General features: G+C 67.5%; 53 protein-coding genes and 2 pseudogenes (1 of these 55 running past the window's edge). 33 read left to right on the forward strand and 22 right to left on the reverse strand.

What is annotated here, in order from left to right:
- Positions 1–230: 230 nt before the first annotated feature.
- On the reverse strand, positions 231–821 hold the full coding sequence (locus AMD30_RS17215) for a hypothetical protein (protein ID WP_055476465.1): 591 nt from the start codon (positions 819–821) through the stop codon (positions 231–233).
- A 230-nt stretch (positions 822–1051) separates the two neighbouring features.
- Positions 1052–1663: a hypothetical protein gene (locus tag AMD30_RS25080; protein WP_156354310.1), complete on the reverse strand. Its 612-nt coding sequence runs from the start codon at positions 1661–1663 to the stop codon at positions 1052–1054.
- Positions 1664–2077: 414 nt separating this feature from the next.
- Here AMD30_RS25080 and AMD30_RS25815 point away from each other — a divergent pair.
- The 3 genes and pseudogenes from AMD30_RS25815 to AMD30_RS25510 form a co-directional block, all read left to right on the forward strand.
- A pseudogene (locus AMD30_RS25815) lies at positions 2078–2329 on the forward strand (DUF5956 family protein); the annotation flags it as partial.
- Positions 2218–2544: a DUF5956 family protein gene (locus AMD30_RS25820; RefSeq protein ID WP_442902721.1), complete on the forward strand. Its 327-nt coding sequence runs from the start codon at positions 2218–2220 to the stop codon at positions 2542–2544. The pseudogene AMD30_RS25815 and the gene AMD30_RS25820, both read left to right, overlap by 112 nt.
- 331 nt (positions 2545–2875) lie before the next feature.
- Complete coding sequence (locus AMD30_RS25510) at positions 2876–3061, forward strand: hypothetical protein (protein ID WP_231632761.1); 186 nt, start codon at positions 2876–2878, stop codon at positions 3059–3061.
- A 235-nt stretch (positions 3062–3296) separates the two neighbouring features.
- On the opposite strand, the gene AMD30_RS17225 is transcribed toward AMD30_RS25510, so the two are convergent.
- The 4 genes from AMD30_RS17225 to AMD30_RS25085 all read right to left on the reverse strand — a co-directional run bounded on the left by AMD30_RS17225 (position 3297) and on the right by AMD30_RS25085 (position 6246).
- Positions 3297–3812, reverse strand: a complete 516-nt coding sequence (locus AMD30_RS17225; protein ID WP_231632762.1) for a hypothetical protein — start codon at positions 3810–3812, stop codon at positions 3297–3299.
- Positions 3813–3838: 26 nt separating this feature from the next.
- The gene (locus tag AMD30_RS25515) at positions 3839–4969 is read right to left on the reverse strand and encodes a hypothetical protein (RefSeq protein ID WP_231632763.1); all 1131 of its coding nucleotides are present in this window, start codon (positions 4967–4969) and stop codon (positions 3839–3841) included.
- Entirely contained in the window at positions 4969–5625 is a 657-nt protein-coding gene (locus AMD30_RS17235) for an MspA family porin (RefSeq protein ID WP_055476466.1), read from the reverse strand. Before AMD30_RS17235 ends, AMD30_RS25515 begins: the two co-directional genes overlap by 1 nt.
- Before the next feature lie 276 nt (positions 5626–5901).
- Positions 5902–6246 (reverse strand): hypothetical protein, encoded by a 345-nt coding sequence (locus tag AMD30_RS25085; RefSeq protein ID WP_156354312.1) that lies wholly within the window; start codon positions 6244–6246, stop codon positions 5902–5904.
- Between the two features lie 202 nt (positions 6247–6448).
- Between AMD30_RS25085 and AMD30_RS25520 the strand changes: the two genes are divergently transcribed.
- From AMD30_RS25520 to AMD30_RS17255, 3 genes are all read left to right on the forward strand, one after another.
- Positions 6449–6916 carry a hypothetical protein gene (locus AMD30_RS25520; protein ID WP_231632764.1) on the forward strand — a complete coding sequence of 156 codons (468 nt, stop codon included), beginning with the start codon at positions 6449–6451 and terminating at the stop codon, positions 6914–6916.
- A gap of 547 nt (positions 6917–7463) precedes the next feature.
- The gene (locus tag AMD30_RS17250; protein WP_055476468.1) at positions 7464–7808 is read left to right on the forward strand and encodes a hypothetical protein; all 345 of its coding nucleotides are present in this window, start codon (positions 7464–7466) and stop codon (positions 7806–7808) included.
- Between the two features lie 205 nt (positions 7809–8013).
- Positions 8014–8484: a hypothetical protein gene (locus tag AMD30_RS17255; protein ID WP_055476469.1), complete on the forward strand. Its 471-nt coding sequence runs from the start codon at positions 8014–8016 to the stop codon at positions 8482–8484.
- Between the two features lie 34 nt (positions 8485–8518).
- Here the strand turns inward: AMD30_RS17255 and AMD30_RS17260 are convergent, their stop codons facing one another.
- From AMD30_RS17260 to AMD30_RS17275, 4 genes are all read right to left on the reverse strand, one after another.
- Positions 8519–9019: a hemerythrin domain-containing protein gene (locus AMD30_RS17260; protein WP_010844412.1), complete on the reverse strand. Its 501-nt coding sequence runs from the start codon at positions 9017–9019 to the stop codon at positions 8519–8521.
- Positions 9020–9132: 113 nt separating this feature from the next.
- Positions 9133–9483, reverse strand: a complete 351-nt coding sequence (locus AMD30_RS17265) for a metallopeptidase family protein (protein WP_010844413.1) — start codon at positions 9481–9483, stop codon at positions 9133–9135.
- Between the two features lie 4 nt (positions 9484–9487).
- Positions 9488–10645 carry a septum formation family protein gene (locus tag AMD30_RS17270; RefSeq protein WP_010844414.1) on the reverse strand — a complete coding sequence of 386 codons (1158 nt, stop codon included), beginning with the start codon at positions 10643–10645 and terminating at the stop codon, positions 9488–9490.
- A gap of 109 nt (positions 10646–10754) precedes the next feature.
- Positions 10755–11501 carry a PaaX family transcriptional regulator C-terminal domain-containing protein gene (locus AMD30_RS17275; protein WP_083888923.1) on the reverse strand — a complete coding sequence of 249 codons (747 nt, stop codon included), beginning with the start codon at positions 11499–11501 and terminating at the stop codon, positions 10755–10757.
- 122 nt (positions 11502–11623) lie between these two features.
- On the opposite strand from AMD30_RS17275, the gene AMD30_RS17280 reads away from it, so the two are divergent.
- Both AMD30_RS17280 and AMD30_RS17285 read left to right on the forward strand, forming a co-directional pair.
- Entirely contained in the window at positions 11624–13273 is a 1650-nt protein-coding gene (locus AMD30_RS17280; RefSeq protein WP_055476494.1) for an acyl-CoA dehydrogenase family protein, read from the forward strand.
- A complete protein-coding gene (locus AMD30_RS17285; protein ID WP_010844417.1) occupies positions 13266–14285 on the forward strand; it encodes a crotonase/enoyl-CoA hydratase family protein in 1020 nt (339 codons plus the stop codon). The genes AMD30_RS17280 and AMD30_RS17285 overlap by 8 nt, the downstream gene beginning before the upstream one ends.
- Positions 14286–14440: 155 nt before the next feature.
- On the opposite strand, the gene AMD30_RS17290 is transcribed toward AMD30_RS17285, so the two are convergent.
- Positions 14441–15412, reverse strand: a complete 972-nt coding sequence (locus tag AMD30_RS17290; RefSeq protein ID WP_055476470.1) for a cation diffusion facilitator family transporter — start codon at positions 15410–15412, stop codon at positions 14441–14443.
- Between the two features lie 81 nt (positions 15413–15493).
- Between AMD30_RS17290 and AMD30_RS17295 the strand changes: the two genes are divergently transcribed.
- From AMD30_RS17295 to AMD30_RS17305, 3 genes are all read left to right on the forward strand, one after another.
- On the forward strand, positions 15494–15907 hold the full coding sequence (locus AMD30_RS17295; protein ID WP_055476471.1) for an ankyrin repeat domain-containing protein: 414 nt from the start codon (positions 15494–15496) through the stop codon (positions 15905–15907).
- Positions 15908–15973: 66 nt separating this feature from the next.
- Entirely contained in the window at positions 15974–17233 is a 1260-nt protein-coding gene (gene serS / locus AMD30_RS17300; RefSeq protein ID WP_010844420.1) for a serine--tRNA ligase, read from the forward strand.
- A gap of 14 nt (positions 17234–17247) precedes the next feature.
- Entirely contained in the window at positions 17248–18183 is a 936-nt protein-coding gene (locus AMD30_RS17305) for a hypothetical protein (RefSeq protein WP_010844421.1), read from the forward strand.
- 82 nt (positions 18184–18265) lie between these two features.
- Here AMD30_RS17305 and AMD30_RS17310 read toward each other — a convergent pair whose 3' ends face one another.
- On the reverse strand, positions 18266–18841 hold the full coding sequence (locus tag AMD30_RS17310; protein WP_055476472.1) for a TetR/AcrR family transcriptional regulator: 576 nt from the start codon (positions 18839–18841) through the stop codon (positions 18266–18268).
- A gap of 73 nt (positions 18842–18914) precedes the next feature.
- On the opposite strand from AMD30_RS17310, the gene AMD30_RS17315 reads away from it, so the two are divergent.
- The 4 genes from AMD30_RS17315 (at position 18915) to AMD30_RS17330 (ending at position 22193) form a co-directional block, all read left to right on the forward strand.
- Positions 18915–19331: a VOC family protein gene (locus tag AMD30_RS17315; protein ID WP_055476473.1), complete on the forward strand. Its 417-nt coding sequence runs from the start codon at positions 18915–18917 to the stop codon at positions 19329–19331.
- Positions 19332–19428: 97 nt separating this feature from the next.
- A complete protein-coding gene (locus AMD30_RS17320) occupies positions 19429–20316 on the forward strand; it encodes a hypothetical protein (RefSeq protein ID WP_010844424.1) in 888 nt (295 codons plus the stop codon).
- A gap of 76 nt (positions 20317–20392) precedes the next feature.
- The gene (locus tag AMD30_RS17325; protein ID WP_055476474.1) at positions 20393–21646 is read left to right on the forward strand and encodes a lipase family protein; all 1254 of its coding nucleotides are present in this window, start codon (positions 20393–20395) and stop codon (positions 21644–21646) included.
- Positions 21647–21686: 40 nt separating this feature from the next.
- A complete protein-coding gene (locus AMD30_RS17330) occupies positions 21687–22193 on the forward strand; it encodes a GNAT family N-acetyltransferase (RefSeq protein WP_055476475.1) in 507 nt (168 codons plus the stop codon).
- Positions 22194–22270: 77 nt separating this feature from the next.
- Here AMD30_RS17330 and AMD30_RS17335 read toward each other — a convergent pair whose 3' ends face one another.
- The 4 genes and pseudogenes from AMD30_RS17335 to AMD30_RS17350 all read right to left on the reverse strand — a co-directional run bounded on the left by AMD30_RS17335 (position 22271) and on the right by AMD30_RS17350 (position 26488).
- A complete protein-coding gene (locus tag AMD30_RS17335; RefSeq protein WP_014924945.1) occupies positions 22271–22483 on the reverse strand; it encodes a hypothetical protein in 213 nt (70 codons plus the stop codon).
- Positions 22484–22726: 243 nt separating this feature from the next.
- Positions 22727–24153 (reverse strand): annotated as a pseudogene (locus tag AMD30_RS17340) (lipase family protein).
- 92 nt (positions 24154–24245) lie between these two features.
- Positions 24246–24860, reverse strand: coding sequence for a TetR/AcrR family transcriptional regulator (locus AMD30_RS17345; protein WP_010844433.1), 615 nt, complete (start codon positions 24858–24860; stop codon positions 24246–24248).
- Between the two features lie 23 nt (positions 24861–24883).
- Positions 24884–26488: a Rieske 2Fe-2S domain-containing protein gene (locus AMD30_RS17350; RefSeq protein WP_055476495.1), complete on the reverse strand. Its 1605-nt coding sequence runs from the start codon at positions 26486–26488 to the stop codon at positions 24884–24886.
- Positions 26489–26742: 254 nt separating this feature from the next.
- On the opposite strand from AMD30_RS17350, the gene AMD30_RS17355 reads away from it, so the two are divergent.
- From AMD30_RS17355 to AMD30_RS17375, 5 genes are all read left to right on the forward strand, one after another.
- On the forward strand, positions 26743–27714 hold the full coding sequence (locus AMD30_RS17355) for an alpha/beta hydrolase (protein WP_055476476.1): 972 nt from the start codon (positions 26743–26745) through the stop codon (positions 27712–27714).
- Positions 27715–27778: 64 nt separating this feature from the next.
- Positions 27779–28807, forward strand: coding sequence for a helix-turn-helix domain-containing protein (locus tag AMD30_RS17360; protein WP_231632765.1), 1029 nt, complete (start codon positions 27779–27781; stop codon positions 28805–28807).
- 10 nt (positions 28808–28817) lie between these two features.
- A complete protein-coding gene (locus AMD30_RS17365) occupies positions 28818–29588 on the forward strand; it encodes a lysophospholipid acyltransferase family protein (RefSeq protein ID WP_055476478.1) in 771 nt (256 codons plus the stop codon).
- Positions 29589–29678: 90 nt separating this feature from the next.
- On the forward strand, positions 29679–30491 hold the full coding sequence (locus AMD30_RS17370; RefSeq protein ID WP_055476479.1) for a lysophospholipid acyltransferase family protein: 813 nt from the start codon (positions 29679–29681) through the stop codon (positions 30489–30491).
- On the forward strand, positions 30491–31330 hold the full coding sequence (locus tag AMD30_RS17375) for a Cof-type HAD-IIB family hydrolase (RefSeq protein WP_055476480.1): 840 nt from the start codon (positions 30491–30493) through the stop codon (positions 31328–31330). Before AMD30_RS17370 ends, AMD30_RS17375 begins: the two co-directional genes overlap by 1 nt.
- Before the next feature lie 7 nt (positions 31331–31337).
- Here AMD30_RS17375 and AMD30_RS17380 read toward each other — a convergent pair whose 3' ends face one another.
- Positions 31338–33065, reverse strand: coding sequence for a peptidoglycan recognition protein family protein (locus AMD30_RS17380; protein ID WP_055476481.1), 1728 nt, complete (start codon positions 33063–33065; stop codon positions 31338–31340).
- Between the two features lie 497 nt (positions 33066–33562).
- Between AMD30_RS17380 and AMD30_RS17385 the strand changes: the two genes are divergently transcribed.
- Positions 33563–35146 (forward strand): SpoIID/LytB domain-containing protein, encoded by a 1584-nt coding sequence (locus AMD30_RS17385; RefSeq protein ID WP_231632766.1) that lies wholly within the window; start codon positions 33563–33565, stop codon positions 35144–35146.
- Positions 35147–35176: 30 nt separating this feature from the next.
- Here the strand turns inward: AMD30_RS17385 and AMD30_RS17390 are convergent, their stop codons facing one another.
- From AMD30_RS17390 to AMD30_RS17410, 5 genes are all read right to left on the reverse strand, one after another.
- Positions 35177–35860 (reverse strand): GAF and ANTAR domain-containing protein, encoded by a 684-nt coding sequence (locus AMD30_RS17390; protein WP_055476483.1) that lies wholly within the window; start codon positions 35858–35860, stop codon positions 35177–35179.
- A gap of 109 nt (positions 35861–35969) precedes the next feature.
- The gene (locus AMD30_RS17395) at positions 35970–36605 is read right to left on the reverse strand and encodes a class I SAM-dependent DNA methyltransferase (RefSeq protein WP_055476484.1); all 636 of its coding nucleotides are present in this window, start codon (positions 36603–36605) and stop codon (positions 35970–35972) included.
- Positions 36606–36686: 81 nt separating this feature from the next.
- Positions 36687–37469: a PIG-L family deacetylase gene (locus AMD30_RS17400; RefSeq protein ID WP_055476485.1), complete on the reverse strand. Its 783-nt coding sequence runs from the start codon at positions 37467–37469 to the stop codon at positions 36687–36689.
- Positions 37466–38416 carry an acyl-CoA dehydrogenase family protein gene (locus AMD30_RS17405; protein ID WP_055476486.1) on the reverse strand — a complete coding sequence of 317 codons (951 nt, stop codon included), beginning with the start codon at positions 38414–38416 and terminating at the stop codon, positions 37466–37468. The genes AMD30_RS17400 and AMD30_RS17405 overlap by 4 nt, the downstream gene beginning before the upstream one ends.
- On the reverse strand, positions 38413–39195 hold the full coding sequence (locus AMD30_RS17410; protein ID WP_055476487.1) for a glycosyltransferase: 783 nt from the start codon (positions 39193–39195) through the stop codon (positions 38413–38415). Before AMD30_RS17410 ends, AMD30_RS17405 begins: the two co-directional genes overlap by 4 nt.
- Before the next feature lie 134 nt (positions 39196–39329).
- On the opposite strand from AMD30_RS17410, the gene glf reads away from it, so the two are divergent.
- The 12 genes from glf to pks13 form a co-directional block, all read left to right on the forward strand.
- Positions 39330–40538, forward strand: a complete 1209-nt coding sequence (gene glf / locus AMD30_RS17415; RefSeq protein ID WP_010844445.1) for a UDP-galactopyranose mutase — start codon at positions 39330–39332, stop codon at positions 40536–40538.
- On the forward strand, positions 40539–42482 hold the full coding sequence (locus AMD30_RS17420; RefSeq protein WP_055476488.1) for a glycosyltransferase: 1944 nt from the start codon (positions 40539–40541) through the stop codon (positions 42480–42482).
- Positions 42463–43221, forward strand: coding sequence for a phosphatase PAP2 family protein (locus tag AMD30_RS17425; RefSeq protein WP_055476496.1), 759 nt, complete (start codon positions 42463–42465; stop codon positions 43219–43221). Before AMD30_RS17420 ends, AMD30_RS17425 begins: the two co-directional genes overlap by 20 nt.
- On the forward strand, positions 43218–44138 hold the full coding sequence (locus AMD30_RS17430) for a decaprenyl-phosphate phosphoribosyltransferase (RefSeq protein WP_014924962.1): 921 nt from the start codon (positions 43218–43220) through the stop codon (positions 44136–44138). Before AMD30_RS17425 ends, AMD30_RS17430 begins: the two co-directional genes overlap by 4 nt.
- Positions 44125–46254 carry a flagellar motor control protein ZomB gene (gene zomB / locus AMD30_RS17435; RefSeq protein WP_055476489.1) on the forward strand — a complete coding sequence of 710 codons (2130 nt, stop codon included), beginning with the start codon at positions 44125–44127 and terminating at the stop codon, positions 46252–46254. The genes AMD30_RS17430 and zomB overlap by 14 nt, the downstream gene beginning before the upstream one ends.
- A gap of 370 nt (positions 46255–46624) precedes the next feature.
- Complete coding sequence (locus tag AMD30_RS17440; RefSeq protein WP_004021369.1) at positions 46625–47614, forward strand: alpha/beta hydrolase; 990 nt, start codon at positions 46625–46627, stop codon at positions 47612–47614.
- Between the two features lie 427 nt (positions 47615–48041).
- Complete coding sequence (locus AMD30_RS17445; RefSeq protein ID WP_055476490.1) at positions 48042–49553, forward strand: alpha/beta hydrolase-fold protein; 1512 nt, start codon at positions 48042–48044, stop codon at positions 49551–49553.
- 298 nt (positions 49554–49851) lie between these two features.
- A complete protein-coding gene (locus tag AMD30_RS17450) occupies positions 49852–50388 on the forward strand; it encodes a DUF732 domain-containing protein (RefSeq protein ID WP_014924965.1) in 537 nt (178 codons plus the stop codon).
- Position 50389: 1 nt separating this feature from the next.
- On the forward strand, positions 50390–51403 hold the full coding sequence (locus AMD30_RS17455) for a cutinase family protein (protein ID WP_010844855.1): 1014 nt from the start codon (positions 50390–50392) through the stop codon (positions 51401–51403).
- A 235-nt stretch (positions 51404–51638) separates the two neighbouring features.
- Complete coding sequence (locus tag AMD30_RS17460) at positions 51639–52649, forward strand: LLM class F420-dependent oxidoreductase (RefSeq protein WP_010844856.1); 1011 nt, start codon at positions 51639–51641, stop codon at positions 52647–52649.
- Positions 52650–52906: 257 nt separating this feature from the next.
- On the forward strand, positions 52907–54808 hold the full coding sequence (fadD32, locus tag AMD30_RS17465) for a long-chain-fatty-acid--AMP ligase FadD32 (protein WP_010844857.1): 1902 nt from the start codon (positions 52907–52909) through the stop codon (positions 54806–54808).
- Between the two features lie 116 nt (positions 54809–54924).
- Positions 54925–57671, forward strand: partial view of a polyketide synthase Pks13 gene (gene pks13 / locus AMD30_RS17470; protein ID WP_055476491.1) — the 5' portion only. 2584 nt of this gene lie beyond the right edge of the window; the window shows 2747 of its 5331 coding nt (coding positions 1–2747); it begins with the start codon at positions 54925–54927; the stop codon falls past the right edge of the window.

Below are 57671 nucleotides of genomic sequence, written 5' to 3' on the forward strand. Positions count from 1 at the left end.
CACTACTTGGGACTTGACCAGCGGCACACGCCATGGCCGTTGAGCATTCCGCCCAGGAACGAGTCGGGCGTGACACCATCAGTGCCTTGCTGGTATCACCGCATATTCGTTCACTGCGTGTTCCTAGGCAGAGCGTCGTCGAGAGATCGAGGTCGATGAGGACACTGGCAAGATCGGGTGCGCTGAGCGGCCGAACACCGCCCTGCGTGATGGTCCTTCCGTCGGCGACATCAGATCACATCGGCGCTGTTAGCTGCCTCGACAAACTTGGTCCAGTAAGGAACGTCGACTCTTCTAGGGGAGAGGTGCCGAATTCCGTACCCGGCCATCTCGTTCTCGAGGTACTCGAGGAGATCGGCCCCGTAGAAGATGACGTCGGTCTGCCAGACAGAGAACACCGGCGACCCAGACGGTGAGGGAGCTGCAGGTGTCATGCGATGGCCGAAGACCGGTATGAGCCGTGGCCACTTTGCCAACTCACGCCGCGTGACCGCCTCGACGTCACTTTCTGCTGCCGGCCGGTGGCCCCATGAGGCGCCCCAGAATGGCGGGTCCTGGCGAAGTGCGTCGAAGACCATTCCGCGGGCCGGCCAGTCGAGCATCTGACGCAGATACGTCTCATCGCCATTGCGCCAGTCGGGCCAACGGTCTCCGACGGGCAAAGCGGTCGCAAGCAGACTGTGATGGTCGGGGTTGAACCTGAACCCATGCTGCTCTGTGACTGCATCGAACTCGGCGTCGGTGAGCCCAGGGGCGAGTTCGACTCCCGCAGTTCGAAGGATGACCGCCGCTTTCTCACCAACGTCGCTGATCTCGTCCACGTGACCGAGTGTCCCAGGTCGCCGGTGCGCGCTACAGACGACGTGAGACGAGCCTAGAGAGTCTCATCTGATGCATCATTGACACCAACCCGCAGGTTATCGAGTTGTAACCGAAGTAGCTGCACCAGGCCATCGAGCCTGAGCCCCACGTCTTCGCTGATGGCAAGCCTTGAACCCGCTGTGGCGCAGCTGTATTCGAGGTTTGTTCTGGGCGTCGTGTTCGGGCCAGATCACCTCAGCCGCGGCTTGTCGGTACGGAACCCTTTTGACGAGGGATGTCGCAAACGGCGGGTGCCTATGGCGATCGTGGCGGTTGCAACCCCGACTAAGAAGCCGACCACGGGAAACGTTAGGTACGTCGGACTGAGATCCCATAGTGGCGGCGCGCCGTGCACCAGCGGGTGGCCGTCGAGGTTGTTGTAGTCAATCGAGGTCGGTCCATCGGTGTTGATAAACCCGATCCTGGGCTGCTCCCGATGAGCAAACACTGCACCGGCCAAACCTGTGAGCGCACCGACGACGCCGCACCCCAGCACCGCTGCGGCGGCCTGAAGGCGGGCACTGAGACCTCGTACACAACGCGCGACCAGAATCCCGACGATGAGTCCGGTAGCGAAGCCAATAGCGGGTAAGAGGGCGAAAGCCGGCCACCATGTCGGCCCGGTCACCCACTCCAGTGAGTTGACCACGAGCATGTACCCAGTTTTGCCTGCTGGCAGCTGCGGCGGGGCGGTATCGAAGAGCAGTCGCGGAACGGTGTAGCGCCATCCAACGGCCGCTAGAACGCCCAGCGCGAAGCCAAGCGTTGCGAACGGAAGCGAGAACCGCAATGCGGTCGGCACTGACGATCCACCTGCGTCTTGATTCACTAACGGAACGTAGCGCGTCTGGGGTGGGTTGTTCCGGCGGGCGTCACACCCAGGGCTCCGCTGAGAGCGTCGTAGGCCGACGGAGTGCTCCGCTGGCGGAGGTGCCCGCCCGACACCGCTACAGTTTCCCTGCTAACGCAGCTGATGGGCAACAATAGGCCGCGACTGGCGGCCTATGCCGTCGGGGGGTAGAGCTTGTATTTCGGTGATCTCGGGTCCGAGGGAAGGACAGCAGCGGGGCGGCGCCGCGCCTTATGTCAAGGTTGCTGGTAACCCTGCATATTTGGTCGCTGCATATAACGGTTGCAGCGACCGGTGAGTCGTTGCAAGTCCTACCCGTCCGGCGACTACGCGTTGGAACGCGACAGATACGGCAAAATCCAGGTCATGAGCCAGACATGGAGCGAGTACCAAACGGTCCCGGCCGGATGTGGGGAGCCACCAGCCGGCATCGAACCGGGCAAGTACGTGATCGCGATCGAGAACGGCCACGGGGCATTGACGGCATGGGCTGCGGGACCGTCGCGATGTTTTCGGTCCGAGTTCCCAGTAGATGCACGCCCGCCAGTAAAGACGGTGTATACCGGTCGTTCGACGGGCGAAGAGACCGTGCGCTGGGACCCATTCAGCGAGGACGACGCCAACGCGATTGTGCAGCGATCAATGCCTACATCGGAGACGCTGGCGTGCCACCAATGCCGCAGGGTTTCCTCTGGCACATCCTGGTCCCGGACTCCATTAAGGACGGCAGCGCGCTGGACCGCTCGCTGGTAGGCAAGAATATGCAGCTACGGCCAGCCGACGTGCTGGCCACTATCAGAGACGTCTACGGCCAGCTGCTTTCGGATCGCTGACCCCAGGCCTGGCATGGTGCCGGTGGTCACTGCTTTGATGTCTCATCAGATGCATTGGATCCAATATGCAGGATTCTACTTGACATAAGGTAGATTATCGGCGAAACGCATTGCGCTACTGTATATTTCGTCACCAGTGACGTCATGCAACCCAAACTCGCAGTTCGAGGAGGCCGATCATGGCAACGCGGACCACGGTGCGCACCGAGTTCTTGGCCGACGTTTACCCCTGCGCACTTGAAGCGGCATCGGCTACTGGCCAACCTGCACCGACTATCGCTGGAGCAGTGATCCGCGAGCGACCGTCGAGAAAATCTCCGGCAATCCGCATGTGATCACCCTCGACACGATCGCCCGGGGCGTGAACTCCATCGTCAGTGGCGCAGCGATGATCCCGGATGGACAGCGTCGTAGGATCGCCGCCGCTGACCGCACCCACGATGCCGAGACCATCGACGCGACAGATACAGACGCCATCGTTCAAGCAGCACTCTTCGGCTCCCTCGTCTACGGATAAAGACCGGCCCAGCCTGCGGACGCGCTCCGGACCGTGAAGAAAGGACGCCGCATTGAATCAAGCGGTCGCGGTAGCGGTACCGGTCGAGGCGTAGCTCGGCAAGACGATTACCGATCTCACTCTTTGACCACCCCGACTCGCCTGACCCGACGACCGGGGCGCCACTGGACAGTGAGTCGAGCTGGAGGTGCTGTAGGAGAGGGCATATCCGGGCGACAGCCGATCCGCGGCTCGGCTACTGCTTCGGCGAGAGGTCAACGCCAGTGAGGCAGCCGCTACCGGCCTCGATGGTGAAGATGAAGTGGGTGTTGTCGCGGGTCGTGCCGTACTCGTTGACTTCCTTTGGCGAGTGGCCGGAGGCCAGTCGTTCGAGGGTGATGTCGGGGTACTGTGCTTTGAGTCCGTCGAGGGTGATGCACGTGTCGGGCGTGAACTTCAGGTAGGTGCGTTCCCACTGCTGGTCGTCGGTGTAGAAGATCGTCGAGGCAACGTTTTTCAGGTGTGTGCCTAGAGTGATCGGCTCGGTTTCCCAACGTCGGGGCAGGATCTGCTCGGCCGGGGTATCCAGGAGTGTCGACGTCGATTCCTGGGTCAGGGGCATATGGGCGCTGGCGGTGTCGATGAACTGCCACACCGTGGGATCAGCAGGCATGCCGGGTGTGCTGGCGTTGCTCACTGTGTCTCCTCCTCCACACGCGCTGGTCGCCACCATCACTGCCGCCGCGAGCGTGGCCGCGGCCGTGGTCATCATCGTCGATCGTGGTCGAGTGAGTGCCATCAGTTGCAGCCCTTCTCGTAGTACTGGCGGTAGTTGAGTTCTGGTGCGGTCGAGGGGTTTAGGTTTTCGCCGTAGAAGGCGCCCATCTTGCGAATGGCCTTCTGATACTCGGCGTCACTGCGTTGGCTGCCAAGGTACTCATCGTAGATGGCGTTGAATCCGGCTTCGTTTCCGCCGGCGATGCCGATGTCAGGGCCGCCGTTGGCGATGATCTCGCGCTGGATCTTGATGTTGTTGAAGGTCGCCGCACCCTCGTTGTCGAGCTGAGAGTTGATGCAGGACTCTGTGGAAGAGTGGTCGATCGTGAGCGGGTACACCGCATGCCCGAACTCGTGCGCAATCAGTTGCGCCTCCGCTGTCGGCGAGCCTTTCTGGATGACGACCAACCTGTCTCGGTAACTGGTGTAGGAACCCTCCCCATCGCGGTACTCAACCCTCCAGTCGTCTTTGATCTGCTTCCACTGGGCCTGCAGCGTGGGCGATTTCGACACGATGTCGTAGGTGGCTTGATCGCCAGGGATCTCGGCGGGGCGCGCCTGTCCGTCAATGCTGCGTGTTGGGGCAGCAGGTTCACCAGCTCGATCGACCTCGACGCGACCGGGAATCTCTGGCAGTGGTTGTGGCCGTTCAGCGGCCGCGGGGGTGGGTGGGTCGACCCGCGGTGTGCCCGGCGGCGGCTGTTGGCCCGGGATCGGGACGATGGGGGTTTGGCCGGCGGTGGGGATGTCGGTGGGTGCGTGAGCGCCGATGTTCGGTCCGCCGGTGTCTGGGGTGTTGGTCTCGGTCGGGATGGTTGGTGCGGTCACCGACGGTGGTGGGGTGGTTGACGAGGTCGGCGGGCCGGGATCAACACACACGTACGGCACCGGTGGTGGTGGGGCTTGGTTGGCGGGTTTGCCGTTGGACGCCGCCCAGGTTTGGGCCCAGGCGCTGTTGTAGGCGGCGGTCTCGCGTGCGCACCGCTCGGCGGGGGTTTCCGCGTTCGCGGCCGGGGTGCTGATCAACACCAGCGTCGTGATCGTGGCCAGAGCGACTGCCAGCAGTACGGCCAGGACCGGCAGCCACCCCCGCCACGCTGACGGCACGTGCGTGTCTGCCTGGTCGCCCAGGTTCACCGGGTTCGGGTGCATTACAGCCACATCCGCGCCGAGTAGAGGTTGAGGGTGTCATCGGCGGTCGGTGTGGACACTGATAGCCGTACGATCACCCGGACGGTGACCGGGCCGGCGCACCCGTCCACGCGGACGTGGACGCGTTTGGCGCGGATCGAGGCCCGATTGGTCTGCAACGTCTTCTTACCGAGCGATATCTCGTTGATGGTTCCGGGTTTGAGCTTGGAGGAGATCGACGGCGACACCGACGCTGATCCGCCGATCGACGCGCCTGGTTGCCCGGAGATGGTGACGTTGGCGTTCGGGCCGAAGGATGATCCGAACCCGAACGTCGCGCCGTCGGAGATGTCGATCTGGCATCCGATGACCAGGAATTGTTCGAGCACACCCGAACTCACTGGTTGTGAGGGGGTACGGCCCGCGGCTGGGGTGATCAGCGCTCCGACGCGCGCGGAGACCCATCCTTCGCGGGAGGCGAAGCTGTTGGCGATGTTCGACATCGGGTTGACCACCAACTCCGAGGCGCGCAGCTCGATCTTCCACCCGTCGTCGGTGACGAGCCGGTCATAGGTCGACGCCAGCGGGGCGGGAGCTGCGGCTGCTGGGCCCGGTCCGCATACGAGAGCTGACAGCGCGGCGCTGGTAGCTAGCGCTACCACCACGGCGTGGCGCATCGGGTTTCTTCGAGGGCTGCCGAACATGGCTACTCTCCTGCCGGTCGATGGGGGCTGCACAGTGGGTGAAGGACGGGGCTAGCTATTCCAGAGCCAGGTCCCCAGTAGCTCGATGAACCACAGGTTCATAGGTTTTTCCTCAGATGTGGGAGTGGGGTGCAGACAGGCCACGGTCACCGCAGGGCGAGGCTTGATCGCACGACGTCAGTTGGCCGTGCGCCGCGGCCCACGATGGATGAACAATTCCGGTTGGCGCTGCTGGTCGTGCTGCTGCGCTCAGCGGTGGGTGCTGATCCTGATCAGTGTCCCGCCGGGAAGGTTTCGGTAGTCCACGTGCATGGTTCGGTTCAGGGAAGCGGCTGCGCCGGAATAGAATTGCACTCCCTGCCCAAGCGTGCGGCCGCTCTGGCTACGTCCGTACTGCGGCAGCAGCGCATCCACCGCGCCACCGACACGAGCGTCGTGGACCGTGCGGGCTTCCCCGGGATTTAGATGAACAACTCCGCCGCCCGGTACCGGGGTGTAACTCACCGCCGAGGCGATCGGGGCAGCAGCGATAGTCGCAGCTGCGGTCATCAACACACCGGCACCGATAGTGACCAACCGACGCTTCACGCCCATGTCTCTGCACTCCCCGAGGTGATGGCCGGACAGAGTCTCCCGGACGACACGATGCACGAAAGTTAACATATGATCCGCTAGCAGCAACTAGCGAACTTCGTGTGGGATGCCACACACAGCGATGAGGCGGGGTCGTCGGGGTTCAGGCGCTGCCTGCGAATCGACCGGGGTCGCCTGATCCGGGGAAAGAGGGGGTGTGCTGGTGACAGAGTCGCCGAACGGCAACCCAACCGTCGCCGACGCGGTCATGAGCAAGTGCTTGCCGTGGGTGGAGCTGGTCAACGCGCTGTTCGAGCACGCACCCGGCCCGGCGCCCGGCGTGCGGCCGACCGGGCGGGAAGTGTGTCGGCGCGCCAACCAGACCAGCCCAGGGCGGTTGAAAGAACCGATGCTCAGCTCATTGCGGACAGGCCGGGCGACCGAACCGGGCTTCACCATCATCGCGGCAATCGCCGACAGATTCGGTGTGGACATCGCGTTCTTCACCCGAGAGTTCCACCACCAACATCGCGATCAGTCGATGGCGCAGCGAGTACGGGCGGCCAACGCCGCATGGCCCCACCTGTATCGGCTGGCCGCCGACATCCACCGACTTCCCGAGCATCACCGTCACAGCATCCTGACCCTCATCAACATCCTCGCCACCCGAGACGCAGGAGAAGGCCGATAGCCAGATAAGTAATCGGCACCTGAAAACAACTGCGGCAGATACGATTCCGAGAGAAATCGACATCGTTGTTCGTCACGTGACGTAACCGGTACCGCTCGGCTGGCTGTCGTAGGCGCGCCGCGCGCACCGGAACATCCGCCCGCCGGACCGCGGACGAGGATGGCGCCCGAGTCGTCCTCCCCGGCGGTCGGGCGCCATCCTCACCCACCCATATCGCATCTGGCACGCGCACTATTACGAATCGCTAAGCATCGCGTGCCGTCGCCACTCTTCTCAATCCAGCGTGGCCCCGCGAGACACGGCCGTTAAGAGCCCTGGCCGCGCTCGCCGACCAGCTCGATGCAGACCTCGGAGCGGCTGACGCCGCACAGAACAACCTCTCTGACCACGATGCATTGACAATAGTTCTGTCACAAGTCTTTTCAGCGTGACACGCCGGGGGCCCGACCCCTCAACCCACGCTGCGCTCTACGGGGTTGACCGCCCACCCTCACCGTGTCCCCAAGGGTGGACGCGACACCGGGTCACGCAATCGGAAGGAGTCACCATGACCACTCGCACCAACGCCCGCACCCAGTTCCTCACCGACATCTACGTCTGCGCCCTCGAAGGTGGCATCGGCTACTGGTCGAGGTGCATCGAATACCGGTGGAGCACCACCCAGCGCGCCGTCATCGAAGACCTCGAAGACGTAGTACACGAGATCACCCTCGACACGATCGCCCGCGGGATCAACGCCGTCGCCGACGGCTCGGTAGCGGTCTCCGACTCCGACTACCTGCGGAACCTCATCCGAGCGGCCAGCCGCAGCAACGACGCCGGCGACGTCGACGCCATCACCGCCGACGTCATCGCCCAAGCCGGCATCTACGGCGAGGTGATCTACGGATAACCCCCGAGAGGGCCGGGCACCCACGTTCGGGACGCCCGGCCCTCGACCGCTTGGGTATCGCTCAAACGCATGGACACAGCCTCCGCTCGGTGACGTGGGCAAAAGCTGCACGTAGCAGTGCGATTGATGCCCGATGCGGGAGCCCAACCGGGCCGTGACGCCGATGTCCGAGGCGCCAGCGACACCTACAGTAGCGTTGCGACACATGACAATGAAGACGATCACCACTCGGGCTCTGGTCACCGTCGCCGCACTGTCGGCGCTGCTACTCGCAGTCCCAGCGACAGCATCAGCAGCGCCAGCACCACGACTCGGCATCCTCGGAGACGACATCTGGGTCATGGGCAACAACGCCTTCTGCCAGGGAGCCATCCACGTCGGAATCGACACCAACCCCGCCAAGCGGGGCCAGGCCACCATCCACCTGACCTCACGCGGATTCACCGGCACCCAACCCGCCTGGGGCCGCAACCCCTCCTGCAAGGTCAACGTCGCGATCGGCTACTGGTCCGGCATCCAGTACCGCGAACGAGTGGTGCCGATGGACCTCGGACCACGACCAGAGGCGCCGGTCCGCGTGAAGCTCCGCGGAGTCGGACAAGGCATCAACCTCATGTCCTTCACCACCCACCCGAACCTCAACAAGGGCGTGTCCTACTACGTTCAAATCCCATAGGCCAGAGCCAGGCTCGCACCTCAGGGGGCAGGGGCTATTTGATGATGGCGTCGACCGTCTTCTTCAGGGCGGAGGGTTGCGACGGCCGGCGGGGGGCCTTCTCCCGGCGACGCATCATCTCCTCACCGATCTCCCGGAGCTCCTTGCGGCTCAGGGCTTCTCGGACCTTCGGGAACCACTCGTCCTCTTCCTCTTCGATGTGGTGCTCGACGTTCTCGATGAGGACGGTGGTCTTGGCGTCGAATCGCTCGGCGTCCGGCGAGAGTGCCGCGAGTTCGACGACGAGGACGTCCGCGACATGGTGCTCCTCGTACGATTCCAGGATGTCGTCCTCCAGATCGGGGACCCGCTTGCGGATCTCCGGGTACATCACCTCGTTCTCGATGTAGGTGTGCACGGTGAGGGCCTCGATGATCTTGTCGACGATCTTGCCCTTGGTCTTGACGGCGTTGTCGCCCTGCGACTTGAAGTCGCGGAACAGTTTGCGGATCTCTTTGTGGTCGTCCCGGAGGATGACGATGGCGTCTGAGGACATGGGCTGACTCCTGCGATAGAGGGCTGCTCGATCTGCTACCCCTCGTACCGCGTTCCGCCGCAGGTCAAACATCGAGAACGATCCGGGGCGGACCCGGCCGGGTCCGCTTACCTCTATCCCCAGCCGTTGGCGTGCAGCCACTCGTCGTCGATGCCGAAGTGGTGGGCGATCTCGTGGACGACGGTGACCGCGACCTCGTGGACGACCTCCTCCCGCGAGTGGCACATCGCGAGGATGGGGTCGCGGTAGATGGTGATCGTGTCCGGCAGGAAGCCGCCGTAGTCGCTGGTCCGCATCGTGAGCGCGACACCGTGGTAGAGCCCGAGGATGCCCGGCTCCTCGGGATTGAACGGCTCGACGAGGATGACCACGTTGTTCATCGCGTCGGTCAGATCGGTCGGGATGGTGTCCAGCGCGTCGGAGACCAGTCCGTCGAACTCGTCGTCGGACATCATGACGGACATCGCGTCAGCCCGCCGGGGCCGGTGCTTCGTCGGGGTTGGGCGCGATCCCCGGAGGCAGCGGTACCGGTGTCGGCAGGGCACGTCCCGGGGGTGCTTCGGGCGGCGCGACCGGCGCGCGGCCGTTGATCAGCAAGGCCCCGCCCTTGGCGTCGCCCACCAGCGTCGCGAACCCGCCGCGCTTGTCCGGGAGGCCCAGGTAGCAGACGACTTTGCGGCTCCCGGCGAGCCAGCTCGGCTCGCTGAGCACCGACCACTGGACGTTGAGCGTGGTCGCGTCGAGCGGCTTTCGCCCGCCCACGAACCGCTCGGCCTGGACCGGGCAGATCGAACCGAGGTAGCTGTTCTGCGCACCCGTCGGCGGCCACGGCTTGTTCGACATCCGGTCACCGAAGCGGACCGACAGATCGACGATCCCGGTGGTCTGGAAGGCATGCGGCTCAGCGCAGCTCACCGCGAACCCGGTCGGGGCACGGGTTTCGGTGTTGATCCCGACGCAGGTTCCCTCGGGCCAGACGTACGACTGGTTCTGGTCGGCGACCCGACCGGAGAACTGGACCGGCGCACCGTCGGCGCCGTTCTCCTGGACCCCGCAGCGCAGCTGACGCGCGCCCTTGTCCCACTGCGCCTGCGAGGGGTACATCATGCCCACCGCGAAGCGGCCCTGCGGGTCGAGACGTCCGTCGAGATACTGGTCCACCATCACCGGACACTGTTCGTCGCGGATCGTGGCGAAGCGCTCGGCGCCCGGCCAGAGTGCGTCCTCGCCGAACTCGGCACCCGGGATCAGTGCGGTGTCGATGGCGCCCGCGACCTCGAAGCGGTGCTTCTGCTCGCACGGCACGTCGACCGGCTGCCCCGGGTTTCCGGCCGGCCAGTCGAGGCAGTCGCCCGCGACCGACTTCGTGAAGGCGTTCTCGGTGAGCCGTTCGCCTTCGCCGATGTTACTGCCGCCGACGCTGCCGCTGTCGTCGAAGACGCCCATGGTGAAGGCGATCCCGCCCGCCACGATCGCGCCGACGACGATCGCGCCGAGGATCACGAAGACCGGATTGCGGGCGATGTTGCCTGGTCGGCGGGCTCCGCCGGCCGGTCGGCCGGATGCCGACGCGTGCGGTGCGTCGGCGTCGGCGGGGCGGCTGCGGTCGGGGTCGGGCGCGTTCATCGGGTTCCATCATGCCTAACGGACCCGACCGGGCACACCCTCGTGCGTGGATGCCCGACCCGGCCGATGCCCCTCGATCGAGGTCGACGGTCGGTGGGGCGCCGGTTGTTCACGCGTCGTCGGGCGTGAGGTGCCGTGCGGCGAGTCCGGTGAGCTCGTTCCGAAAGCGCTCGTAGCCGTCGCGGAGACGGTCTCCCGGCCACGGCTCGGGGAGCAGTTCGACGGGCAGGAGCGGGTCGCGCAGGATGTGGCGCACGCACGCGGCGGCGACCTCGAACCGCTCCGCGACGGTGGGTGCGGTTGCCAGGGCGTCGAGCAAGTCGACCGCGGATTCCGCCCAGGTCGACGGCGCGAACAGTCGCGCTGCCAGGTCTGCCGATGCCTCTTCGGGAACGGCTCGGAAGAGGTTCAGCCGACGGCGCAGGTCCGATGACGGGAACTCGATGTCGAGGTTGGCGGGACGCGCCCAGACTCCCTCCCGGATCTCGCCGAGCCGCGCCTTCTGCAGCGCGTCACGGAGGAGGGCGCGGTCGGTCGAACTCTCGGAACCGACGGTCACGACGGCGAGATCCCACATGCCGTCCCAGTCGCGGCGCGCCGGATGCAGCGCGCGGTCCTGTCGTCGCTGCCGTTCGACGAGTCGTGGCGAGAGCCGGCACCGGCCGTTCGTGCGTTCCAGATCTCCTGCGGCGACCAGCCGTGTGAGGGCCACCCGGACCGTCGATTCGCGGAGCCCGAGATCAGTCGTCATCGCCAGGATTCCGTTGATCGAGGCGTCGGGCGAGTCGAGGCCGAGAAGGGCGCTGAGGATGACCGAACGCGCCGTGAGCTTGGGAATGTTCACGCGTTCGGGCACGCCGTCGATGCTAGTCCGCGAGGTCCGGGACAGCGGCACGCAGGGATATTACAGATCTCTGGCGGTCGTGTGAAAAGTGTAATAGCGTGGGTCGCGACTCCGATCAGGAAGGCGGGCCCGCCATCTCCACCCATGCCGTCACCAATCAGGTCCCCGAGCTCGTCGACTTCGACGCCGCGGACAATCCGGCCATCTCCGAGGCGGTCCACCGCGCGGGCGCCGACCACATGCTCGAGGAACTGCACCGGATCGGCCGCCTGGCCGGCGGCGCCGAGGCGCTCGGGTGGGGCGATCTCGCCGAATCCCATCCGCCGGAGCTGCGGACCCATGACCGGTACGGCAATCGGGTGGACGAGGTCGTCTACGACCCCGCGTACCACCACCTCATGCAGACGGGCATCGGCCTGGGCCTGGGCGGAACCGCATGGTCGGACCCGAGCCCGACGGCCCATTTCGAGCGCGCCGTGAAGTCGAGCGTGTGGGGGCAGGTGGATGCCGGGCACGGTTGTCCGATGTCGATGACCTACGGGGTCGTCCCGGCATTGCGGGCCAACCCCGAACTCGCGGCTCTGTACGAGCCGCTGCTCGTCTCCACGACCTACGACCCGGGGCTGCGCACCCCGCTGTCGAAAGCGGGATTGACGGCGGGGATGTCGATGACCGAGAAGCAGGGCGGCTCCGATGTCCGGGCGAACACGACGACCGCCGTCGCGCAACCGGACGGGACGTACCGCATCACCGGTCACAAGTGGTTTACTTCGGCGCCCATGTGCGACGTGTTCCTGGTGCTCGCCCGAGCGCCGGGCGGGTTGTCGTGTTTCTTCGTCCCGCGGGTCCTTCCCGACGGGACGCGCAACACCTTTCTGCTCCAGCGGTTGAAAGCCAAGCTGGGCAACCACTCCAACGCGAGCAGCGAAGTGGAGTACGACGGCACGGTCGGGTGGCTCGTCGGCGAGGAGGGCCGCGGGGTGGCGACGATCATCGAGATGGTGAACATGACCCGCCTGGACTGCACTCTCGGCTCGGCGACCGGTATGCGGGTCGGCGTCGCGCAGGCCGCGCATCACGCCACCCATCGCAGGGCATTCGGCGCCGCGCTCGTCGATCAGCCGTTGATGCGCAACGTTCTCGCCGATCTGGCGGTCGAGTCGGAGGGCGCGACGATGACGGCGCTCTGGCTCGCCGAGCTGACCGACAAGGCCGGCGCCGGGGACGAACGGGCCGACGCCCTCCGACGGATCTCCCTCGCGGTCAGCAAGTACTACGTCTGCAAACGCGCCCCGATCCATGCAGCCGAATCGCTGGAGTGCCTCGGCGGCAACGGGTATGTGGAGGAGTCGCGGATGCCCCGGCTCTATCGGGAGGCGCCCCTCATGTCCATCTGGGAGGGCTCGGGCAACGTCGCCGCCCTGGACGTACTGCGCGCGATGGCCAAGCAACCGGCCACGGTGACCGCGTTCCTCGACGAGATCGATTGCGCGACAGGGGCGGACCGGAGACTCGACGCCGCAGCGGCCGAACTCCGGCGAGAGTTCGGTGACCTCGATGCGATGCAGTACCGGGCTCGCCGGGTCGTCGGCCGGATGGCCCAGCTCTTGCAGGCGTCCTTGCTGGTGCGGTACGGGCACCCGGCGGTCGCCGACGCGTTCGTCGCGAGCCGACTCGGCAACGACCGGGGCGACGTGTTCGGCACGTTGCCGTCGGGGGTCGACACGGCGTCGATCATCGAGCGGGTGGTCCCGAAGACGGTGCAGGGCAACACTCATGGCTGAGTCGAACGGGTCGCGGCCGGCCGGGTGGCGCGACGGCCTCCGCGACGGCGAGGATTCGTTGTTCGCCGGCCGGGCGGCGAGCGGACCGGACATCGAATACCGCACTCTCACCTACGATGTCACCGGCCGGATCGCCCGCATCACCTTCAACCGGCCCGATCAGGGCAACGCGATCACAATCGACACCCCCGTCGAACTGTCGCACGCGGTGGAACGCGCCGATCTCGACCCGGGTGTCCACGTGATCGTCGTGTCTGGACGGGGCAAGGGTTTCTGCGGCGGATACGACCTGTCGATCTTCGCGGAGAACGGGGGCGACCCGTCGCACTCTGTCGATCCCCGGACCGGCACCGTCCTCGATCCCGTTGTGCAGGCGCGCAATCACGACCCGAATCGCACCTGGGATCCCATGATCGACTACGCGATGATGAGCAGGTTCAACCGCGGGTTCGCCAGCCTGCTGCACGCGAACAAGCCGACGGTCGCCAAGCTGCACGGATTCGCGGTCGCGGGCGGCACGGACATCGCCCTCTACGCCGACCAGATCATCTGCGCCGACGACACGAAGATCGGGTACCCACCGACCCGGGTGTGGGGCATCCCCGCCGCCGGGATGTGGGCGCACCGGCTCGGCGATCAGCGCGCCAAACGGTTGCTGTTCACCGGCGACTGCCTGTCGGGCCGGCAGGCGCACGAGTGGGGGCTGGCCGTCGAGGCGCCGCCGGCGGACGAGCTCGACGCCCGCACCGAGGAACTCCTCGAGCGGATCGCGCGAATGCCGGTCAACCAGCTGGTGATGGCCAAACTCGCACTCAACAGTGCGCTCCTGGCGCAGGGAGTGGCCAACTCGGGGATGATCAGCACGGTGTTCGACGGGATCTCCCGTCACACCCGGGAGGGATACGCCTTCCAGCAGCGCGCCGCGACCGCCGGTTTCCGCGAGGCCGTCCGCGAGCGCGACGAGATCAACGGCGACTGGAAGCGGGACCAGTTCCGTTCGCCGCCGGAGTGATCCCGCGCCCTGAGCTTGGAGGGTGCGGACCCCCTGCTCCCTCCAGATGCGAGCGCAAGCCCCCCTGCTCCCTCTCCAGATGCGAGCGAAGCAGCCACCCCCTGCTCCCTGGGTGCGAGGAGCGCAAGCGACGAGCCTCGAAGGGTCCGGCGAGATCAGGGCGCGTCGGGCACGAGGTCGACATCCCCCGGCGCGGAAAGGGTCAGCACCGCTTCGGCTATCCGCGGGTCGCGCTCCAGCTCGTTCTCCAGTTGCCGTAGGGCGACGGCGACCGAGGACTCCACGTCATCGCCCGCGAAATCGACTGCGGCGACCAGGAACAGCTGAACGGGTCCGGTGTACTCGACATGCAGGTAGGTCACGCGATCGATGTTGCTGTGCGCGAGCAGGTCCCGGAGAACCCGTTGCTGGACCGCGTCGTCGACCGCCTGCCCGAGCAGGAACCGTCGGTTCTGGTTGATCAGGACGATCGCGACGACGCCGAGGAGCAGGCCCACCAGGATGGACCCGATCGCGTCGTACGTGGCCGACCCGGTGACCTGGTGCAGGAGCACGCCGACGAAGGCGATCGCCAGGCCGATGAGCGCCGCCGCGTCCTCGGCGAAGACGGCGCGCAGGGTCGGGTCGGATGTGGCGAACACCTGACGGAGCAGGCTGATCCGGCGCTTAACCGCGCCGCGCTTCGCCTGCTGGTAGGACCGGACGAAGGAGATGCCCTCGAGCACCGCGGCGATCGCCAGAACCGCGTAGGCGATGCCATAGTCCGTGGCCGGTTCCGGCGACAGCAGTTCGGAGATACCGTGCTGGACCGACACCGCCGCGCCGACGGCGAACAGTCCGAACGCGGCGAACATCGACCAGATGTAGGCCTCGCGTCCGTATCCCTGCGGATGGCGGGAGTCCCGAGGCCGATGGGCGCGACGTTCCGCGATCAGCAGCAGGATCTCGTTCCCGGTGTCGGCCCATGAGTGCGCCGCCTCGGCGACGAGCGACGCCGACCCGGTGATCATCGCCGCGCCGGTCTTGGCAACGGCGATCAGCAGGTTCGAGACGAACGCGATGACGACCGTCAGGAAACTCTCGCTGGGGCCTGCGGATTCGTGCTGTGTTTCGGGACGGGGAGACACCGCGCCCAGTCTCCCACACGAGGGGTCCCCGGCGGTCCCATCCGGGCGGAGGCGTGCGGGAGCGGGCCTACACTCCGTGGGGTGGCAGACCATCCCGACGATCGACCCGCCGACGGCGCCCCGAGTCCTGAGGTCATGGAGCTCGCAACGCGGCTCTTCGACTTGGCCCGCGACGGGGACACCGAGACGCTGAGCGGTTATCTGGACGCCGGCGTCCCGGCGGATCTGCGGAACCAATCCGGTGACTCGCTGCTCATGCTCGCGGCCTATCACGGGCACGCGTCGACGGTGTCGGCTCTCCTCGACCGCGGGGCCGACTCCGACCTCCCGAACGACAAGGGTCAGACGCCGCTCGCCGGCGCGGTGTTCAAGGGTTTCGACGACGTGGTGCGCGTCCTCGTCGCCGCCGGGGCCGACCCGCACGGCGGAACCCCGACCGCCGACACCGCGGCGTCGATGTTCGGCCGTGAGGATCTGCGCCGTCTGTGGACCTGAGTCCGCCGGCCGGACCGAGGCGGCGTGATCGGGTTCGCACCGCGCTCTCAAGTAGGGTTTGAAGTCGTGATCGACCTGAAGACTGTTCGCGACAACCCCGACCTCGTCCGCACCTCACAGCGCTCCCGCGGTGAGGACCCGGGCCTGGTGGACGCGCTGCTCGCCGCCGATGCGGAGCGGCGGGCGGCCATCGTCGAAGCGGATGCGTTGCGGTCCGAACAGAAATCCCTCGGCAAGCAGGTCGGCAAGGCGCAGGGCGAGGAGAAGCAGGCGCTGCTCGCCAAGGGCAAGGAACTCGCCGAGCAGGTCAAAGCGGCGGTGTCGCGCCAGTCCGAGGCCGATGCGGCGGCGACGAAGGCCCACCGGGCGATCTCCAACATCGTCGCCGAGGGCGCACCGGCGGGCGGCGAGGACGACTATGTGGTCCTCGAGCACGTCGGCGAGCCGCGCGACATCGAGAACCCGAAGGATCACCTCGAGATCGGGGAGTCGCTCGGACTCCTCGACATGGAGCGCGGTGCCAAGGTGTCGGGGTCGCGGTTCTACTTCCTCACCGGCCAGGGGGCGCACCTGCAGCTCGCGCTGCTGAACATGGCCGCGCAGAAGGCCACCGCGAACGGGTTCACCCTGATGATCCCGCCGGTGCTGGTCCGGCCGGAGGTCATGGAGGGGACGGGGTTCCTCGGCGCTCACGCCGACGAGGTCTACCACCTGGACAAGGACGACGACCTCTACCTGGTGGGTACGTCGGAGGTGCCGCTCGCGGGGTATCACATGGACGAGATCCTCGACCTGTCCGACGGTCCGAAGCGCTACGCCGGATGGTCCACCTGCTTCCGCCGGGAGGCGGGCAGCTACGGCAAGGACACCCGCGGCATCATCCGGGTCCACCAGTTCGACAAGGTCGAGGGCTTCGTCTACTGCCGGCCCGAGGACGCCGCGGCCGAGCACCAGCGTCTGCTGGGCTGGGAGAAGGACATGCTCGCCGCCATCGACGTGCCCTATCGGGTGATCGACGTCGCCGGCGGTGACCTCGGCTCGTCGGCCTCGCGGAAGTACGACTGCGAGGCCTGGATTCCGACGCAGGGCACCTATCGCGAGCTGACCTCGACGTCGAACTGCACGACGTTCCAGGCGCGACGCCTCTCCATCCGCTACCGCGACGAGAACGGCAAACCGCAGACCGCCGCCACACTCAACGGCACGTTGGCGACGACCCGCTGGCTGGTCGCCATCCTCGAGAACCACCAGCAGCCCGACGGTTCGGTCCGGCTTCCCGCCGAACTCGCGAAGTTCGTCGGTACCGACGTGCTCGCACCGCGCTGAGCTGAGCTCGTGTCGTGACCGCCGGCATCGTCATCGCGGTGATCGGCTCGCTGGCGTTCGCCGCCGCAGCCGTTCTGCAGGCGCTGGGCGCCGAGCAGGTCGCGCAGCGGGCGGCGATCCGTGAGGAGCGCCGGCGATCCGCGGCCGCGCATCCGTCGTTGCGCTCGACGGCGGCCACGATGCTCACGGTGCCGTTCCTGATCGGATTCGTCTTCGACATCATCGGTTTCGTCGCGACGATCGCCTCGGCGCGGCTGATCCCGTTGTTCCTGTCGCAGACGATCATCTCGGCCAGGCTCCTGGCCACCGCGCTGCTCGCGATGGTGTTCCTCAAAGTCGGACTGACGCTGCGGGATTGGATCTCCGGGTCGGTGATCGTGGTGTCGCTGGTGCTGCTCGCGGTCTCGGCGGGTCGCGAAGGTGTGGAGCACACCGCGTGGATGCACTGGGCGGTGCTCGTCGCCGGGCCGGCACTGATCGCGTTGGGCGTGATCATGATGCGCCGGCTGCGCACGCACATCGCGGCGGTGACCGGTCTCATCGCCGGGGCCGTCTTCGGCGTGATGGCGGTCGCTTCGCGCATCCTCGACGGACTCGACCCACTCGATCTGTCGGTGCTGTTCACCGATCCCGCGCTGTATGCCCTGCTGCTCAGCGGAATCGGCGGCTTCTACCTGTTCACGGTGGCGCTGCAGACCGGTTCGGTCAACGCGGCGGCCGCTGCACTCGTCGTCGGTCAGACGGTCCTGCCCGGCGCGGTGGGCATCGCGTTCCTCGGCGACGTCACCCGTGCCGGATGGGGTCCGGTCGCGATCGTGGCATTCGTCGCAGCCGTTCTCGGCGGGGTGGTCCTGGCGTCGTCGGGTGCGGTCACCGCGGTCGAGACCGCCGATGCCGCGAATGCGCCCGGCGGATACGGACATCCGCCTCGCGAGCTCGATCATCGATGAGGGGCCGACAGGGTCCGCGGGATCCGGTTGCGTCATGTCCCGGATCCCGGGACAGATCGCAACGTGATCTCCGGCCCGCGCGTCACATGACGGCGCCGAGAATCCGATCCAACGCGCGATGCGTGCGGTCGCGGGCGGTGTCGTCGTCGGGGTGCCGGGCCAGCCAGAGTGCGGCCTCGTTCATCGCGCCCGACAACAGCATCGTGAGGACGTCGATCAACTCGTCGTCGACTCCGATGGCGCCGAGCGCTTCACGTAGATGGGCTGCCGAGCCGGCCTCGTCGAGTCGGCGCCACTCCTCCCAACCGACGACGGCCGGGCCGTCGATCAGCAGGATTCGCACGGCGGTCCCGCTGGTGATGGCATCGACGAAGGCGTGCGAGCCGGCGCTCAGCTGGTGAGCCGGGTCGGGGCCGGCGGCTTCGGCCGCCGCGACAACGGCGTCGGCGACCTGTTGGTGGCAGGCCGCCGCCACCGCCGCGAACAGCGCTGCCTTGTTGCGGAAGTGGTGATAGACCGCGCCGCGGGTGACGCCCGCGGCCTCGGCGACGTCGTCGAGGGACACGTCGGCGAATCCACGCTCGGCGAACTGGTCGGTGGCGGCGGCGAGGACGGTGCGGGCCGTCTCGGCTGCTGCCTCGGCAGAGGCTCTCGGCACGAAGCATTCCTTTACGTACGTAGCGTATGTATAGTCGTCTATACATACTCATCGTACGTAAAGGGGATCCATCATGACCGTCACCAGCGTGTACCCGGTCCTCATGTCCGCGGACGTAGGGTCGGCGTCGGCCTTCTACCAGCAGGTTCTCGGCTTCGACGTCACTTTCTCGGCCGACTGGTACGTCAGCATGCGCACCGGCGTGTTCGAGTTGGCGCTCGTGGACGCGAACCATCCGACGATCCCCGACGGCTATCGCCGGCCCGCTGCCGGACTGCTGGTCAACATCGAGGTCGACGATGTCGACGGTCTGTACCGACGGTTGACGGACGAACACGGGTTGCGCCCGGTGCTCGATCTGCGCGACGAGGACTTCGGTCAGCGGCACTTCATCGTCGAAGGTCCCGACGGGGTGCTCCTCGACTGCATCCAGCCGATTCCCGCGGTTGGCGAGTTAGCCGATGCATACGTCACCGTGGCGTCGGACTGACCTCACCCCGCTCGCCGCATCCGGCTGCCCCGACGCGCGCACGCGGCGACATCGGCATCGGCCCGCATGACCGCCCGGTGGTGGCTACTGTTCGACCATGCTGATCGGGATCCTCGCGGCGGTGTTCGCGGCGCTGGCGTACGGCACCGCTTCGGTGTTGCAGGCGCGCGGCGCGCAGAGTGTCGAGGACGCCGGCGGGCCGGGCGAGGCGCCGTCGCTGCGGTCGACGATCACCGCGATGCTGACGGTGTCGTTCCTCGCGGGGATGGCGCTCGACGGGATCGGATTCCTGGGCAACATGGTCGCCGCCCGCATGATCCCGCTGTTCCTGGCGCAACCGATCGTCAGCGCGAACCTCGTGGTGACCGTCGTGCTCGCCACCCTGTTCCTGAACGCGCGGTTGTCGGTTCGCGACTGGACGGCGATCGCGGTCGTGGTGGTCTCGCTGGTCCTGCTCGGCTTTTCGGCCGGCGACGAGGGGCACGAGCACGAGTGGTGGCTGCACTGGGCGGTACTCGTCGTGGGAGCGGCGATCCTGGGTCTCGGCGCCGCGATCCTGCCGCGGATGCACCGTCGTGTGGCGGTACTCGCGGGCCTCTCCGGCGGCGTGCTGTTCGGTATCCTCGCCGTCGCCGTGCGCATCCTCGACGGCCTCGATCCCTTCGATCTCGGCGAATTGCTCACCGATCCGGCGCTGTACGCGATCGTCCTGTGTGGACCGGGTGGCTTCTACATGTTCACCGTCGCGCTGCAGAAGGGGGCGGTCAGCGCGGCGTCGGCCGCCCTGGTCGTCGGCGAGACGGTCGTGCCCGGTGTCATCGGCATCGTGGTGCTCGGTGACACCACGCGCGCCGGCTGGGGCGTCGTCGCGGTGATCGCCTTCGTCGCCGCGGTGGTCGGTGCGGTGGTGGTCGCGATGTCGCCGGTGGTCGAGGCGGTCGAGCGAGCCGGAGAGAGTCCGGTGCCGGACGCCACCACCGGGTGACGCGGCGAGCCCGGCCTGCCGCGGAGTCGGAACGAAAGGCGTTGTAGACGGCGCATATCGGGCATGATTACCACCCATGCGGCTTCTCTCCCGCAGCCTCGGAGCGCTGACCGCGATCCTCGGGCTGACGACGACCCTGTCCGTCCTCGCACCCACGGTGTCGGCCGCGCCCGTCCCCGCACCTGTGGGAGCGCCGGCGCAGTTGCCGTCCCAGGACCCGTTCTACGACCCGCCTGAGGGCTACGAATCGCGTTCACCGGGTGCTGCCCTGCGCACGCGTCAGGTTGAATTGGGTTGGCGCGGAACCAGTGTCCCGATCACGGCGACCCAGATCCTGTACCGGACGACGAGCCAGTTCGGCCGACCGACGGCGACGGTCACCACGGTCATCTCGCCCCCGGGCGCCGGTGCGGGAACCCCGCGGCGCGTCGTCTCCTACCACTCGTTCTACGACGCACTCGGCTCGCAGTGCGACCCGTCCTACACGCTGCGTGGTGGGAACGCGAAGCAGGCACCGATCGACATCACCCTCATCTCCGGACTGCTCGCCGCCGGTTACACCGTCGCCGCTCCCGACTACGAGGGCCGCGGGCTGCGCTGGACGATGGCGCGTGAGTCGGGGTACGCGGCACTGGATGGCGTCCGCACTGCGCTGGCCCACCTGCGTGCACGGGCCCGGACACCCGTCGGACTGTTCGGCTACTCCGGCGGTTCGGTCCCCACCGGCTTCGGCGCGGAGCTGGCTCCGCGGTACGCGCCGGACCTGAACATCGTCGGCGCCGCGGCGGGTGGCGTGGTGGTGAACCCGGCCAACAACCTGGGGTATGACAACGGCAGCGAGGACTGGGCCGGGGTGATCCCGGCACTGATGGCGGTGTACGGCGAGACGTACGGCATCGACCTGCAGCCCTACCTGTCCCCGAAAGGCAAGCGGGTACTCGGACAGGTGGCGGGGGAGTGCATCGAGGCATTCGCCGACAAGTACCCGGGTCTGACCGATCATCAGCTCCTCGTACCGACGGTCGGCGGCCTGCTGGACGTTCCCGGTGTGCGACAGGCCGTCGCGCAGAACGTGATGGGCACGCTCGGCACCCCGCGCAGTCCGATGATGCTCGGGGTCGGCAATGTCGACGGCACCGGCGACGGTGTGATGATCGCTGCCGACGTCGCCCGGCTCGCCGGCACGTTCTGCAGCCGAGGGGTGCCGACGACGTTCACCGAGTACCGCGGATCGAATCACACCCGCGCCTTCATCCCGTGGAGCGCCGAAGCGCTCGGTTTCCTCGACCGTCGATTCTCCGGCCAGCCTGCCGGCGGGTGCGGCCGGTGACGGCATCTCTCGCGGACCTGCGCCGGAGTCGGGCCACGCGGTGAGCCGGTGGACGACCCGCGCCGAGCGCGCCGGGGACGCCGACGCGATCCGGGAAGTGGTGATCGCGGCCTTCCCGACCGCTGACGAGGCGCGGATCGTCGACGAGTTGCGCGCCGACCCGGACGCCTGGATCGAGGGTCTGTCGATCGTCGCGACCGACGCCGTGGACGTCGTCGTCGGGCATTCACTGTTCTCCAGGTGCCACATCGACGGCGCGCCCGCACTCACGCTCGGACCGTGTTCGGTCCTGCCGTCGCGGCAGCGGACCGGGGCGGGGTCGGCCACCATCGTCGCCGGTCTCGCCACCGCCCGCGACCTCGGCGAGCACCTGGTCCTGGTCCTCGGTCATGCCGGGTACTACCCGCGATTCGGCTTCGTTCCCGCCTCGCGCTTCGGGATTCGTGCCCCGTTCGACGTCCCGGACGAGGCGATGATGGCACTGCCGATCGACGACGGCCCCGTCCCGCGCGGGACCATCGCCTATCCGGCGGCGTTCAGGGTCTGAAGACGCATCGCGCGCCCCAGGGAACGATCCCTGGGGCGCGAAACCGATGTCGACGGAACCCCCGCCGAAGGGGCGGTTCAGTCCGCGTCGGCCGACGGACTGGCGTTGGTGCCGCCGTCGGACACCTCGAAGTTCTTCCACTCACCGGCATCGTGTACCTGCATGACGGTGCCCAGGCTGTCGTCCGGGGCGGCGACGGTCTTGAACCAGTCGTAGGCGCTGGTGGCGTCGTCGAACTCTTTCTCCTCGACGACGTTCTCGCTGGCGTCCACTACGCGGTATTGGGCCATGATGTTCTCCTCACGGTCGAAGTTCGACGTCCGGACCTAACGTCCTCGCGGGCCGAAAGCCCTGACGCCATCGTATGAATCGACTTGCCTCCGTCGTCTCGATGCGCGTTCGTCGACGTCGGATCGTGTCTGCATGCAACGGGTCGGTAACGATCGACTCGGCGGCTCTCTGCCGTGCTGGAGGTCTACCCACATCCGTGGTCGGCAAACACGCCGCCCACTCTGTGTCCGGCCGGGGGAGGGTCACGGCACCCGCGGCGGATTGCCCAACTGCTGGTTGATCGCCAGGGCGAGGCTGTTGCCCACGAGGTTGACGAACGCGCGCCAGGTGGCCGGGTCGAGAGCCATCGATCCCTGACGCTTGTGGTGCAGCCGCTCTGCGCCGGCTTGCCGTCGAGACGGTCCCGTAGCCAGACGATGGCGGGGGCGAAACCCTCGACGGCGAGCGTGATGTGCTCGCTGAAATGGTCGCGCACATACCGCACACTCGCGCCATCGCCACAGTAGGTGCGGACCAGCTCGTTGACCGGCCCCACGGGGGCGATCCAATCGGGGTTCGACTGATAGATGAACATCGGGAAGTCGGGCGTCGTTTCTCCCATTCTGAGCTTTCCCAGCACCTTTCGCGGAACCGGATGATCGAGTGGATCGCCGGGCAGGTTCACCAGGCCCTTGATGTTCACGAAGGGTGCAAGCGCCGCCTGGTAGGTGAGGCACAGCGGGTTCTTGCTCGCCAGCAACGCTGTGCCCAGCGGGTTCATGTGGCGTCGGAGAAAGCGTTCCAGCTCCGGATACTCACGGCTGACCCCGATGATCCCGGCCATGATCAGCCCGGACGCCGCGTTTCTGTCGGCGAGGTCGACCAGCGCGCGGATGTCCGCGGGCACACCGCCTTCGGCGGCTCCCACGATCGGCAGCTCTGGGGCGTATGCCTCATGCAGCTCGGCCGCCCAGCCCGTGGCGATCGCCCCGCCCGAGTAACCCATCAGACCCACACGCAGGTCGTTCTTGAGTCCCAGCGGGGCGAAGTCCCGCGCGCCCCGGATGCCGTCGAGGGTGATGCGACCCGCGAGAGGCCCTGCCGCGAAAGCGGATTCGGGACCCTGGTGATCGGGGATGACGACCGACCAGCCGGCACCGACCAGCGAGGTGATCTGCAGGACCTCGTAGCTCGAGTCCACCGACCCGGTGAGCTGGCCCGGGATCGACCCCTGCTGGAGTGCGTAGGAAGGCGCGCAGTACATCGCGGTGGAGTCCTCCGCGGACTGCCAGGACACGAGTTTCGATGGTCCGGGTTTGGCCGGTCCCTTGGGTTTGAGCAGCGTTGCCACGGCCGGAATCGGCTCACCTCGCGTGTTCGTCGAACGGTACGAGATCTGCCAGGCGTCGACGTTGACCGGGATCACCGACAGGGCCGCCACATGCACTCGACGCGCCGCGATGAGCTCACCGGGCTTCTTGGCCGCGACCACCGACCGGTCGGGTAGGTAGAAGGCCTTGTCGAACTCCGGAATCGCGGGCGGAACCGGGAACGGCAGCGGCGGGGCGACCGGTACGGCACTCGCGGCGCCGGCGCTGATCGTGCCCCCCACCACCGCGACGGCCGTGATCGCGACCGTCATCATCGCGATCAGCAGTCGCGCGAGCCCGCGCTGTAACCATCCCCGCATGGATTCCTCCTCAATAAGTGAGACGACCGTGTCTCACACTGCGGCAGAACATACACCCGATGTGTCGCAGAACACAATGGACGACCCGGGTGTCAGAGACGCGCGAAGGCGAGCAGGATGTCGGCCAGCACGGTGACGATGTCATCGAGGGCGGCGGGATCTGCGGTCTCGCTCCACCGGTGGACGAGTCCGGTCAGTGCGCCGACGAAGGCGATGGCCAGATGGCGCTGTCTCTCGGTTGCCGGACGGCCGGCGAAATCGGCCATGGCGGCGACGAAGAAGTCCGCCCACTCCTCGCGGCCGTCGAGGCGGTGCTGCTCGACGCGTGAGCTCACCCCGACGATCTGCACAAACGAGACCGCCGCGCGCCGGGGATCGGTGCCCACCGATTCCATGTAGGCGCGCATCGCCGCGGTGCTCAGGTCTCGGAGGTCGCGAGAAGCGCACGCGGCCAGTGCTTCTGCCACTGCGACGCGCGCGGCGCCCTGAACGGTGTCGTACAGGGCGACCAGCAGTTCCTCGCGGTCGGTGAATTCCGCATAGAACTGCCGGCGGGACAGTCCCGCCACCCGGCAGATCGATGTGACCGACGATTTCGCATAACCGGTGTCGGTGAATTCGACCAGCGCGGCATCGAGGAAGCGCTGCCGGCGTTCGGCGGCGCGGTCGCTCACCGCGCGGCCGCCGTACGTGCGCTCGGATGTCATCTCTGGTCGTGATCCGCCCGCGACTAGGAGTCGAGCCTGGAGGCGCGGAGGTCGTGGCCCTTCGACGTCAGGCAGCGTCCCGTGGGCAGATCCCACTGCCATCCGTGCAGATTGCAGGTCAGCTTCTCGCCTTCGATGACCCCGAACTTGCCGAGGTCGGCCTTGAGGTGCGGGCACCGCCGCTGGATCTCCCAGCCGTCCTTGGTGATCGACGCCGAGTCGTCGTGAGCCTCGGCGAACCAGCCGTCGGCATAGGCGATCCGCTCATCGGTCAGGCATTTGAAGAACGTGTAGAGGAACTCGTTGTAGCCACCGATCCGCCAGGTGGTGAACCGGGTCGACAGGAAGATGGTGTTGACCCAGTCGGGTTCGTTGTCGCGCAGGACGGTCCGCACGAGCTCGGTGGCGATCCGGAATCCGTAGCGGTACTTGCCCTCTCCCTCTTTGGGCTCGCGCACGATGCGGTTGGGGAAGTCGAGGACGACGGTCTCGGTGGCCTCGTTGGCCGCGCCACCGCCCGGCGTCATCACCAGTCCGACCGGGTATCCGATGCCGTCGCAGATCAGATCAGACTGCGCCATGATCGGCTCGAACAATTCGCGGAGCGCGCCGATCAGCGGCTCGCCGTCGGCCGGCGCCCACGTGGCCTTGTCCGCGGCGATGACCGGAGCGAACTTCTCCTTCATCCGCTCGAGGTAGGCGCGCTTGTTCACGCCGAAGACGTCGGCGGGAGCGTATGGATGCGTGACCTCGTTCAGCACCGGACCCGAGAACTCGGCGACCGAACCGGACACCATCATCAGGCCGCGGTGCTTCTCGCCGTCGTCGGTTCCGTGGATGCGCATCTGCTCCAGGAACGTCTCCTGGTCGGGGAAGATCGAGGTGACGTCCGCGGTCTCACCCGACCCGAAGTCGTTGAGGTAGAAGAGGTCCTCGTCGAGGAACATGGGCGGTCCGGCCGACGGGACCACCCAGGTCGCCCCGACCTGTTCGATGTACGAACGCGCGCGGTCCATTCCGCGCTGGCGTTTCTGTGAGGCGAAGTTGGCCTTGGACTTCCGCGGGATGTCGTAGACCATCGGGTACCAGATCGCGCCCGAGTACTGCAGCAGATGGACGTCGACGGGCCCGAACGCCTCGCCGACGACGTCGAGGTCGATCGGTCGTGCGTCGTTCATGTTGAAGCACACCGTCTCACCGTCGGAGACGATGAGCCCGCTGTCGCCGATCGGGCCGTCGGCGGGCGCGCGCAGCGCGATGATCATGACGTCGAGCGAACCCTTGTCGTTCGTGACCGTGGTCTTGACCGAGTCGGTGGTCTCGACGAACTTGGTGAACCCGAGCTTCTCCAGTTCGCGGCGCAGATCCGGCACCGGGTAGTCGGGCAGCAGAACCGTGGCGTCCTTGTTGACGTTCTCCCGCAGGTTGCGCTCGTCGAAGTGATCCCGGTGCAGATGCGAGACGTACAGGTAGTCGCAGTCGCCGAGGGTCTTCCAGTCGAGTTCGGAGTTGTCCGGGAAGGGCACCCAGGAGGCGAAGTACGTCGGGTTGACCCAGGGGTCGCAGAGGATCGATCCGGCGGTGGTCTGGATGTGGAAACCGGCATGACCGATGCTGGTGATCTGCACGAAGGGGCCTTTCATGGTGTGCGCGGGGCTGCGCGGCAGGGCACTACAAACGTCCAGGATATCGAGCCGTGCCGGGCGGGTGCGTGGGCCATGAGTCCTCACGGTGGCAGGGAGGGAACGCGTGCGGCGGCGGCAGGCCGCCGTCCTCTGCAGGGTGTGACGTCGCATCCCGTCCGACGGGCGTCGGAATCGTGTTCTGCAACTCCCTACGGGTGGCTGGTGACGCAGTACACACCACGAAGCATGCTGAGTGAATGACGACGTTCCCTCAGCTCGACCCCGAACTTGCCCCCGCACTCACCGTGCTTCCGAACATCGACTTCGCCGACGTGGAGTCCGCTCGCCGGACATTCGACACCCTCATCGAGTCTCAACTGGCGGACTTGTCCTTGGACGGAGTCCGTGTGCGCGAGTTGTCCGCGCCCGGTCTCGGAGGGGATCCCGACGTCGGTATCCGGTTCTTCACCCCGGAGAGTCCCAGGGGTCCACTTCCGGTTCTGCTGTGGATCCACGGCGGTGGCTTCGCCATCGGAACGGCGGCGAGCACTGACCCCTTCTGCGTACAGGTCGTGCGCGAACTCGGATTCGCCGTCGCCAGTGTCGAGTACCGGCTGGCTCCGGAGACGCCGTTCCCAGGCCCGTTGAACGACTGCTATTCGGCCCTGACCTACGTCCACGCCCACGCGACGGATCTGGGTGTCGACACCTCCCGCATCGCGGTCGGTGGACAGAGCGCAGGCGGTGGACTTGCCGCCGGAACCGTTCTACGCGCCCGAGACGAGGGCGTGATACCTGTCGCGTTCCAGCTTCTCGAGATCCCTGAGTTGGACGATCGGCTGACCAGCGTGTCGATGACCGACTTCGTGGACACCCCGCTGTGGCATCGGCCGAATGCGATTCTGTCGTGGAAGTTCTACCTCGGCGAGTCCTACACCGGACCGGAGGATCCGGATGTGTCGATCTACGCCGCGCCGGCTCGCGCAACAGACCTCTCCGGCCTTCCGCCCACCTATCTCTGCACGATGGAATTGGATCCCCTGCGCGACGAGGGAATCGAGTATGCCCTGAACCTGCTTCGCGCAGGTGTCAGCGTGGAACTGCACTCGTTCCCCGGCACCTTCCACGGTTCCGGTCTGGTGGCGGCCGCCGAGGTCAGTAAGCGGGCGACAGCGGAGGCGTTCGGCGCCCTGCGTAGGGGCTTGCGCGCGCCGTCACCTGCCTCCTAGCGTTGTCGGATGCAGGGACTGATGTACCGCCGAACTCGATGCGGATTCGGCGGGTCTGGTACGGGTGATCGACTACTTCGACGCGCTCGTCAGACACGGTGCGGATACGACGTCGATGTTGCAGGCGAGCGCTGCGCTGGCCAACTGCATTGTCGGCATCGAGATCTCCAGCGGGCCGAACAGTTTCGATGCGCGTCGATGCGATCCTCAGGGGCGGTGGTCTCCGCCGAGCGAGAGTGTGCCCAGTTCGTCGAAAGAAGTCGTGATCGACGACGTGACGGTCGGCTCCGTCTGGATTGAGCGGCCAGGGCCGGCGCTGCCGCTCGACGACATGCTCGTGGACCGGATGGCTCTCACGGCCGCGGTCATCCTTCAGCATCGCCGCGTGCTCACCGATGAGGAGCACACCCTCGATCTCCTGTTCCCGTCAGACGAGTTGGCCGTGCTGACCGCATGCGCTGCTCTGAAAGTCGCGCCGTCGACTCCGGTGCGGGTGGTCGCCTACACAGGAGGCGGCGGCGCGCGTCTGCCGGTGTCCGGTGACCTGTCGCCCGGTCGCTCGACGGAGGTCGAGGCGGACGGTGATCGCCTCAGGCTCGTTCCGGCGTCCTTCGTACCCCCGGCCGAATTCGTCGACACGGTACTTTCCCGATCGGTGAAGGTGGGTATCTCACTGGCAGCCGAGGCCGCGGATGCTCACCTGGTCGTCGGCACAGCGCGGTTTGCCCGCGGTCACGCTTACGGACCCCAGCCGCTGGGCAGCGCGGACGACCTCGGTGCGCTCAACCTGTTGGCACCGGAGAACCACCTGCCGCACAGGCTCATTCCCGACATAGTGCGTGCGAATGAGCTCCGCGACTCACCACAGGGGGTGGAGTTGCTCTCGACTCTGCGGCTCTATCTCCGCGCATCGACTCTGCGAGCGGCAGCGCAGCAGATGCACCTGCACCACAGCACGGTCGCCTACCGGCTGGCCAAGTTGTCGGATCACGTGGGTTTCACCGTGGACGCGCTCGAGAACAGAGCACGTGCGACCGCGATGGTGATGATCGCCGGCGGCGACGTCGGCGAGGGTTCCGGGGCGAGTGGCTAAGCTCTCTCGCATGGAACCCGTCTACGACTCCGTGATCACCGCCGCCCGGCTGCTGTGGCTGGCCGAGGGTCTGAAGTTCACGGTGTCGGGTGTCGAGCACGTGCCGGCCGAGGGCCCCGGCGTCGTCGCCATCAATCACACCGGCTACCTCGACTTCACCTATGCCGGTATCCCGGCCTTCCTGCAGGGGCGCCGCAAGGTCCGCTTCATGGCGAAGAAGGAGGTCTTCGACAACAAGATCTCCGGTCCGATCATGCGTTCGCTCAAGCACATTCCCGTCGATCGCGCCCAGGGGGCGGACAGCTATCGCAATGCGGTGGACTACCTCAGGCGCGGCGAACTCGTCGGGGTCTACCCCGAGGCGACGATCAGTCGGAGCTTCGAGCTGAAGGCCTTCAAGTCGGGCGCCGCTCGGATGGCCCTCGAATCCGGCGCGCCGATCGTCCCCACCGTCATCTGGGGTGCCCAGCGCGTCTGGACCAAGGGCCATCCCAAGCAACTGGGTCGAACCGGGTACAAGATCGCGATTGGTGTTTGCGAGCCCCTCGAGGCCACGGGCAGCGCCGACGCCCTCACCGCCGAGCTACACAAGGTGATGAGCGCAAAACTCCTGGAACTCCAGGACGCCTACGGCGAGCACCCGAAGGGCGAGTTCTGGGTTCCCGCCCGGCTCGGCGGTTCCGCGCCGACGCTCGAGGAAGCCAACCGCATGGATGCCCAGGAGCAGGCCGAACGCGCCGCCAAGCGCGAGCCGCGAAAAGACGATCCCGGAGTGGTCTGACCGGCCGTCTGGCCGTCTGGCCGTCGACCGGCGGGGGTGCCGGTGTCCGTCGTCGCCGGGGGTGTCGCGGCGCCCCGTTAACCTGGACGCATGAGCGCAGGGACGCACGGACACCGCGAGCCGGTGTATCGCACCCTGGAACTCATCGCCAACGGACTCGTCCGGGCGCAGGACCTCGACCTGCACTTCGCCGGCATCGAGAACATCCCTGACTCGGGCGGCGCCGTCCTGTGTGTCAACCACACCGGTTACGTCGACTTCCTCCCGCTCGCGCTCGGCGTCCAGCGCGCCGGCCGCCGCACCCGCTTCATGATCAAGTCCGAGGTGATGGACATCGGGATCATGCGGTTCCTGGTCAACCACACCAGGACCGTCCCCGTCGACAGGTCGCGCGGCGCCGAGGCCTATCGCGCCGCGCTCGGTCGCCTGCGGGACGGCTACATCGTCGCCGTCTACCCGGAAGCGACGATCAGCCGCAGCTTCGAGCTCAAGGAGTTCAAGAGCGGGGCCGTCCGGATGGCCACCGAGGCCGGCGTCCCGATCATCCCGGCGATCGTGTGGGGCGCCCATCGCCAGTGGACCAAGGGGGGAGTGCGGAACATCGGGCGCAGCCGTCTCCCGGTACACGTTCGGTACGGCCTGCCGTTCACCCCACGACTCGACGAGACACCGGAGCGTGAGACGCTGAGGCTCCGCGAAACCATGATCTCGATGCTCCACGAGGTCCAGGACTCCTACGGACCGCATCCACGGGGTGAGTTCTGGGTCCCGTCGCGACTGGGCGGTTCGGCACCGACACCCCAGGAGGCCGCCGTGATCGAAGCCGACGAGGCGCTGCGCAAAGCCGAGGCGCGGGCGAAACGAGCCGCCGAGAGAGCTCGGTCGAGAGGAAGCAGACGCTGATGACATTCGGTCCACCCACACTCATCGCCAGCGACGTGGACGGAACCCTCATCGACGACGAGAACCGGGTCTCCCCGCGCACGGTGTCCGTGCTGGCGGCCGCCCGCGCCGCCGGAGTGGAGTTCGTGCTGGCCACCGGACGGCCCCCGCGGTGGATCGCCGAGATCACCGATCAGTTCGCCGGCACCGAGGCATTCGTCCGGTACGCGGTGTGCGCCAACGGCGCCATCATCTACGACGCCGAGAACGACCGTGTGCTGTGGTCGGCCAACCTCGAACCCGACGCGCTCGTCAAGCTCGGAGAGATTGCCTACCAACAGATCCCGGGATGCGGGATCGCGGCAGAGCGGGCGGGCCGGTCCGCGCACGACGCGGCGACCGCGCCGTTCGTGGCCAGTTCGGGTTACGAACACGCCTGGCTCAACCCCGACCACGTCGAGGTCGGTGACGACGAGGTGTTCGGTGATCCGGCGGTGAAACTCCTTGTCCGCAAACCGGATATGGCCTCTGATGAGATGGCCCGTCGTCTGCGGCCCGTGGTCGGCGACCTCGCCCAGGTCACGTTCTCCACCGACAACGGACTCATCGAACTGTCGGTGCCGGGAACCCACAAGGCATCGGGGCTCGCGCGCCTCGCCGACCTCACCGGACTGCCGGTCGACGCCGTGATCGCGTTCGGCGACATGCCCAACGACGCCGAGATGCTCACCTGGGCAGGGCACGGCGTCGCGATGGGCCACGGCCACCCGGCAGCGCTCGATGCCGCCGACGAGGTCACCGTCGGCAACAACGACGACGGCGTCGCCAAGGTGCTCGAGCGCTGGTTCGCCGAGCGCTGAACCCGGCTCAGGCCGCCGGCGGTACCGGCGCGGGCGCACCCGGATCAGCCGGCGGCGCGGGCGCACCGGGTTCGCCGGGCGGGGGCGCAGGGGCGGCGGGATCCGCGGGCGGCGCCGGTTCCGGTGCCGGTGCGGCACCCCCGGCGAGCGCCCGGATCGCGGTCAGTGCGGCGTAGCCGTGCACGCCCGGGCAGCTTGTGCTGTTGTAGTCCCGGTGCCCGGAGATCACGGGCAGGTTCGACTGCGTCCCCGCCGCGAACTTGGTGCCGGAGAAGCCTTCTGAGGTCAAGGTCGCCGTACCGGCGGGATTGAGGCTGGCCTTGCCGAGGCGCCAGCGCAGGAACTTGCCGGTCGCCGACACCATCGCCGCGGTCGGCGGCACCTCTTCGAGGTTGCCGATCATCGACACCCCGACGGTCTCCTTGTTGAATCCGCCGGTGTGGGTGCCCTCGACGTTGCGGTCGAGCCCGCCGAACGCGCCCTCGAAGATCTGGCCGTACTTGTCGATGAGCACGTTGTAGCCGATGTCGCACCAGTTCAGGCTGCGTGCGTGGTAGGCGTAGATGCCCCGAACGATCTCGGCGGACTGTTGCGGGGTGTAGTCATTGCTGCCGGCCGTGTGGTGCACGATCGCGCCGCGCATCTGCGGCGAGTACACCGGCTGTGAACAGCGGATGGACTCGTCGGCGCCCCAGGCCTGGCGGGCCACGACCTGCGGTCCGCCGGTCAGTGGTGTCAGCAGCGACGAGCCCAGGCCCAGCAGGCTCTCCGGGCTGATGAGCGTCGCCTTCAGCGTGTTCAGGGCGGTCGTGGCCAGCTTCGTCACCACCGTGCTCGCGGTGCCGACGGCCAGCTGGGCGAGATCGCCGCCCTGGGTCTCGGCGGCCGGGATCGCGAGTCCGTCTTTGCTCGCGGCCACCTGGACCTCACGCGCGTCGCCGACCCAGACCGGCTCGGTACCGACCGGATTCTTCGCGCTGGGCGCCTGTCCGCGCGAGATCTGTTCCAGGACGGTCCACGGTCCCCACTTGCCGTCGGGGTTCTTGGCTCGCAGTTTCAGATCGACGTCGACCGGGCGGTCCCAGGTGAAAGCCACCATCTTGATCGGCGAGTCGCGCACGATGTGCGTCACCGCCGCCCCGACCTCGCGCCCGTCGGCCATCGTGGGTGTCGCCGGCGTCGTACTCGCCGAGGGCGAACCGGGTCGGTTGCCGGGCGTCCGCTCACCGCGCGGAACCGGGGCCGTCGGGTCGTCGGGGGCCTCCCGCGTCGTCGACGGTGCCCGACGCTCGCCGGTGGGCGCATCGGTGGTGGGGGTTGCCGAGGATTCGGGCGTCTCCGACGAGGATGTCTCCGGCACCGACGATTCCGACGTTGATGATTCCGGCGTCGACGACTCCGGCGACGCGGACGGATCGGCACTCGTCGACGCCCCTCCTGCGCCCGGGACGAGCCCCTTCGGCAACGGGACGGTCAGATCCGGCAGCGGGAACGCGTCCGGATCGATCGGCGGCAGTTCGACACCCGCCGCGGCGAGTCCGGATGTCGCGACGTCGACGATGGCGGCAGGCAGTTCCCGCAGCGGGACCTGCTCGATCTCGGTGTTGGAGACCGTCTGCTTGTTGTCCACGAGCCGGGGCTCGGACTCGCTCGCGATAACCACGAACGGAGTCGCGACGACCGCGGCGGCGATCGCGGCGAGCGCGATCGAGGGTTTCGGTCTGGGGTAACGCACTCAGGTCTCCTCGCAGGTTGGTCGGACCGCGGCACGCCCGTGGTCTGGGTGTGTGGTCGGGTCCGGTCAGCCGTCGACATCAGCGCAGCCGAAGTCGCCGAAGCGTCATCGACTGTGCTCGGTACGGCGGTCATCGTCGCTGTCGGCCACCGATCGCGACGGCGACACACGCCGCGACCCGGTAACTCGTGATGCTCTTGTTATCTGTGTGACAGAAGTGATCAATGTGTCGACGCGCGTTCACCCGTATGGCATCGAGCCCGGAATCCGAGCACAACGACATACGAATCCGAGCCGCCTCTCCGGTCCCGGCCGGAGGTCCCTGCCAGAGGTCACGGCGGACCGGACAACTCGTGATCCGGTTGTGATCCCCTCGGGTTGGTGATCCGCATCTTCGTTCACTAGGGTCACTTAAGTCCCAATCGTCACATCAGTCACAGACGTTACGGGGGTCGCGACGTTGCGGCGCCCGCGGCTGGTGTCGTCGCGACCGAAGGATGTGTTCAGCAGTGACCAAAGCCCGACCTACACGGCTTCTGCCGAGATGGACGGCGAGCGGTGCGCGGCCCGGACGGGCCCGTAACCGAGCGTTGACCTGGGCCGCGGCGGGGCTGGCGCCCGCACTGCTCGCCGGTGGCCTCGCTGTCGGGAGTTCATCGGAATCGGCCGATCAGGTCGAGCTTTCGGTCGGGTCGACGGTGACGCTGATCGGGCACGGTCATGGCCACGGCCGCGGAATGGGGCAATGGGGAGCGTACGGCTACGCCCGTAAGGGCTGGACCGCACAGCAGATCCTGCGCCACTACTACGGTGGCACCACCGCGGGGAAGGTGGACAGGCCCGAGATCCTGGTGGCCCTCACGGGTCAGGGCTCGGTGAATGTGCACGCGGACGCCGGCATGCGAGTCGGTGGTCAGACGGTGGCTCCCGGGCAGGCGGTCAGCCTGTCCGGGGGCACGGCCACCATCCTCAGCGGATGCGGCGGTGGACCGGTGCGGTCGGTACCGGCCACATTCGTCGAACCTCTCAGCATGGCCCCCAACCGGCCCGCCGGTGAGTTCCTCAAGTTCTGCGGATCAAACAAGGCCTATCGCGGGGCCATGGGTCTCGAAGGTGGGCGCGTGGTCAACCGCATCCACGTCGACGACTACGTCAAGGGCGTCATCCCACGCGAGAGCCTGCCCGCATGGGGCGACTCCGGTGGCGCGGCGGCGCTGCAGGCGCAAGCCGTGGCCGCCCGTACCTACGCGCTCGCGGCGATCGCGGGCGGCAAGAAGATCGACGACACCCAGAATTCGCAGGTCTACGGCGGCGTCGCGGGCGAGGATCGGCGGACCAACGCGGCCGCCGACGCCACCGCGGGCCAGATCCTGTTGCAGAACGGGCAGCCGGCCTTCACCGAGTTCTCCGCGTCGACCGGCGGATACACCGCGGGTGGCCGTTTCCCGGCGGTCGTCGACGAGGGGGACACGGTGTCGCCCAACCACAATTGGACCGCCACCGTCAGTGCGGGCAGCATCGGATCGGCCTTCGGTGTCGGTGCCCTGCGGAGCTTCGAGGTCATCGAGGCCAACGGTCTGGGCGCCGAGCACGGTCGTGCGATCAAGGTGCGCGCGGTCGGTTCCGGCGGAACCGCCGAGGTGAGCGGTGAGGAAGCGCGTACCAAGCTGCAGCTGAAGTCGTCGTGGTTCGCCGTACAGGGTCAGCCCGCACCGCCCCGGATCGTCAAACCGCCCACCGGTCCGGCGTCGCCCGGTGGCGGTGGTATCGACTTCGGCAGCCTCAATCAGCTCGCCGAGCAGTTCCTGCCCGGCTCGTCGAAGTTCCTCGACATGGCGACATCGGCGATGAACGGACGTTTCGCGGACCTCGGCGGGATCACCGGACCGCTGGGTCAGGCGCTGGGCGTGCCAACCCTGACGCCGGACGCCGCGGGCGTCACCCAGCTCTTCGAGAAGGGGATGATGTTCTTCACCCCGGCCACCGGACCGCGGGTACTCGTCGGCAAGGGGCTCGAGCGCTACCAGGATCGCGGTGGCATCCCCGCGCTGGGCTTCCCGAAGCGCGACGCGTTTCGCTGATCGGGGCACCTCGGGGAGCCCTGCTTCACCTCAGCTCTCCGGTCCGGCCTCCACGATCTGGACGGCGACGTCGACGAGCTTGGTGTTGGTGTCCTGGGAGAGCCGTGCGAGCAGCGCGAACGCCTCGTTCGCGTCGAGCCGGTACCGTTCCATGATCATGCCCTTGGCCTGACCGATGATGTCTCGTGAGCTCAGGGCTGTCCTGAGCTGCTCCTTCTCCTGCACCGCCCCCAACGCCGTCGCGGCGTGGGCCGCGAACAGCTCACCCAGCTGCAGCGATTCCATGGTGAACGCGTTCGCGACGGTGCTGTGCAGGTTCAGGGCGCCCGAGTTGTCACCGTCTATGTACAGATAGAAACAGGCCATCGACCGGATACCGAGTTCGGCTGCGGCCGAGGCGAAGGCGGGCCATCTCGGCTCGGTGCGCATGTCGTGGATGCAGACGGTGAGGACGCCGACCGCCGCGCGCAGACACGGTCCTTCGCCGAGCTCACGCTGCAGCCTGTCCGCCTCGCCACCGAGATCACCCACCATGACCGGTGTCTCGACCTTGTCCTCGGAGACCAGGGTCACGGTTGCATACTCTGCTCCGGGGATCGCGTCGACCGCGAACTTGGTCATGGAACGCAACGCCGCCTCGGTGTCGTCGCTCTCTTTGCGCATCTCACCGGCGATGCGCGTCATCTGCGCGCCGAAGTCCGCCAACTCAGTCACCCTGCCTCCTCTGAGACATCATCCGCGCGCCTCAGCTGGGGCCGACAGCTAAGCGCGGCTTCGAACACACCCGATGTCGAAAAAACCATTATGCCGTACCCCGCGCGGGTCAGACGCCGACTATCCCTTCTCGTTGCGCAACTGAAGCGCCAGGTGACGGAGTCATCACACAAAGCCGGAAGTCCGCGTCCTCGTACTCCGCCGACGTGGTCAACGACGACCTCCGCAGCGCGTCGTGGACCTCGTCCCCGGTCCGCGGATATTCCTCGACCGGCCACCGCCAATGGACGGCCAGAACTTCGCCGGTCGGTGTCAGCGCGTCGGGGAGACGTGCGATGAGGTCGTCGAGGTCCGTGTCGTCGAGGTAATAGAGGACTTCGCTGAGGACGATCAGGTCGAAACGGCCGGGCGGCCAATCGGAGACGATGTCGCCGACGCGCACCTCGACCGAGGCGTGACCGTCGAGCCGGCGACGGGCGAGTTCCACCGCGCGCGGGCTGACGTCGGTGCACAGCAGACGGTCGGCGCGCCTGGCCAACTCGGCGCTCAGCACACCGATCGAACAACCGGGCTCGAACACCGTCCCGTATCGGGGGGAACTCAGCGCCGCGAGGGTCAGGGCGTACTTGCGCTGCTCGTACCACCGCGACGAGAAGCCCCACGGATCATCGCTGTCCTGATACATCTCGTGGAAATAGCTGTCGGGCAATCCGTTTCGGTCGCCCTCGGTGATGTCGTCGGTCATGCCCTCGCCGTCCTGTTTCTCGCCCGTTCTGTTTTCGCCCGGTCGCGCTGCCGGGCCCGCGCCTGTTCGGCGATGTCCCGGTCACCCGAAGACGAACTCCCGGTCGCGGAGCAGCCGGTCCAGGATGTGCGGTCCGAGTACGGCGGCGTCCTCGGGCGCCGGTGACAGCGGATGGATCTGGGTCTCGAAGGCCTGCACGGCCGCGCGTTTGGCGGCCGCGACGTCGTCGTCGAGGACAAGGGTCCGCATCTGCTCCCACGGGATCTCCGGGTCGTCGGGTTTCGCCCAGTGCCACATCCAGATCGGGTACATCCAGACCGGGACACCGAGCCGAGCGCCGACGCGTCGGACGCATCGCCCGACGGCCTCGTGGTCGGGATGACCGTCGTGCGCCCACACCGACAGCAGTGCTGCCGGGATGTCGGGAGTCTCCGTGAGCGTCGCGTCGACGATCGACTCGATCTCGTCCTCACGACTCACGAGGGTGCCGTCGCCGAGCCCGCACCATCGCGTCGGACCGAGTCCCAGGATCGCGGTCGCGGCGTCCACCTCGGCGTGACGACGTACTGCCAGCTCGGCGGGGGACAGGGTGGGCGAACCCGGGTGCGACGCAGAGCCGTCGGAGAGACAGACCGCGACGACCTCGACACCCCGCCGGTGGGCGGACGCCATCACGCCGCCGACGCCGAGGATCTCGTCGTCGGGGTGGGCCGCCAGGACGACGAGCCGACGGACGTCCGGCTCGAAGTCGGGCCACGGTCCACGGGCGGCGAACCACTCCTGCCACTCCGATTCCGGGGTGCCGTCCGCCGACGTCGGGGTGGATCCGAAGCGTCGGGTCGACATGGGATCGTCGGTCGTCACGACGGCTCCGGTCCCGGACCGGGGATGCGTCCCCCGGTCAGTCCGCCGAGTACCGCGAGGTCACGGTCCGCGTGGGACTGCCTGATGTAGACGACGAGATCGGCGACCGCCTGCGCGTGGTCGGGGTCGGCGGCGAGCGGGCCGGGGCCCAGCGCGCGACCCACCCGGTCGATCACCGCGGTCGCGATCTGTTCGACGGACCAGCGCACGGCGAAGGCGAGTCGCTTCGACGGCCCGGTCGGGTCGGCGTCGATCTCGCGAGCCGCGGTCTGGAGATGCGCCCACCCGGATGCGAGAAGGGCGTCGACGGCGCCGACGTGCATGCGGAGCAGTGGGTCGTCGGTGCGGGAACCGGCGCGGTAGAGCGGTGCCGCGACCTTGCGGGCCCCGCCGAACCAGCATGCGGCGACCCCGATCCCGCCGTGCCAGAATCCGGGCCGGTCGAGATAGTCGCCGGGTTCGCCGATGGCGTCGGCGGGCACTGCGTCGAAGGTCACGGTCCCGGTGTCGGTGTCGCGCATACCCGTGTTGGCCCACCCCGAGCTGTCCGCGGACACCCCCGGGCGGCCGAGGTCGACGGCGAACAGCCGATTGCCGGCCTCGGTGTGTGCGGTGACCAGCGCGTGGGTGCACGAGGTGGCTCCGGAGCACCACTCCTTGACCCCGCTCAGTTCCCAGCCCTGTGCGCCGGGCCGGGCGTCGACGCGGGTGCCGCGCGGCTCGGCGGCCCACACACCCCAGAACTCTCCCGGAGCGGTTCCACCGCCGCAGATCTCCGCGAGGATGGCGTCGGCGTCGGCGTGCGCCTCCAGGAGCCGGCCCGTGCTGATGTCGTCGGAGCAGGCACGGACCAGGGTGGCGAACCGGTCGAGGGTGCGTCCCTCACCGGGGCGGGGGAGCGCGACGGACGGATCGCCGAGGAGTGCCCGTGCCCGTGCGGGCGTCACCCGGCCACCTCGTCGGCCTGGTCCCCGGCGAGGTGCCGCAGGTAGCCGGCGAATCCGTGGCGTGCCCGACCGTCGCACCGCGTCGACGTGCGGACCGGGGCGTCAGCACCCCGTTCGATGACCGCCCCCGCGGCGTGCAACCGGTCGACGAGATCGACGTCCTCGTCGGCGTCGAGCGCCGAGAACCCGCCGACTTCGTCGTACACCGAGGCCCGGACGCCGAGATTGGCGCCGTGGACGTGGCCGTGTCCGCGATTGGCGTCGTACTCCCGCAGGTACCTCGCGCCGGTTCCCGCCGGCCACCCGTCGAAACCGTCGGGGACCACGGTGCCCACATATGCGTCCGCACCGGCATCCGCGGCGGCGAGGTGTTCGACGAGCCAATCACGTGGCACCGTCGAATCGGCATCGGTGGTGGCGAACCAGGTGGTGTGCGACCGGGTCGCCGGGGAGTCCGCCGCCGCGAAGCCGGCTCGACGAGCCGCCCCGACACTCCGCACGTCGACGATGACGATCGACACACCTGCCGTGAGCAGCGTCGCGGAGTCGTCGTCGCAGGCGTCGAGCACCACGACCACCTCCACCGGGATCTCCACCGCCGTCGCCGCGGCCTCGAGAGCGTCGAGGCACGCGGGAAGACGTTCGGCCTCGTTGTGGACGGGCACCACGACGACGATGCGCTCGACCGCGTGCGGAGGGGCGTCGGTCTGTTCCCCGGGGGGCCGCGAGAGGGCGGCGGGCGCCCCGTCGTCGGGCGGTCGAACGAACAGCGGCGTCACTCAAACCCCGAACTACTCACAGGAGAAGGTACGGCCCGGGGGCTACAGGCCGATGATCGAAACATTACCCGGCTTCCGTGCCAGGCCACGTGGCTCGGAGATTCCTCAGGAAGGGTCCGTTACCCTGAGGACCCGTGGCAACCAGTAGCACTTATGACCTGATCGTCGTCGGCTCCGGATTCTTCGGCCTCACCGTCGCCGAACGGGCCGCGACGCAGCTGGGCAAACGGGTCCTCGTGCTGGACCGACGCGAGCATCTCGGCGGCAACGCGTACTCCGAACCCGAACCGACGACCGGCATCGAGATCCACAAGTACGGGGCGCACCTGTTCCACACGTCCAACGAGCGCGTGTGGGAGTACGTCAACCAGTTCACCGACTTCACGAACTACCAGCACCGCGTGTTCGCACTGCACAACGGACAGGCCTATCAGTTCCCGATGGGTCTGGGACTGGTCAGCCAGTTCTTCGGCCGGTACTTCAGCCCCGACGAGGCGCGGAAGCTGATCGCCGAGCAGGCCAGCGAGATCGACACCGCTGAGGCGCGCAACCTCGAGGAGAAGGCGATCAGCCTGATCGGCCGTCCGCTGTACGAGGCCTTCATCAAGCACTACACCGCCAAGCAGTGGCAGACCGATCCCAAGGAGTTGCCCGCGGGCAACATCACTCGACTGCCGGTCCGCTACACCTTCGACAACCGGTACTTCAACGACACGTACGAAGGTCTCCCGGTCGACGGTTACACCGCATGGCTCGAGAACATGGCGTCCGACGACCGCATCGAGGTGCGCCTGTCCACCGATTGGTTCGATGTGCGTGATCAGTTGCGCGCCGACAGTCCCGACGCCCCGATCGTCTACACCGGCCCCGTGGACCGCTACTTCGAGTACTCGGCGGGCCGACTCGGCTGGCGCACACTCGATTTCGAGACCGAGGTGCTCGACACCGGCGACTTCCAGGGCACCCCGGTGATGAACTACAACGACGCCGATGTCCCGTTCACCCGTATCCACGAGTTCCGGCATTTCCACCCCGAACGGGATTCCTACCCCGATGACAAGACGGTCATCATGCGGGAATTCAGTAGATTCGCCGAGAACGACGACGAGCCGTACTACCCGATCAACACCCCGGAGGACCGGGCGATGCTGACCGCCTACCGGGAACTTGCGCGCACCGAGACCGCCAGCGCCGGCGTGCTGTTCGGCGGCCGCCTCGGAACCTATCAGTACCTCGACATGCACATGGCGATCGCGAGCGCGCTCACCATGTTCGACAACACCCTGGCACCGCATCTGCGTGATGGTGCGCCGCTGGTGGCCGATCCCGCAGGAGCCGAATAGATGACGGTGACTCCCGTGAACCAGTCCGACATCCCCGACGCGGGCGTCGGACCGTCGAAAGCGAAATCCCTTCTGCAGCGGGTGATCTTCCCGCGTGCCGGGGAGCCGCTCGACGTCCGTTCGCTCTATGTCGTCGAGTCCGACAGCAACAACCGCCGGGCGCACGCGCCGAGCCGGACCTCGGTGCTCCTCGGCGCCGAGTCCGAGGTGAGCTTCGAAACCTACTTCAACGCGTTCGCCGCGGCCTACTGGCGTCGCTGGAGCATCCTCGACTCGGTGGTGTTGCGGGTCGAGGTGATCGGCACCTGCCGTGTCGACCTGTACCGGTCGAAGATCGACGGGTCGCGGATCGGGATCGGCGGTGACCTCGTCGACACCGACGAAACCGGCCGCGGCGTGGTCGAATTCGAGCTCGATCTCGGTCCCTTCGAGGACGGCGGCTGGATCTGGTTCGACGTCACCACCGACACCGAGACCGAGATCGTCTCCGCCGGTTGGTATGCGTCCGTCGAGGCGCCGACCCCGGACGCGGAGACCAAGCGCGTCACGGTCGGGATCCCGACGTTCAATCGCCCCACCGACGCGGTGAACGCGTTGGCCGCGTTGACTTCCGACCCGATGGTCGACGAGGTGATCGACGCGGTGATGATGCCCGACCAGGGCACGAAGAAGGTGGTCGACGAACCCGGTTACACCGAGGCCGCCGCGGCTCTCGGCGACCGCCTGCACATCTTCGACCAGGGCAACCTCGGCGGTTCGGGCGGGTACGCGCGCATCATGTACGAGGCGCTGCGGCTCACCGACTCGCCCTACGTGCTCTACATGGACGACGACATCGCGATCGAGCCCGACTCGATCCTGCGCGCGCTGGCCATGTCGCGATTCGCCAAGGCGCCCATGCTCGTCGGCGGCCAGATGCTCAACCTGCAGGACCGCAGTCACCTGCACTGCATGGGTGAGGTGATCCGTCGCGACACCTTCATGTGGACCGCGGCGCCCTTCGTCGAATACGACCACAACTTCTCCAAGTACCCGCTGCGTGACCGTGAGAACTCGAAGAACCTGCACCGGCGCATCGACGTCGAGGGCAACGGCTGGTGGATGTGCATGATCCCGCGCGAGTGTGCGGAGCAGATCGGTCTGCCGATGCCGCTGTTCATCAAGTGGGACGACTGGGAGTACGCGCTGCGCGCGGCCAAGGCCGGTTACCCCACCGCCACCGTGCCGGGAATCGCCATCTGGCACATGGCCTGGAGCGACAAGGACGACGCCATCGACTGGCAGGCGTACTTCCACCTGCGCAACCGGCTCGTCGTCGCGTCGATCCACCATGACGGCCCGATCAAGGGCATCGTCCGGTCGATGACCAAGGCGACCGCCAAACATCTTCTGTGCCTGGAGTACTCGACCGTCGCGATCCAGAACGAGGCGATCCGGGACTTTTTGGCCGGGCCGGATCACATCCGCAGCCTGCTGCCGACCGCGCTGCCGAAGGTCGCGCAGATGCGCAAGCAGTATCCGGATGCGGTGGTCCTGCCGTCGGCGACCGAGTTGCCCCGGACCTCGGGCGAGGCAACACATCTGGGCACTTCGATCCCGCTGAACCCCATCAGCAAGATCAAGGCGCTGGCCGGCGCCGTGGTCAACAACGTTCGTCCGGCCGACCCCCGGCATCACGAGGTGCCGCAGGCCAACTTCCCGCCGATCGAGGCGCGGTGGTTCTCGCTCGGGCGTGTCGACGGCGTCACCGTCACGACCGCCGACGGCCGCGGCGTCGTCTATCGGCAGCGCGATCGCGACAAGATGATCGAGCTCGCGCGCGAACACTTCGCCCTCGTGAAGGAACTGCAAGAGAAGTTCCCGGAGATGAAGCAGCAGTACAGGTCTGCGCACCGCGATCTGACATCGAAGGAGAGCTGGGCGGGTGTCTTCGGAATTGAGTGATCCGTTGGACGATGTCGCGGAGACGGGCCGGGTCCCGGCCGACGACATCCCGCGTCCCCTGAGCGGGGAGGAAAAGGCACTCGTCGCCATCCAGGCCGGGATCGGCGCCCGCCCCGGCGTCCGTCCGGCGGCGCGCGGCCTGTCGCACGTCGGCGAGCACGCGCTGGGCTGGCTCGCGATCTCGGGTACCGGCTGGGCGCTGGCCCGCCGACGCGGTGACGTCCGTGCGCAACAGCTCTGGCTCGAGGCGGGGGTGGGTGCCTTCGGCGCGCACGCCGCGTCGGTGATCATCAAGCGGATCGTGCGGCGTCCGCGGCCCGCCCATCCGGCCATCGCGATCGGGGTGTCGACGCCGAGCAAGCTGAGTTTCCCGTCCTCGCACGCCACCTCGACGACCGCGGCGGCGATCCTCATCGGCCGTGCCGCCGGCTGGGACCCGAAGGTGCTGCCCGCCGTCCTGGTGCCGCCGATGCTCGTGTCCCGACTGGTGCTGGGTGTCCACTACCCGAGTGATGTGACCGCGGGTGCCGCGATCGGTGCCGCGAGCGCAGCGGCGGTCATCGCGGGCGATAAGGTGCTGCTCGAACCCACCCGGAACGACCCGGACCACGGGCGTGCCCGCCGCGCGGCGCGCCTTCTGGCCCGCCTCGGCCTCACGGCCGCGGTACCCGGCGGGCCGCTGCGTCTTGCCGCGTCCCCCGTCATCGCGCGGGTGACACGACACAGGGAGAGTGCATGAGCGAGGAGCCGATCGAGCACGGGAAGGTTCTCGGACCGCCGAAGAACCTGACGTCCGGGCTGATCAAGGCCGTCCGGCCGCGGCAGTGGGTCAAGAACGTCCTGGTGCTCGCCGCTCCGCTCGCCGCGGGCAACATCACCGACGCCTCGGTGCTGGCCTCCGCCGGTATCGCCTTCGTCGCGTTCTGCCTCGCGGCGTCGAGCATCTACCTGGTCAACGACGCGATGGACGTCGAGTCCGACCGTAACCACCCGACCAAGCGGTTCCGGCCGATCGCCGCCGGCGTCGTCCCGGTGCGGCTCGCCTACGTCCTGGCCGTCGTCCTGCTCGCCGGCTCGATCGGCATCGCCTTCCTGGCGAACTGGCAGACGGCCGTGGTCATCGCGATCTACCTGGTCATCCAGCTCGGCTACTGCTTCGGCCTGAAGAACCAGGCCGTCATCGACATCTGCATCGTGTCGTCGGGCTTCCTGCTGCGCGCGATCGCCGGCGGCGTCGCGGCCGAGATCGTGCTGTCGCAGTGGTTCCTGCTCGTCATGGCCTTCGGTTCGCTGTTCATGGCGGCGGGCAAGCGCTACGCCGAACTACAGCTCGCCGAACGCACCGGCGCCAAGATCCGCAAGGCGCTCGAGTACTACACGACCACCTACCTGCGGTTCGTCTGGACGCTGTCGGCGACCGCGGTCGTGATCTTCTACGGCCTCTGGGCTTTCGACAAGGGTTCCGACCACGACACCAACGTCGCGTACGCCATCTCGATGGTGCCGTTCACAGTGGCGATCCTGCGCTACGCCGTCGATGTCGACGGCGGCGCCGCGGGTGAGCCCGAGGAGATCGCACTGGGCGATCGTGTCCTGCAGCTGCTCGCCCTGGCGTGGCTGGTGTGTGTGGGTGTCGCGGTCTATGCAGTCAATTGATGGATCGCCAACCGGTTTCCGGGCGCTGAGCACCGGCCGCAACAAGGTTGCGGCCGTCAGTTTCGCCGTGGGGGCAGTTGTCGTCACCACCTTCTTCGCGATCGGCGCGTGGCAGCGCCGATGGATCGCCGACGACGGGCTCATCGTCCTGCGCACGCTGCGCAACCTCTTCGCCGGCAACGGCCCGGTGTTCAACGCCGGGGAGCGTGTCGAGGCGAACACCTCGACCGCCTGGACCTATCTGCTGTGGTTCTGGGCGTGGATCACCGACGGTCAGCTCGAGTATGTGGCGCTGTGGGTGGCGCTGGTGTGTTCGGTCGCCGCGATCCCGATCGCGATGTACGGCAGCGCGCGTCTATTCGGGACTCGCGTCGGCGGGCTCACCGGCGACGGCTGGACCCTGCTGCTGCCGTTCGGAGCGGTCATCTACATCACCATCCCGCCCGCCCGCGACTTCGCGACCAGCGGACTGGAGAACGGCCTCTGCATCTTCTGGGCGGCGCTGCTGTGGTGTCAGCTCGTCGCGTGGGCCCGGCGCGGCCCGCACACCAGCCGTGGTGGCGGTGCGGTGCAGACGAGCCGTAGGAGCGCGGCGGCCACTCTCGCGCTGGCCTTCACCGCGGGACTGGCCCCCCTGATCCGTCCCGAACTGGCGGTACTCGGCGGCCTGGTCCTGTTGCTGGTGTTCTTCGCGCCGCTCGGCTGGAAGATGCGACTGGGTGTCGTCGTGGTCGCGGGCGCGCTGCCCGTCGGTTACCAGATCTTCCGCATGGGCTACTACGCACTGCTGGTTCCCAATCCCGCGGTCGCGAAAGACGCCAGCGGCGCCAAGTGGGATCAGGGCTTCGCGTATCTGACCAACCTCTTCGGCCCCTACGTGCTGGTGCTGCCTGCCGTGCTCGTGGCGCTGGCGGGCGTGGTGCTGGTCGTCAGCGGCCGGATGCGGACCACGAGCTCCGACGCCCCGGTCGCCGAGGCGACCACGGACAGGGCCGACGCCGCTGATGCCGACGCGACGCCGTCGTGGTCGTCGCGTCTCGCCGGATGGTCGCGGCGGCTGCAGTCCTCGACCGCGGTGGTGACCGTCGTGGTGCTCGCCGGCATCGTGCTGATCGTCTACTGGACGCGTCAGGGCGGCGACTTCATGCACGGGCGGGTGCTGCTGGTTCCGGTCTTCGTCACCCTGCTTCCGCTGATGGTCGTGCCGGTGACGATTCCCGCGCACGTCGGCGCGGCGTTCCGTCGTCGGTCGTCGAAGGACTCCGACTCGGTGATCTCCGATCCCGTCGGCGACGATCCGGACCTCGGCCCCGTCCCTGAGCCGGCCGCACCCGGGCCGGCGGATCGTCGTCGCGCACGGGCCCAGCTCGTCGGCGCGGTGGCGATGAGCGGCATGTGGATCACCGTCGTCGTGTGGGCGGTCGCCACGCACGCCAACGTCCTGCCGAACGCCGGCATCGACATCGGCCGCAGCGGCATCGTCGACGAGCGTCGCTTCTACGTCACCAACATGGGCAACGAGAATCCGGTGACCGCCGAGGACTACCTCGACTATCCGCGGATGAGCGCGATGGTCGAGAAGATCGACGAGTACCGCGAGGACGGCGGCGTCATCCTGCCGTCGTTCAACTACGACGAGTGGTACGTGGCGCAGCTGCCTCCGGTCATGCCGAAGGGCGCCGAGCGGCAGGTGACCGTCTATTTCCTCAATCTGGGAATGACGAGCATGAACGCACCGCTGGATGTGCGCGTCATCGATCAGATGGGTCTGGCGTACCCGCTCGCCGCGCACACCGAGCGCCTCGAGGACGGCCGCATCGGGCACGACAAGATCCTGCCGAGCGAATGGGTCGTCGCCGAGGCCGGCGCGTTCCCGCGGCGTCCCGTGCTGCCCGGGTATCTCGACGAGGACCTGGTCCGCCAGGCCCAGGTCGCCCTGCAGTGCCCGGAGACGAAGGACCGGTTCGCCTCGTTCGAGGCCCCGTGGTCCTTCGATCGCTTCAAGCACAACCTGCGTCAGGCGTTCACCTTCAACAGTTATCGAATCCAGCGCGAGCCGGAGTACGAGATCCAGCGCTGCGGCCTGGAGATGCCCCCGCCGGTGAACCCGCGCTGAGCGTCGCCCACCTCAGCACACGACACCAAGAGAACGCATAGAAAACGCGGGGTCGAACCTGTGGAGTTGCCGCGGAACATCTCGGATCGGTAACGTCCCCGTGGGCGCGGCCGATAGAAGGGTCGTGACGGAGGCGTTCTGAACTGCTGGGACGCCGAAGTGACGGGGGTTGTGATCGCTATCACATGGTTTGTCACGTTCGGGGGCATCGAATAGGCTCGCCGACGGTGAATCGCATGCGAGAACGACTCGTGAACGACGTCGCGCCGCGCAATGAGCCGGGGGACGACAAATGTGTGACGCACAAGGATCGGTCGGCCGCTAGGGACTACGAGTTCCGGTCGATCGGCTGAAGAGGGAGATTCTGTACATGCGTGAAGCTGCCACCGAGGCGCCGAGGCCTGCGCGCAACCGGATGAGCAACCGGTTGATCGCCGCATTCGTCGCCATCCTGACAGTCGTGGGACTGACCGGTGTCGTCGCCGGCCAGGCCAACGCCCGGATCGGCGGAACGCAGGTCGGCAAGCAGGAGTTCTGGGTCAACGGCTGCGGGATGCCGAACGTCAAGGTCCGCGCCTGGAAGAAGCCCGGCAACTACAAGACCGTCATCCTTCTCGACGGCATGCGCGCCCAGTACGACTACAGCGGCTGGGAGATCAACACCAACGTCCAGGAGATGGTGAAGTCCGGCGTCAACGTCGTCGAGCCCATCGGTGGACCCGCGAGCTTCTACACGGACTGGGATGCGCCCAGCAACTTCAACCGGCAGCCCTACCGATACCGCTGGAACTGCGTCATCAGCCGGACCCTGATCAGCGCGCTCGACGCCCGCGGTTTCCGCGTCGGACCGTCGAAGCGCTACGCCATCATGGGCCTGTCGATGGGCGGTAACGCCGCGCTCGTCCTCGGCGCCCAGAACCGCCAGCACTTCGACCGCGCCGGCTCGCTCTCGGGCTACAACTTCCTGAGTGCACCCGGCATGCGTACGGCGCTGCGTCTGGCGATGCTCGACGTCGACCCGAAGCCGTGGAACATCGACGCGATGTGGGGCCCGCCGTGGAGTATCCGCTGGTTCCAGAACGATCCCTTCTGGAACATCGGCCTGATGCGCGGCATGAAGGTCTTCGTCGGTTCCGGTAACGGTCTCTTCGGCCGCTACAACGCACTGCCCAACGTGTTCGACGATCTGTTCAAGGGTTCGACCCTCGAATTGCTCGCGTTCACGCAGTCCAAGGCCTTCGAGGCCGCGGCCTTCGTGCAGGGCGTCCCGCTGATGACCTACTACGCCAACGGCACCCACGCCTGGGGCTACTGGCAGGACATGATCTGGAACGCCAAGAACCGCGGATTCTTCCGCTGATCTGACATCGCCGGTCCTCCGGCTGTACGACGCCCCGCCCGGGTTTCCGGGCGGGGCGTCGTCGTGTTGTGGGGTCCTGCCTGAACCCGCCCCTGATAACGACCCTCCAGGGGAGTCCCGCCCATCACACGGTCGCTGCTCCCCCGCTGGAGGGTGGTTTCCAGGGCAGGTTTGCGGGCAGCGGCGGCTGCGCGGCGCCGGACCCTTCGTGACGCGCCCTCCGCAAGCTCCGGGCGCTCCTCAGGGAGCAGGGGCGAGATATCAACTGTCACACAAATCCCACGTGTCACAGCGTGGCGTGCGGACAGGGGTGCGTTCGGACGTGTAAGAAACTCCTGAGGCGTTTGATTCTGGAGAGGCGCGTGTGACTGAGGGGAATCAGTTGCGACGCTGCCGGCGCACAGGGGCGAAGGAGTTCTGGAGAGTGATGCGGCGAAACAGTGGTACAGACAAGGTCGACGCGCGACCGGCCGAGGCGGGGCAGGCCGACGCGCGCGCGGCCCGTCGTCGGTCGACCCTTCGTCCGGTGAAGGCCGCCGTGGTCGCGCTGGTGACGGTGGCCGTGCTCGTGGTCGGAAACGGTCTCGCCGGTGCCGAACCCGCGCCGGCCCCGCCGGCCCCCGCAGCACCGCCGGCCGCGCCCGCGCCCGCGCCACCCGCCTCGCCGAGCGCGCCGTCGCCCGCACCGGCCTCGGTGCCGGCCGCCCAGCCGGCGAAGGTGACCAACACCTACTGGTACACCGACCGGCGTGTGGCCCTGTGGGTCTACTCCCCGGCGATGAACACGAACATCCAGGTGCAGATCCTGCTGGCACGCGACTGGCACGCGAAGCCGAAGGAGAAGTTCCCGCAGCTGACGATGCTCGACGGACTGCGCGCGCAGGACGATCAGAGCGGCTGGATCATCAACACCAAGATCGTCGACTTCTACAAGGACAAGAACGTCAACGTCATCCTGCCCATCGGTGGCGAGTCGAGTTTCTACACCGACTGGAAGGAACCCGACCGCGGCAAGAACTACAAGTGGGAGACGTTCCTCATGCGGGAACTGCCGCCCATCCTGGAGAACGACTGGCGCTCCACCGACGTCCGCGGCATCGAGGGGCTGTCGATGGGCGGCTCCGCGGCGATGATGCTGGCCGCACGCAATCCCGGCTTCTACAAGTTCGCGGCGTCGTTCTCGGGAATCCTGCAGCTGAGTTCGTTCGGCATGCCGCAGGCGATCCAGTTCGCGGTGCGCGACGGCGGCGGCTACGACTCGATGAAGATGTTCGGGCCGCCCTCGGATCCGGCCTGGAAGGAACACGATCCGTACCTGCTGGTCGACAAGCTGCAGGGAACGAGTCTCTATGTCTCGTCGGGCAACGGCATGGTGGGTCCCCACGACAAGCCGTCGGACATCCCGATGCTCGCGACCAACTACTCCGGTGTCGGACTCGAGATGCTGAGCCGCGTCACCTCACAGCAGTTCGCGATCCAGCTGAACCGCAAGGGAATTCCCGGTCAGGCGAACTACCGACCGTCGGGCACCCATACCTGGCCGTACTGGGAGTTCGAGATGATCCAGGCCTGGCCGCAGGCCGCCGCCGCACTCGGACTCTCGCGAGATCAGGTCGCGTGCCGGGTCGACGGTGCCTTCCGCAAGGTCTGGGACGCCAGGAAGGCGGACCTCGGTGGCTGCCTCACCCCGTCGTACCCGGTGGCCGGTGGCAAGGCCCAGGACTTCGCCGGGGGACGCATGTTCACCGGCCCGAAGGGACCCAAGATCGTCACCGGTGCGATCGGCGGCGCCTACGTCGCCGCGGGCGGTCCGGCCGGACGCCTCGGCAAGCCGACGACCGACGAACTCCCCACCCGCGACGGCAAGGGTCGCGTGAGCTACTTCGAGCACGGCCGGATCACCTGGACCGCGAAGGACGGCACCAAGGTCCTGAAGTGAGGAGGCGGCGGAGCGAACCGGGATCCACGGAGCGTGCCGACGGGGGTACCCGTCGGTGCCCCAACCTCGACCCCACGTGTGTACGGCCTGAAACTTCGCTGAGGAATCGGACCGTTTGTGCAGGTGGTGCGAGTGCGGCGGACGGAAGGCCCTCGTACGGGCGGTAGCCTGACGTGGTGTGCGATGCAGGGTGCCCCCTGTGTCGCGATCGGCCTCAGGCCGGACGCGTGAGGTGTCGCCGGACAGTACTGCCCGGCGGTGCGCAATCAAGACCCGAAAGGTTCGGCAGGAAGTGGCGATGACAACGAAGTGTGTGCGGCTGGTGCTGGCCGTGACGGGCCTCGCTCTCGCGCTCGGGTCCGTGTCGGCCTGCGCCGACGACTCGACGGCCAGTGCGCCGATCACCAACAATCCGGTCACGACGACCTCGCTCTACTCGGCGGCGGAGTCCTCGACCAGTACGCCGGGTTCCACATCCGAGGAGACCGCTCCCTCCACGCCCGGTGGCACCTCGGAGCTGCCGGCGACCGCGCCGAACCCCAGCACGAAGGTCCCGGCCAGTTTCCCCGGACCCAGCGGCCAGCCGCTCGACGACAAGGCCCGGGCCTACCTCGCCGCACTGAAGCAGCAGGACGTCACGTTCATGGGGGACAACGACAACTCGGTCGCCCTGACCATGGCGAAGTATGTCTGCGGCGCCAAGCAGAAGGGCACCGACCCGAGCATGGTGAAGGCCTTCGTCACCGCGTCCGTGGGGCCCGGAGCGGACAACGTAGAAGAAGCGAACGTGAAGGCCGACAAGGTCATTCGCGCAGCAGAACAGCACTACTGCTGACGTGGCCGCCCGTCGCAACGCCGCGGGCCGCACCCGGAAGGGTCCGGTCCGCAGGCTGGGGAAGTTCGCCCTGCTGCTCCTCGCGCTCGCGGTCATCGCGATCGTTCTCATCGTCGTGCTCGTCTTGGTGTGGCTCGCTCCCGGACCCGCGCCGATCGGGCCCGGCGGGCCGTCGACCGCCCCGCCCTCCAGCGAACGACCCGACGCCCAGCCCGCGGACTGCCCCGACGTCCTGACGGTCGTCATCCCCGGGACCTGGGAGTCCAGCGCCGACGACGATCCCTACAAGCCGTCGGCGAATCCGAACTCGCTGATGCTGCGCGTGTCCCGAGCGCTGGCGAACGACTTCGACTCCTCGCGCAGCGAGATCTACACCGTCCCCTACACGGCGCAGTTCCGGAATCCGACGAATCTGGCCGACCGTCAGGTCGACTACAACGTGTCACGCACCCAGGGTTACAAGCGCGCGGCGGGCAAGATCATCTCCACCAACGAGCGCTGCCCCCTGACGGGTTACGTGATCATGGGCTTCAGCCAGGGCGCGGTCATCGCGGGTGATCTCGCGAGCAACATCGGCAACGGCCGGGGTGTGCTCGACGAGGGTGAACAAGATCTGGTGCTCGGTGTCGGACTCATCGCCGACGGCCGTCGCCAGCCGGGTGAACAGAACGACATCGCGCCGAGTCCGAACGGCGTGGGTGCCGAGATCGCGCTCGGCGGGATGGGCAACCTCGTCCCCGGCATCTCGATGACCGGTCCGCGCACCGGCGGATTCGGCGACCTTCGTGACCGGGTCCAATCCATCTGCGCGCCCGGCGATCTCATCTGTGATTCGCCGACGATCGTCAATCCGCTGGCCGCGGTGTCGAAGCTGGCGAACGCGGCGTCGAACCCCATCCACGCGATGTATGCGACGACGCGCTACTGGGAGAACGACGGCCAGACCGCGACCCAGTGGATGTACGACTGGTCCAAGGGCCTCATCCAGGACGCGCCCGCACCCGAGCACAACTGACCTCCTCACGCGAGGCCGGCCGCGCCGATCGGACATGTCCGGCCGGGTGCCGCCGGGCGAGTCCGGTCCGGCCGTCGAACTGACCGGCCGGTAGCCTCGTCTGACGGCGGCGACCGATTCGTTTGGCGGTGCCGTCACGCTGCATTAACGTGTTGGGCTGGCCGAGGAACATCGCGGAACCGGCGGACGCCGCACGCGACCTCACGCAGCCGGCGATCACGATGAGAGGACAGCGATGACGCAACCCCCGAGCGATGCCGGTGGTGCCTCGTCCGGCCTGCGGAAGTTCCGCTTCGGCGCGGGTGGTGAGGGCAACAAGGACGAGGGCGGTGCCCGTAAGTTCGTCAAGCTCGCGCAGACCGCCGAGGAGTACGGCTACGACACCTTCGCGGTGCCCGACCATCTGGGCAACCAGGTCGGTCCGCTCGCGGCGCTGGGCGCCCTGACGCAGGCGACGAGCACTATCCGCCTGGCGACCTCGGTGCTCGCCAACGGCTGGCGCCACCCGGCCCTGCTCGCCAAGGAGGCCAACACGATCGACGTCCTGAGCAAGGGGCGGCTCGAGTTGGGCATCGGCGCGGGCTGGATGAAAGAGGAGTTCGACAAGGCCGGCATCGAGTTCGAATCACCCGGCGTGCGTATCCGGCGTCTCGACGAGGCGCTGACGGTCCTCGACGGTCTGATGCGCGGCGAGACGGTGAACTTCGACGGCGAGTTCTACCAGATCAACGGCCTCGAGGGCAGTCCGCGACCGCGGCAGGGGCCGCGTCCACCGATCGCCGTCGGCGGCGGTGGCCCCAAGATGCTGGCCCTGGCCGCCAAGCACGCCGACATCATCTCCGTCGCTCCGGGTACCACCGCCGACGGCAAGATGAAGCTGTCGGACATGACGATCGAGAAGACCGCCGAGCGCGTCGACCGGATCCGTGATGCCGCCGGCGACCGGTTCGACGATCTGGAGCTGAACTGGACGATCGCTGTAATCGTCATCACCGACGATCGGGTCGCCACCGCCGAGATGGCGCTCAAGGCTCTGGAACAGGGCTATCCGCCCAACATCGCGCACGACACCGAGTTCACCGTCGAGGACGTGCTGACCTCGCCGTACATCGCGATCGGCAGCTTCGAGGAGATCGCGGACCAGATCCGGGAGGTGCGACGCCGCACCACCATGTCCTACGTCGGGGTGTTCCCGACGCAGATGGATGCTTTTGCGCCTGTGCTCGCGCAATTGAAGGGGGAGTAGGATGGCCGACGGTCTCGCGAGTCAACAGCGAGGTGACGGGTCGGTGAACCCGGGGGTGTGCGTCGAGGGGCGACGCGCACCCATGCGAAACCGAGCATGACGAACGCGAGTTTTTCGTTGGGTAACTGGACGTGCGCTACCGTATCCCGCGGTCGGCACAGGGCGTGGACGGCAGGACTGCGTGGTGGCGTCGCCAACACCTCGCCGGAGATCTGCGCCCGCGTGGGGGAGTCCACGAGGGGGCACAGGAGTAATGAATGCTGAGTACTGAACTCGAAGACTTCATCGACGAGACCGGGAACATCTCTTTCACCGAGGAAGCGACGCTGGTCGACTACGTCGAGCAGAACGTCCGTGAGCAGGCCGACACGCTGGCCTACCGGTTCATCGATTACAGCCGCGAGCGCGACGGCGAGCCCCAGGACCTGACGTGGGCGCAGTTCGGTAAGCGGTTGCGTGCGGTTGCGGCACGTCTGCAGCAGGTCACGAAGCCGGGCGACCGTGTGGCGATCCTCGCGCCCCAGTCGCTGGAGTACGTGATCGGGTTCTTCGCGGCGCTCTACGCCAGCAACGTCGCCGTGCCGCTCTTCTCCCCCGACGAGCCCGGCCACACCGATCGGCTGCACGCGGTCCTCGAGGACTGCAAGCCCACGGCCATCCTGACGTCGACGAAGTCCGCCGAGGCGGTGCGCGATTTCTTCGCGCCGCTGCCGGCCAAGGAGCGTCCGCGCGTCATCGCCGTCGACGCCGTCCCGGATTCGGTGGGGTCCAGCTGGGTCGCGCCGGTCGCCGGTCGGGACCACAACAAGGACACCGTGGCCTACCTGCAGTACACCTCGGGTTCGACGCGGGTCCCCGCCGGTGTGGAGATCACCTACCAGGCCGTGGCCGCGAACGTGCTGCAGATCTCCGACACCATCGGCATCGACAAGAAGGCCCGCGGCGTCACCTGGCTGCCGATGTTCCACGACATGGGTCTGCTCACCGTGATCCTGCCCGCCCTCGGTGGCCGCTACATCACGATCATGAGCCCGCAGGCGTTCGTGCGCCGTCCGGGCCGCTGGATCAAGGAGCTCGCCGCGGCCGCCGACGGCGCCGAGACCTTTGCCGCCGCTCCCAACTTCGCCTTCGAACACGCCGCCGCGCGCGGTCTGCCGAAGGAGGGCGAAGAGCTGGATCTCTCGAATGTCATCGGGCTCATCAACGGTTCCGAGCCGGTGACCGTCAGTTCGATGAAGAAGTTCAACGAGGCGTTCGCGCCGTACGGGCTGCCGAAGACGGCGATCAAGCCGTGCTACGGCATGGCCGAGGCGACGCTGTTCGTGTCCGCGACCCAGCGCGAGAACGAGGCGAAGATCGTCTACGTCGACCGCGACGACCTCAACGCCGGCAGCTTCACCCTCGTCGACGCCGACGCCCCCAACGCGGTCGCGCAGGTCTCCTGCGGACAGGTCGCGGTGAGCCAGTGGGCGACCATCGTCGACTCCGAGACCGCGACCGAACAGCCCGACGGTCACGTCGGGGAGATCTGGCTCCACGGCCTCAACATCGGCGCCGGCTACTGGAACAAGCCGGAGGAGACCGAGGAGACCTTCCACAACAAGCTGGTCACCCCGCTCCCGGAGAACAGCCACGCCGAGGGTGCGCCCGCGGACGCGATCTGGATGCGGACCGGCGACTTCGGGGTCTGGCTCGACGGCGAGCTGTACATCACCGGGCGTGTCAAGGACCTGGTGATCGTCGACGGCCGTAACCATTACCCGCAGGACCTCGAGTACAGCGCGCAGGAAGCCAGCGACGCGCTGCGCCCCGGCTTCGTCGCCGCGTTCTCGGTACCGGCCAACCAGTTGCCCGGCGAGGTCTTCGAGTTCGCGGGCAGCGGCTTGAAGCCCGACGCCGACGACGCGTCCGAGCAGCTGGTCATCGTCGCCGAGCGCGGACCCGGCCGCAAGGCCGACCCGCAGGAGGTCGCCGACACCGTGCGCGCCGCGGTCGCACAGCGCCATGGCGTGATGGTTCGCGACGTCCTGTTGGTGCCGGCCGGCTCGATCCCGCGCACGTCGTCGGGCAAGATCGCGCGCCGTGCGACACGTGCGGCCTACATCGATGGCAGCCTCCGTGGCGGCTACAAGCAGACGGCGTTCCCGGACGCCGAGTAGCGATCCTGCGGACCCGGGCGGGGTGAGTGCGTCGAGATGCCGCGCCCGGACACCCTGCGGGCTCATAATGCACCCGGCACCAGTTCAGGTGCCCCGAGATCAGTAGTCTGGAAGCGATGTCTGAACTGAATACCGACGAGGTCCGCACCATCGATCCGGCCGTGGCCGGCACCGACGGTGAGACCGCCGGTGACCTCACTGTCGACCAGCTTCGTGATTGGCTGCGCGAGTGGGTGTCCCAGGCCACCGGGCTCCCGGTCGAACAGATCGCCGTCGACCGCCCCATGGAAGAACTCGGTCTCTCGTCCCGTGACGCGGTGGCACTCGCCGCCGACGTCGAGGACAAGACCGGGGTGATCCTCACCGCGACGGTGGTCTACAACCACCCGACGATCGCGACGCTCGCGCAGCGGATCATCGAGGGCGATCCCGACGAGGGTCTCGACGACGACTCGGACACCTTCTGGCAGCGTGAACGGAGCGCCGACGACGACATCGCGATCGTCGGCCTGTCGACTCGTTTCCCGAAGTCCGGCACGACGCCGGAGTCCACGTGGCAGGCGCTCATCGCCGGTGTCGACGGGATCTCGGATCTGCCCGAGGACCGGTGGACGGAGTTCAAGTCGGATCCACGTCTCCTCGAGGTCCTGGAGTCGGCGAACACCCGCGGCGGCTATCTCGACGATGTCCGTTCGTTCGACGCCGACTTCTTCCAGATGAGTCCGCGCGAGGTCGAGATGGTCGACCCGCAGCAGCGACTCGCGCTCGAGCTGACCTGGGAGGCGCTGGAGCACGCGCACATCCCGCCGAGTGATCTCAAGGGCGCGCCCGTCGGCGTGTTCATCGGCACCTCCACCAACGACTACCAGCTGCTGGCGACCCTCGGGCTGAGCGAGGGCGCCGAGGACACGGCCGCCTACGCGTTGACCGGCACCTCGACCGCGATCGTGGCGAACCGGGTGTCTTACTTCTACGACTTCCGCGGCCCGTCGATCGCGATGGACACCGCGTGCTCGTCGTCGCTGGTGGCCGTCCACCAGGCGGTGCGCAGTCTGCGCACCGGCGAGTCCGACCTCGCTCTGGCCGGCGGCGTCAACATGCTCATCACGCCTGCGGCGACCCTCGGCTTCGACCGGATCGGCGCGCAGGCCAAGGACGGGCACATCAAGGCCTTCTCCGCCGACGCCGACGGCATGATCCGCGCCGAGGGCGGCGGGTTGTTCGTCCTCAAACGGATGTCGGACGCCAGGCGCGACGGCGACCAGGTCCTCGCGGTGATCGCCGGTTCGGCGATCAACTCCGACGGTCGGTCCAACGGTCTGCCCGCCCCGAATCCAGAGGCCCAGGTCGACGTGCTCCGCGACGCGTACACCGACGCTGCCGTCGACCCGCGCTCCGTCGACTATGTGGAGGCGCACGGCACCGGCACCATCCTCGGCGACCCGATCGAGGCCGACGCGCTGGGACGTGTCGTCGGGCGCGGCCGCTCCGCCGACGCACCGATGCTGCTGGGTTCGGTCAAGACCAACTACGGACACATGGAGTCCGCGGCCGGTGCCGGTGCGCTGGCGAAGGTCGTGCTGTCGATGCAGCACGGCACGATCCCGGCGTCGCTGAACTACAACGGCCCCAACCCCTACATCCAGTTCGACACCAACGGGCTGAAGGTGATCCCGGAGGCCACCGCCTGGCCGCGGTATTCGGGCCACGCTATCGCCGGTGTCTCCGGCTTCGGCTTCGGCGGCACCAATGCGCACGTCGTGGTGCGCGAGGTGCTGCCCGGGGATCTCGCACCGGAGTCGTCGGCGGCAGGAGATGCCGCCGCGGCCGAACTCCCGGCGTCGGCGTCGCTGGCCGACGAACCTTCCCAGCCGGTTGAGCCTGTCGAAATCGATGACGAGGACGTGTACCTGACCGAGGCCGAGCGTGCCGTGCTCGCCGCGCAGGCGAAGAACGTGGAAACCGCCGTGGTGGAGACCGCGCCGGATCCGGCGGCCGGTTTCGCCCCCTGTGCGGTCGAGGGTTCGGTTGTGCCGCTGGTCATCTCGGGCTTCCTGCCGTCTCGCCGCCGCAAGACCGCAGCGGATCTGCTCGAGTGGCTCGACTCCGACGAGGGGCGGGCGACGCCGTTGGCCGACATCGGCCGGGCACTGGCGCACCGCAATCACGGCCGGTCGCGTGCGGTCGTGATGGCCCGGACTCTGGACGACGCGATCACCGGTATCCGGGCGGTGGCCGAGGGCAAGAGCAATCCGCTCGTCTACTCGTCGGATTCGCCCGATGCGGCGTCCGCCGTGTGGTTGCTGTCGGGCTTCGGGTCGCAGCACCGCAAGATGGCCAAGCAGCTCTACACCGAGAACCCGATCTTCGCGAAGTACGTCGACCGTGTCGACGAGCTGGTGCAGAACGAACTCGGATACTCGATCGCCGAGATGTTCGTCGACGACGAACAGACCTACGGAACCGAGCAGAGCCAGGTCGGCATCTACACGATCCAGGTCGCGCTCGCCGACACGCTCCGCCACCACGGTGCGGAACCCGGTGTGCTCGTGCCTCATTCGATGGGTGAGGCCTCGGCCGCCTACATCAGCGGCGGTCTGTCCCTGGAGGATGCGACGCGCGTCATCTGCCAGCGTTCGCGGCTGATGGGTGAGGGCGAGGCGATGCTGGAGGGCGACGACATCCGCCGGATGGCACTCGTGGAGTACAGCGCCGACGACATCAACGACGTCCTCGTCGATTTTCCGGACCTGGAGATCTGCGTGTACGCCGCGCCGACCCATACGGTCATCGGCGGACCGGAGGGGCAGGTCGATGCCATCGTCGAACGTGCCGAGAAAGAGGGCAAACTCGGTCGTAAGCT

Origin of the sequence: Gordonia sp. HS-NH1 (genome assembly GCF_001418765.1) — a bacterium.
In the GTDB taxonomy this organism is placed as follows: domain Bacteria; phylum Actinomycetota; class Actinomycetes; order Mycobacteriales; family Mycobacteriaceae; genus Gordonia.

Excerpts from the sequence above, each read along its gene's own strand:
- AMD30_RS25820 (WP_442902721.1), top strand. The coding sequence starts at position 2,218 with ATGTTTTCGGTCCGAGTTCCCAGTAGATGCACGCCCGCCAGTAAAGAC.
- AMD30_RS17225 (WP_231632762.1), bottom strand. The coding sequence starts at position 3,812 with ATGATGACCACGGCCGCGGCCACGCTCGCGGCGGCAGTGATGGTGGCG.
- AMD30_RS25515 (WP_231632763.1), bottom strand. The coding sequence starts at position 4,969 with ATGCACCCGAACCCGGTGAACCTGGGCGACCAGGCAGACACGCACGTG.
- AMD30_RS17235 (WP_055476466.1), bottom strand. The coding sequence starts at position 5,625 with ATGCGCCACGCCGTGGTGGTAGCGCTAGCTACCAGCGCCGCGCTGTCA.
- AMD30_RS25085 (WP_156354312.1), bottom strand. The coding sequence starts at position 6,246 with ATGGGCGTGAAGCGTCGGTTGGTCACTATCGGTGCCGGTGTGTTGATG.
- AMD30_RS17250 (WP_055476468.1), top strand. The coding sequence starts at position 7,464 with ATGACCACTCGCACCAACGCCCGCACCCAGTTCCTCACCGACATCTAC.
- AMD30_RS17255 (WP_055476469.1), top strand. The coding sequence starts at position 8,014 with ATGACAATGAAGACGATCACCACTCGGGCTCTGGTCACCGTCGCCGCA.
- AMD30_RS17260 (WP_010844412.1), bottom strand. The coding sequence starts at position 9,019 with ATGTCCTCAGACGCCATCGTCATCCTCCGGGACGACCACAAAGAGATC.
- AMD30_RS17265 (WP_010844413.1), bottom strand. The coding sequence starts at position 9,483 with ATGTCCGTCATGATGTCCGACGACGAGTTCGACGGACTGGTCTCCGAC.
- AMD30_RS17270 (WP_010844414.1), bottom strand. The coding sequence starts at position 10,645 with ATGAACGCGCCCGACCCCGACCGCAGCCGCCCCGCCGACGCCGACGCA.
- AMD30_RS17285 (WP_010844417.1), top strand. The coding sequence starts at position 13,266 with ATGGCTGAGTCGAACGGGTCGCGGCCGGCCGGGTGGCGCGACGGCCTC.
- AMD30_RS17315 (WP_055476473.1), top strand. The coding sequence starts at position 18,915 with ATGACCGTCACCAGCGTGTACCCGGTCCTCATGTCCGCGGACGTAGGG.
- AMD30_RS17320 (WP_010844424.1), top strand. The coding sequence starts at position 19,429 with ATGCTGATCGGGATCCTCGCGGCGGTGTTCGCGGCGCTGGCGTACGGC.
- AMD30_RS17325 (WP_055476474.1), top strand. The coding sequence starts at position 20,393 with ATGCGGCTTCTCTCCCGCAGCCTCGGAGCGCTGACCGCGATCCTCGGG.
- AMD30_RS17335 (WP_014924945.1), bottom strand. The coding sequence starts at position 22,483 with ATGGCCCAATACCGCGTAGTGGACGCCAGCGAGAACGTCGTCGAGGAG.
- AMD30_RS17345 (WP_010844433.1), bottom strand. The coding sequence starts at position 24,860 with ATGACATCCGAGCGCACGTACGGCGGCCGCGCGGTGAGCGACCGCGCC.
- AMD30_RS17355 (WP_055476476.1), top strand. The coding sequence starts at position 26,743 with ATGACGACGTTCCCTCAGCTCGACCCCGAACTTGCCCCCGCACTCACC.
- AMD30_RS17365 (WP_055476478.1), top strand. The coding sequence starts at position 28,818 with ATGGAACCCGTCTACGACTCCGTGATCACCGCCGCCCGGCTGCTGTGG.
- AMD30_RS17370 (WP_055476479.1), top strand. The coding sequence starts at position 29,679 with ATGAGCGCAGGGACGCACGGACACCGCGAGCCGGTGTATCGCACCCTG.
- AMD30_RS17375 (WP_055476480.1), top strand. The coding sequence starts at position 30,491 with ATGACATTCGGTCCACCCACACTCATCGCCAGCGACGTGGACGGAACC.
- AMD30_RS17385 (WP_231632766.1), top strand. The coding sequence starts at position 33,563 with ATGTGTTCAGCAGTGACCAAAGCCCGACCTACACGGCTTCTGCCGAGA.
- AMD30_RS17395 (WP_055476484.1), bottom strand. The coding sequence starts at position 36,605 with ATGACCGACGACATCACCGAGGGCGACCGAAACGGATTGCCCGACAGC.
- AMD30_RS17420 (WP_055476488.1), top strand. The coding sequence starts at position 40,539 with ATGACGGTGACTCCCGTGAACCAGTCCGACATCCCCGACGCGGGCGTC.
- AMD30_RS17430 (WP_014924962.1), top strand. The coding sequence starts at position 43,218 with ATGAGCGAGGAGCCGATCGAGCACGGGAAGGTTCTCGGACCGCCGAAG.
- zomB (WP_055476489.1), top strand. The coding sequence starts at position 44,125 with ATGCAGTCAATTGATGGATCGCCAACCGGTTTCCGGGCGCTGAGCACC.
- AMD30_RS17440 (WP_004021369.1), top strand. The coding sequence starts at position 46,625 with ATGCGTGAAGCTGCCACCGAGGCGCCGAGGCCTGCGCGCAACCGGATG.
- AMD30_RS17445 (WP_055476490.1), top strand. The coding sequence starts at position 48,042 with ATGCGGCGAAACAGTGGTACAGACAAGGTCGACGCGCGACCGGCCGAG.
- AMD30_RS17450 (WP_014924965.1), top strand. The coding sequence starts at position 49,852 with ATGACAACGAAGTGTGTGCGGCTGGTGCTGGCCGTGACGGGCCTCGCT.
- AMD30_RS17460 (WP_010844856.1), top strand. The coding sequence starts at position 51,639 with ATGACGCAACCCCCGAGCGATGCCGGTGGTGCCTCGTCCGGCCTGCGG.
- fadD32 (WP_010844857.1), top strand. The coding sequence starts at position 52,907 with ATGCTGAGTACTGAACTCGAAGACTTCATCGACGAGACCGGGAACATC.